The organism is Klebsiella oxytoca, assembly GCF_009707385.1.
In the GTDB taxonomy this organism is placed as follows: Bacteria; Pseudomonadota; Gammaproteobacteria; order Enterobacterales; family Enterobacteriaceae; genus Klebsiella; species Klebsiella oxytoca_C.
This window is the reverse complement of sequence record NZ_CP046115.1, coordinates 1,322,880-1,380,082: the sequence shown is the minus strand read 5'-3', so window position 1 is coordinate 1,380,082 and position 57,203 is coordinate 1,322,880. Positions and strand designations below refer to the sequence as shown.

Here is a 57,203-nt window from a genome sequence, read left to right as displayed (position 1 = left end):
AGCGCCTCGGCGACATCATCTTCAATGACCAGCGAGTGCCCGGCGCTCAGGCCGTAGCGTACGATAAACGCCTCATCTACTTTCGCTTCGATATCGACCAGCGTTTGATCGATACCGACTACCCAGGCGACATTAGACTCATTGTCAGGCTGAATTTGTTGCAGTAGCGGATCGCGAGCATTGACGGGAAAGTAGTGTTTGGATTTGCGTTTACCGGGAAATTTCATAGTGGCGATTAATTGACAGGGAACAAGCGGGGAATAGTAGCATACTCCCCGCTATAGGCGCGATCAGCGATACTTCGCCGTCAGGTTGACCATCATTTCAATATGCGCGGTGTCCGCATTAAGCGCCGGAATGTACTCATATTGTTGACCACCGGCTTCAAGGAAAATCTCCCGGTTCTGCACCGCGATCTCCTCCAGCGTCTCCAGACAATCGGCCGCAAAGCCGGGACAGATAACCTGAATATGCTTCACTCCTTTCTCGCCGAGCATTTTCAGCGTTTCGTCAGTGTAGGGAGTGAGCCAGGGCTCGCGGCCAAAGCGCGACTGGAAAGTCATCATTACCCGATCATGCGGCAGCCCGAGGGCCGAAACCAGTTCACGGGTGGTATCGCGGCAGCGCTGAGGATAGGTATCCCCTTGTTGAGCGTAGCGCTGTGGGATCCCATGATAGGAGAGCAGCAGCAGATCCGGCTCGCCGTGCACCGCAAACGAAGCGCGCACGCTGGCGGCCAGCGCGTGAATATAGTCCACATCATCGGCATAATCGCGAATAAAAGAGATGCCCGGAATGGCGCGCTTTTTGGCAAGAATACGCCCCAGCTCGTCCCAAACCGCCGCGACTGTAGAGCAGGAATACTGCGGATAGAGCGGTAACACAATAATGTGGTCAACATCCTGATCCAACAGTTCATCAACTGCGCTTTCCAGCGACGGTGAGCCATAGCTCATCCCCAGCGCCACTGGCGTATGCGGAAGCCGCGCGGCCAGCGCCTGACGCTGCTGCTGGCTATAGACCATCAGCGGCGAACCTTCTTCCATCCAGATGGACTGATAGAGCTTAGCGACCCTTGGCGCGCGCAGAGGCAATATTACGCCACGCAGCAGCGGCCACCACAGGAGACGGGAGGTATCCACCACGCGCGTGTCGCTCAAAAATTGTCGCAGATAGCGCTTTACCGCATCGGGCGTGGGCGCATCGGGAGTGCCTAAATTGGCTAATAAGATACCTGTTTTCGTCTGATGCATTACCGCCTCTTAACCATTTGAATCGCTGACAATTGTAGCTGAAATGGCGCTAAACGGAACCAATCACAGAAAAAGGTATAATGAGAGGGGTTCTCATCCCACAGTCGAGGGATGAGAATTAACGGAATTAACCGAGGATTTTTTCCAGTTCAACACGAACGTCAGCAACCGCTTTGGTACCATCGACTTTCGCGTATTTGGTATTGCCCGCTTCAGCTTCTTTCTGGTAGTAGCCAATCAGCGGAGCCGTCATCTGATGATACTCAACCAGGCGCTTGCGCACGGTCTCTTCCTGATCGTCTTTACGCGTGGTCAGCTCTTCGCCGGTCACGTCGTCTTTGCCTTCAACCTTCGGCGGATTGAATTTAATGTGGTAAACGCGGCCGGAAGCAGCGTGAACGCGACGACCAATGATACGATCCACGATCAGTTCGTCAGGCACATCGAATTCCAGCACGTAATCCACGGCAATGCCCGCTTCTTTCATGGCGTCAGCCTGCGGAATGGTGCGCGGGAAGCCGTCCAGCAGGAAACCGTTGCGGCAATCTTCCTGAGTAATACGCTCTTTCACCAGGGCGATAACCAGCTCGTCAGTTACCAGCTTGCCGGCGTCCATAATATCTTTCGCCTGTTTGCCCAGTTCGGAGCCTGACTTCACCGCGGCACGCAGCATGTCGCCGGTGGAGATTTGCGGAATACCGTATTTCTCCATGATGAACTGAGCCTGAGTTCCTTTACCCGCGCCCGGAGCGCCAAGCAGAATAATACGCATTACGAAAATCCCCTCAAAAGTCGATTCAATTTTTCAAAAGCGCTAAACCATACCACCAGAACGCGGATGGCTCAAGGAAGGCGGAGGGGCTGAAACGGTTAATGGTGAGATATTTTACGCAGAGAGCGGTCAGATGCCCTCTCCTGCGCGGAGAGAGTGAAAATCAGCGCGGTGCCGGCTACGAAAATAAAGGAGGAGCATGTCAGCGCGTGGCATGCTCCGTGCCCACAAACCAGCGCCGGGCTGTTCCCTCTCCCTTCAAGGAAGAGGGAAAGCGCTAAGGTAAAGCTCAGGAAGCCAGCAGCTGATTCATACGGCGGATAAACTGGTTCGGATCTTCCAGCGTACCGCGCTCGGCCAGCAGCGCCTGATCGAGAAGCAGCTCAACCCACTCGCCGAACTGCGCATCATCCTGAGTGTCCGCCGCGCGTTTTACAAGCGGATGAACCGGGTTCAGTTCAAAGATGTACTTCACTTCCGGCGCCGCCTGGCCCGCAGCGGCAAACAGTTTCGCCATCTGCGTGCTCATTTCATCCGCGTCGGTGGTGACGATGGCCGGAGTATCGGTCAGACGGTGGGTCAGACGAACCTCTTTCACCCGGTCGCCCAGCAGCGTTTTCACACGCTCAACGAACGGCTCCAGCGCCTTCTCGGCTTCTTTCGTGGTTTCATCCACTTCGTCCGTCAGCTTATCCAGCGACTCATCGGCTTTCGCCACCGACTGGAACGGCTTGCCGTCGAACTCGGTCAGATAGCTCATCATCCACTCGTCGATGCGATCGGAAAGCAGCAGAACTTCGATGCCTTTCTTACGCAGCAGTTCCAGATGCGGGCTGCTCTTCGCGGCGGCGTAGCTGTCGGCGGTAATGTAGTAAATCTTCTCCTGACCTTCTTTCATGCGGGAGACGTAGTCTTCCAGCGACACGGTCTGCGCGGCGGAGTCGGTATGGGTGCTGGCGAAGCGCAGAAGTTTTGCGATGGTCTGCTGGTTGGCCTGATCTTCCGCCGGCCCCTCTTTCAATACGAGACCAAACTGTTGCCAGAAGGTCTGATATTTTTCCGCGTCGTCTTTCGCCAGTTTTTCCAGCATCTGCAGAGCGCGCTTGCTCAGAGCGTTGCGCAAATTGCGGGTTACGCTGCTGTCCTGGAGAATTTCACGCGACACGTTCAGCGGCAAATCGTTGGAATCCACAAGGCCGCGTACGAAGCGCAGGTAGTTAGGCATAAACTGTTCGGCGTCATCCATAATAAAGACGCGCTGCACGTACAGCTTCAGCCCATGTTTGTGATCGCGATTCCACATATCCCACGGCGCCTGCGACGGGATATACAGCAGGCTGGTGTACTCCTGCTTACCTTCTACGCGGTTATGGCTCCAGGTCAGCGGATCGGTGTAATCGTGGGCAATATGCTTATAGAACTCGTTGTACTCGTCGTCTTTGATTTCCGACTTATTGCGCGTCCACAGCGCCTGGGCTTTGTTAATTTTCTCCCAGGTAATGACGGTTTCACCGTCCACTTCTTCGCGTTTTTCAATTTCCACCGGCAGCGCAATGTGATCGGAGTATTTGCTGATGATCGAACGCACGCGCCAGTCGTTGAGGAAATCATCCTCGCCTTCGCGCAGATGCAGCGTGATCTCGGTACCGCGATCGGCTTTGTTGATGTCGGCAACGGTATATTCGCCTTCGCCTGCGGATTCCCAGAATACGCCGTTCTCTGCGCTGTCGCCCGCCGCACGGGTACGTACGGTGACTTTATCGGCGACAATAAACGCCGAATAGAAGCCGACGCCGAACTGGCCGATCAGCTGGCTGTCTTTCGCCTGGTCAGAACCCATGGACTCAAGGAATGCTTTGGTACCGGACTTGGCGATGGTACCGAGATGGTCGATGACTTCATCGCGGTTCATCCCAATACCGTTATCGGCGATGGTCAGGGTGCGGTTGTCTTTATCAAATGAAACACGCACGCGCAGTTCGCCGTCGCCTTCATACAGATCCGGCTGGGACAAAGCGCGGAAGCGCAGTTTGTCGGCCGCATCGGAGGCGTTGGAAATCAGCTCACGCAGGAAAATTTCTTTGTTGGAATAAAGAGAATGGATCATCAGGTGCAGAAGCTGCTTTACCTCTGACTGAAAACCACGAGTTTCTTGTCCTTTCATCTAAATCAACCTCAACAATGCCATTGTTAATGGTAAAAAAACCGTTGAGGGTGAGATGGGGACAGCGGGAGAAATTTTCAAGCGGAGGGCCCGAAAAGCGCCTCCGTTTGATTAAAAACGAATCTTATGCCGTCCGGCGAGGGAGTGGGACAGCGTCGTACCGTCGACCATTTCCAGCTCGCCGCCAACCGGTACGCCATGAGCGATACGGCTCGCCTCTACGCCATACTGCGCGCAGAGCTCGGCGATATAATTGGCGGTCGCCTCCCCTTCTACCGTTGGATTGGTCGCGAGGATCACTTCCTGCATCGGTTCGTCACGCAGACGCTGCTCCAGGCGATCGAGCCCGATATCGTCCGGCCCGATGCCGTCCAGCGGCGACAGGTGGCCCATCAGCACAAAGTAGCGACCGGAAAACTGACCGGTCTGCTCGATAGCGTAGATATCCGCCGGACTCTCTACCACGCAGATCTGGCCGTTTTCCTTCCGTCGGGAGTTGCTGCAAATATTGCACACTTCCTGCTCGGTGAAGGTGCGGCAATCGGCGCAGTGGCCGATTTCCGACATCGCGCGCGTCAGCGCTTGCGCAAGGCGCATCCCTCCGCTGCGGTCACGCTGCAGCAGGGTAAACGCCATGCGCTGCGCCGACTTCGGGCCAACGCCCGGCAGGCAGCGCAGTGCTTCCATAAGCTGCGTTAACAGCGGACTGGTCTGCATCAGAACGGCATCTTAAAGCCTGGCGGCAGCTGCATACCGGCGGAAACAGAAGCCATTTTCTCTTTTTGCGTTTCTTCGATGCGGCGGGCGGCGTCGTTAAACGCGGCGGCCACCAGATCTTCCAGCATCTCTTTGTCGTCTTCCAACAGGCTCGGGTCGATCTCAACGCGACGGCAGTTGTGCGCGCCGTTAATGGTGACTTTTACCAGGCCTGCGCCGGATTCACCGGTCACTTCCAGTCGAGCCACTTCTTCCTGCATCTGCTGCATTTTTTCTTGCATCTGCTGGGCCTGCTTCATCAGGTTACCCAGACCGCCTTTTCCACCAAACATAGGCTTCTCTCTTAGTAAGTCATCGTTAAGGATGCTGACCGCAAGTCAGACTTGCAATCAAAGGGGGCGAATACTCTCTTCATCCAGATCCGCATCGAAAAACCGACGCAGCGTCTGAATGTTATTATCCGCAATAATCGCTTCACGCGCCTGCGCGAGCTTTTCTTCATAAATTGCCTGCCGCCATTCGAGCGGCGTGCGCATCGCGGGATTATCATCTTCCACGATGGTCAATTCAACCGGCGTACCGTACAAAATACCCAGCGCTTCCGCCAGCTTTTGCTGCGCGCCCGCTGAATTCAAATGGCGCTGGCTCGGACGCAGATGCAGACAGACGCGGCTGCCCACCTGCTCTTTCCAGGCGTTAAGCGCCACCTGCTCAACCAGTTTTGGCACCGCGAGCTGGCTGACTTCCGCCGCCCAGCTATCGCGCTCGACCGCTTCGACTGCCAGTTTCGCCGCCAGTTCCGGCGTTTTTTCATGCTCGAGCGCTTTTTTCAGCGCCTTCGGCGTCGCCACTTCTTCTTTTACGGTTTCAACAACCGTCGTCGACTTCCAGCGATAGGCTTCTTTTTTCGCCGGTGCTTTCTCCAGCGCAGCCGCAGCCGGACGCGCCTGTACGCGCTCGGTAATCGAACTCAGTCGTTCCAGCGCGGCGTTATTCACCGGCCGCGCGCGGGAAGCGGCTGCCGGTTCACTCTTTTTTGGGGTGGGCGCTCCCTGGCTACGCTGCAGCTGGCTGCGGGCCGCCAGCACCTGGCTGGTGGTCGGCGGCAAATTCGACGGCGGCGGAGCGGATTCCGGAACGGCCTGCTGTACTGGCGCGGCCTGAATGGCCGGCGCCGGCGGCGCCTCCGGTTCCGGTAGCGGCATACGCGGATGGAAAGCCAGCGCGCGCAGAAGCGTCATCTCAACGCCCATTCGACGATCCGGCGCGTAAGGAAGCTCTTTACGACCAATCAATAACGTTTGATAGTACAGCTGAACATCGGTAGGCGGTACCGTCCGCGCCAGCTCGCGCATGCGTAGCTCTATCGCGGCCATATCCGCCCCCAGCGCCGACGGCGACAGCTGAACCATCGCAATACGGTGCAGCAGGCTCTGCATCTCCACCAGCAAAGCCTCCCACTCCACGCCGCGGGCGGCAGCCTCATTGACGCCTGCCATGACGCGTTCGCCGTCAGCCGCCACCAGCGCCTCAATCAGCGAGAGCGCCTGATCGTCGTCGAGGGTGCCGAGCATGGTGCTAACGGATTCAGCCGTCAGACGACCGTCGCCGCTGGCGATAGCCTGATCGGTCAGGCTCAACGCATCGCGCAGACTACCGTCCGCCGCGCGCGACAGCAGCTGCAGCGCGCGCGGTTCAAAAGCAATATGCTCGGCGCCGAGAATATGCTCCAGCTGATGGCGAATCTGCTCGACGTCCAGCGCCTTGAGATGGAACTGCAGACAGCGGGAAAGAATCGTCACCGGCAGCTTCTGCGGATCGGTGGTCGCCAGCAGGAATTTCACATGCGCCGGCGGCTCTTCCAGCGTTTTTAACAACGCGTTAAAGCTGTGGCGCGAAAGCATGTGCACTTCATCGATCAGATAGACCTTGAAGCGGCCGCGGGCCGGCGCGTACTGAACGTTATCCAGCAGATCGCGGGTATCTTCAACTTTGGTGCGCGAGGCAGCATCGATCTCGATCAGATCGACAAAACGCCCCTGCTCTATTTCGCGGCAATTATCGCAAACGCCGCAAGGCGTAGCGGTAATGCCGGTTTCACAGTTTAATCCTTTTGCCAGCAGGCGTGCGATGGAGGTTTTACCTACTCCACGGGTGCCGGAAAAAAGATATGCGTGATGAATACGCCCTAACGACAAGCCGTTCGCCAGTGCGGTCAGCACATGTTCCTGGCCGACGACGTCAGCAAAGGTTTGTGGGCGCCATTTACGGGCTAAGACCTGATAACTCATGGGCTGGCTCTGAAACGCTGGAAGGTGAAATCACGAGGGGGTCATGCTATCACAGCCCCGCTCAATCAGCGAGGCTATGTGGTGGGATTTGCTTAGTGGCCCGGGAAAGGGACCAGGCTAAAGCAGTTAATTCCCAGCTTCTCCAGGCGCTGCTCGCCGCCCAAATCAAACAGATTGATAATAAAGGCAGCATCATGCACTTCACCGCCCAGACGACGGATCAGCTTCACGGTTGCGTCGATAGTCCCACCGGTCGCCAACAGGTCGTCAACTACCAGCACTTTATCGCCTTCTTTAATAGCATCAACGTGGATTTCCAGCTGGTCGGTGCCGTATTCAAGCTCGTAGCTTTCGGCAATGGTTTCGCGCGGCAGCTTACGCGGCTTGCGTACCGGAACAAAGCCAACGCCCAGCGCCAGCGCCACCGGTGCGCCAAATAAAAAACCACGCGCCTCGGTACCTACCACTTTGGTAATCCCGGCGTCTTTATAACGCTCTGCCAGCAGCTCGATGCTGAGCGCATAGGCTTTCGGGTCTTCCAGCAAGCTGGTGACATCACGGAAAAGGATGCCAGGTTTTGGATAATCCTGGATGCTTTGGATGCTGTTCTTCAGATATTCAAGCTGCTGTGCTGTTGCGGTCATAAGTTTATGCCTGATTAAAACGGTGTTACCCACGGGCGTGCAAAATCGGCCAAAGAAACTTTTGTTTAACCTTTGACCAGGCTTACCCGCGCTCGAAAACGCCAGAATTTACTGGCTGTCAGCGACAATTGCAACCATCATTATTGCGCATCAGTGCTTTTGTTGCTTTGCATCAACCACCGGAATGCGCCACATAAATATCAGCAGACAGGTCAAAATGACCAGCAGCAAGATGCGCACCCAGATAAGATTAACCAGCCACAGGGAAATGGCAAAGGTCAGCAAAATCATCGCCACCGCGCGGGGCTTAGCTCCCGGCGGCATGGCGCGGTATTTCTGCCAGTGACGCAAATATCCGCCAAACCATGAACGATACAAAAGCCAGCGGTGAAAACGAGGTGATGAGCGCGCAAAACACCAGGCCGCTAGCAGGATAAATGGCGTTGTCGGCAGCAGCGGGAGAAAGACGCCCAGCGTTCCCAATGCCACCGCCAGCCAACCAATGATGATCAAAATAATACGTGGCATAATGCGAATCGTTATCAAGAAGATAACGCTAATGTAGCACAGTTGTTTGTCAGGGAATGGAGGAGTTATTTGAAAACCACCCGGCTTTTACATTCGCTGGAAAATCAGCTTGCGGAGCTGGCTACCCAGGTTGCACCTTTGGCCGAGCATGCCACCCTCAGCCCGCGCTTCGATAGCCACCTGTTTCGTACCCGAAGCACGCGGATGCAGGCTTATCTTGATGAGGCCAGAGAGCACTTTACGGAATTAAAGCAGGCGGTCGAACGCCAGCAGCTACCGCAGGTTGCCTGGCTGGCGGAACGTCTTGTGGCCCAAATCGCCGCTATTAGTCGGGAAACGGCTACGTGGTCGTTACGAACCTGGGACAGCGCTTCCCCGACGCTGAACCGCTGGCAGCGACGACGTATACAGCATCAGGAATACGAACGACGCCTGCTGGCCATGCGCAACGATCGCCAAAGGCAGCTGGCGCAAGCCACAAGCCTTGATGAGCAGCAGCGGCTGGCGAAGGAAGTTGAAGCGTACGCCGGACGATTAGCCCGCTGTCGCGATGCGCTGGAAAAAATTGAAAACAGGCTGGCCCGCTTAACACGTTAACTGGAGGAAAAAGGATGTCGCTGGAAAATGCCCCTGACGAGGTCAAGCTGGCCGTCGATTTAATTATGCTGCTCGAGGAAAATAACGTTCCTGCGCAAACCGTGCTAGCTGCGCTGGAGATTATCCGCCGCGACTATGAAAACAAAGTGAACCGTGAGGAAGCGTCCTCGCAAAACGCGCAAGAGTAGTCTGTTGCCGGATCGTTGGGAGTGGCAGAGTCATCGCTGCCCCTTACCAACACGGATTGATGCTCATGGAAAGATTCTCACGTACGCCGCACGATGCCATTTTTCGTCAAATGCTGACCCAGAAAGAGGTCGCCCGCGATTTTTTACAGCTTTACCTCCCCGCGCCGTTTTTAAGTATCTGCGATCTTGATACGCTGCAGCTGGCTTCCGGCAGCTTTATCGAAGAAGACCTACGCTCCAGCTACTCGGATATTCTCTACTCCCTGCAAACGCGGCACGGCGCAGGATATATCTACGCGCTGATTGAACATCAAAGCTCGCCGGATAAGCTGATGGCTTTTCGCCTGATGCGCTACACGCTCGCGGCCATGCAGCGCCACCTTGATGCCGGCCACGATACGCTGCCGCTGGTGGTCCCGATTCTGTTTTATCACGGCACCGTCAGCCCCTGGCCGTATCCGCGCAACTGGCATCACCTCTTTCACCATCCTGAGCTTGCCAGCGCGCTGTACAGCGGCGATTTTCCGCTGGTGGACCTGACCGTTATGCCAGATAATCAAATCGTCCGCCACCAGCGTATGGCGATGCTGGAACTGCTGCAAAAGCATATCCGCCAGCGCGATCTGGCCGAACTGCAACCCATGCTGATTACGCTGCTGGCGCAAGGATATCTGACGGAAAATCAGATCAATACCTTAATCCGCTATATGCTGCTGGCGGGATCCACGGAAAAACCCGGGCCCCTTATTCGCGAACTGGCGAAGCAGTCGCCCAGGCACAAGGAGCTACTGATGACGATTGCCGAATGGCTGGAAGAGAAAGGTCGTAAAAAAGGTAGAAAAGAGGGCAGACTTGAAGGCTTGCAGGAAGGCCGTCAAGAAATCTCGCGCAGCATTGCGCAGAAAATGCTCTCCTGCGGTCTGGAGCCGAATATGGTGATGGAGCTGACTGGCCTGAGCCAGGAAGAGCTCTCCTCGCTCAGCCGCTAAAAACCTGCGGGGCGGCATGGCCACCGCCCCATTATGCTTAACTAATCGCCGGGGATGTATCGTCTCCTTTGCCATCCCTCTTCACCTCTGTGATTTCATCTCCCTTCTCATTGCGCAGATGAACCTCGAGCTGGTTAAAGGCGATATCAATATTGTTTTCCCGGCACAAACGATCGATAGAACGATTGAGCTCATCCACCGCGTAGCTGCGATCGCGCAATTCACGCACGTACAGACGTAATTCATGATCGAGCGTGCTGGCGCCGAAGGTGGTAAAGAAGACCGACGGCGCAGGCTCCTGCATCACTTTCGGATGCTCGTGCGCCGCCTTGAGCAGCACTTCTTTGACCTTATCGAGGTCGGAGCCATAAGCCACGCCAAGACGGATCACCACCCGGGTTACGGTATCGGAAAGCGACCAGTTAATCAGACGCTCCGTCACGAAGGCCTTATTCGGAATAATGACCTCTTTACGGTCAAAATCAGTGATCGTCGTGGCGCGGATACGGATTTTGCTGACGGTGCCGGAGAAGGTACCAATAGTTACCGTATCGCCAATGCGCACCGGACGCTCAAACAGGATAATCAGGCCGGAAACAAAGTTACCGAATATTTCCTGCAAGCCAAAACCTAAACCAACCGATAGCGCTGCCGCCAGCCACTGCAGCTTGTCCCACGAGACGCCTAAGGATCCGAATACCGTCATTGCACCAACAACAATAATGATGTAGTTCAGAATGGTGGTAATCGCATAGGAGGCCCCCTGGCGCATATTGAGCCGCGAAAGTACCAGCACTTCCAACAGCCCTGGCAGGTTGCGAATTAATGCCCAGGCGACCATCGACGCGACAATCGCAAACAGCAGACTTCCCATGGTGACGCTTTTCACTACGCTAACCCCGGCTTCGCTTCCGGTGTAATGCCACAACGTAATGCTGTCGAGATAGGCGAAAACGGTGATGAGATCCGACCAAATCGCCCAGAACAGGACCGCAAACAGCGCTATCATCACCAGCATCGTAATACGCAGCGTTTGCTGGTTAACCTGCTCCAGAGCCATCGTCGGTTCTTCCTGCGGTTCGGCTCCTTCAGCGCCCTCTTTAACCAGATGCTGACGGCGCGCCAGCGCCCGACGCCAGGCAATCCGCCGGGCGGCCACGCTCAGGCCGCGCAGCACGGTCTGATACAGCAGGTTCCACAGCATCACCAGATAAACGGTTTCAATCCAGCGGCCAGCCAGACGCAGCGTGGTATAGAAATAGCCGGTTGCCGTCAGCACCATCAGTGCGATAGGAACAATCGATAGTACGGTGACCGTGACAAGGCGCAGGCTATGAGATTCTTTATCGCGCCAGCTTTCCCGACATATCGGTAAGACCAGTACCGTAATCAGCAGCAGGTTGAGGAAAATAACGAACTGCCCGAGAACATCATCCATCAGATGGAGAGGCGACAGTTCTGACATCACGGACCAGAAGTTCAGCGGCAACAAAGCAAGGCTGACGCGAACAATCTGCCTCCGCCAGTGGCTGGTCAACTGCGACGGCATATTAAAGTGGCTCACCGCGACGCCGTTTTTCTCCAGCACTTTCCAGCACAGGCCAAACACCAGCCAGAACAGCGCCAGTTTCTTACTATATGCCCATAGCAGATCGCTAATGTTCAACTGCATCGTCAGCAGAATCAGGCCAATAGCCAGGATCACCAGCACCACCGGCAGCGCGCGGATTAGGTCGATAAGAATCGCTTTCGGCGTATGGAGCTGAGTGTCGTTGCGCAGTTGACCAACCTGTGATGCCAGCTTCGCCTGATACGCTTTTAGCCACTGCAGGCGCCAGCGAATAAGCCCGGCTATCAGCAGCAGCGGTAGACCAGCAAGAAAAGCTATGAATACCGCCGGCCAGGCCTTTTCCCAGTTTACGGTGATTTTCATCGCCTTAAACTGCCCTTTCAGCGCTTCCGGGAAGGCTTTAAACCACTCCCAGTCCATTGGACGGTTGCTGTTAACCCAGAAAATCTGTTGCGTCAGAATGGCTTTCAGGTTTGTTGAAACGCTCATTAACTGCTGCTGATTGATTTGCAGGTTAATCGCCATCATCAGCTGATTGCCCAGCTGTTTATTAAACTGATCAAGCAGCTCCCGGCGCATATCAACAATCTCAAGCAGAGCGCTATGCACCTCGGGATTCACCTCGCTGCTATGGCCCTCTTCCAGCTTCGCGACGTAAGCATCGCTCTGGAACAACGCATCGCGCTGCTGGTTAACCTCGAACTGCTCAAGACGCAGGTCGGCAATGCGGTTCGTCATATCGCTCAGTTCATCTGCAGAAGGCAAAGTTTGCTGCTGCTGATAAAGGATGCGCGACAGCAGCAGACTCCCTTTCAGCACGGAAATCTGCTCTTTTATGTCACGCTCAGATTGCAAAGCGCGATCGAGCCAGGTCTTCACCTTAATATTGCGCTGAACCAGCTGATTGCCATTTTCCGTTGCCGAAATGAGCCTTTCGCTAAGCTGGTGGTTGATATCCAGCTCCTGCTTCACCAGCGGATTAGCCTGAATACGCGCCGTTTCGTCGGGAGAAACCGCTTCCTGAGCCGTCTTTTCCGTCAGCGTCAGACGCTTGCTGTTAACCGCTTCCTGCAATAACTGAAGCTGGTGTTCCAGACGATTGCTGTAAGCGGTGACATAATCACGCTGCTTTTGCAGGGTATCCTGCAGCACCGTGTTGCCTTCCAGGCTTTTGCGCTGCTGGTCTATCTGCGCATTCAACAGCGCCTGCTGCACCAGCAGCAAAGTCTGCTGGGTCGGACGTAACGTATCCTCGCCTGTTGAAGTTCCATTGAGGCGATTACGGATCTGCTGCAGCTGCTGCGAAGCGGAATACATCGCATTCTGCACGCGTTCCGGCTGCGTTTGTAGAGAAACTAACTGGCTGTTATAAGTCGCCAGATCGTTCTGCGCATTCTGCAAATCGTCCAGAGTCTGAGAGACACGTGATTCCAGCTGACGCAATGATAAGGTGCTCAACGTTTTACGCGTCGCCTCATCATCGGGCACTTCGCTTAATGCATTGAGGCTATCAATAGCCTGATTCATTTTTGCTGGCGCCTGGGCCACCTGCTGGCGCAGCTGCGTCGTTTCCGACTTTATGCGTTCAATTTTATCGAGGTTTTCCAGGGTCAGGGTGAGGTCCTGCTGGACCAGCTTGTCCTGGGGAGTCAGATCTTTTTGCTTATTCAGCGCATTGAGCTGAGTTTGGATCTCGGAACGTTCAGGTAAATCAGCTGCAAGCGCCTGATTAACGCTAAAACAGCCGATAAAAAGCATGAGGATGAGTACAACAGCAGATCTGGCATGTCGCCAATAGATTGTATGCAGCATAGTGTTAGCGTGAGTGATTGCAAAAGCCGGAGAATACCGGGGATCGTCGCAGCGCGCAGAATAGCACTTCTGTTATCGCACGAATAGCGGCGGACAGCAGGAAAAATTAACCCTTTGTCCGCAAGCCAGCTTAAGCTTCTAATCCTTCAGTGCTGCGCAGTGAGGGGCAAAACTGATACATCTCAAGCAGGGTTTCGACATAATCCCGCGCTTCTTTTTGCAGATCAAAGGCATTCGGTGCCAGCAGCCAGTTCTCCATCAGACCGGAGAGATAGCTGCGCATTAAAATCGCCGCCCGACGGGTGATTAAATTGGCCGGCAGCATTTTCGCCGCAATGCACTCCTTCAAGGATTGTTCAATACGATCGTAGCTATCCAGGCACACGCTACGCTGCGCCTGTTGTATCGTGACCATTTCACCGACAAATTCACATTTATGAAAGATGATTTCCATCATCAGTCGCCTGCGTTTGTCTGTCACAGTTGCTTCAAGGATATACACTAAGATCTCTCGCACAACTGACAGTGGATCGTTAGGGAATTTTGCCCGATACTCAGTTTCGAGATCGTTGATATTGGCTTCTGAAAGCTCCCATATTTCATTAAATAAATCTGATTTATTTTTGAAATGCCAATAGATAGCCCCCCTCGTCACACCGGCAGCTTTTGCAATTGCGGCCAGCGAGGTGGATGATACGCCTTGCTGCGAAAACAAACGCAGAGCAACATCCAGAATATGTTGCCGGGTCTCAAGCGCCTGTTGTTTGGTTTTTCGTGCCATAGGTCGATGAGTTTACAGAGGTTACGTTTACATACATTTGTGAATGTATGTACCATAGCATGACCATAACAGAAACACAGCAGTGGGTTTGTGGTCGATTGAGCCACTGAACAATTTGAAATTGGACACTCGAGGTTTACATATGAACAAAAACAGAGGGTTAACGCCTCTGGCGGTCGTTCTGATGCTCTCAGGCAGCTTAGCGCTAACAGGATGTGACGACAAACCGGCTCAGCAAGGAGCCCAGCAAATGCCGGAAGTCGGTATTGTGACGCTCAAATCCGCTCCTCTACAAATTACTACCGAACTGCCAGGCCGCACCAGCGCCTATCGCGTTGCGGAAGTCCGTCCTCAGGTCAGTGGCATTATTCTGAAACGTAACTTCACTGAAGGTAGTGATATCCAGGCAGGCGTGTCTCTTTATCAAATCGATCCGGCAACCTATCAGGCCACTTATGAAAGCGCGAAAGGTGATTTAGCAAAAGCGCAGGCTGCAGCCAATATTGACCAGTTAACGGTTAAACGTTATCAGAAACTGTTGGGTACTAAGTACATCAGTCAACAGGATTACGATACTGCCGTGGCAGCCGCTCAGCAGAGCAATGCCGCCGTGGTCGCCGCCAAAGCTGCGGTTGAAACCGCGCGCATTAATCTGGCATACACGAAGGTGACCTCACCAATCAGCGGCCGCATTGGTAAATCTGCCGTCACGGAAGGCGCACTGGTGCAAAACGGACAAACTACCGCGCTGGCTACCGTGCAGCAGCTGGATCCTATCTACGTTGACGTGACTCAATCGAGCAATGATTTCCTGCGCTTGAAACAAGAGCTGGCCAGCGGCAGGCTGCAGCAGGAAAACGGCAAAGCGAAGGTTGAGCTGGTGACAAACGACGGGCTGAAATATCCGCAGGGCGGTACGCTGGAGTTCTCCGACGTCACCGTTGACCAGACTACCGGCTCTATCACCTTGCGCGCCATTTTCCCCAACCCGGATCACACTCTGCTGCCAGGCATGTTCGTCCGCGCACGTCTGGAAGAAGGTGTTAATCCTGACGCAATACTGGTTCCTCAGCAGGGCGTAACCCGCACGCCGCGCGGTGATGCCAGCGCGATGGTTGTCGGCGAAGGCGATAAAGTTGAAGTCCGCCAGATTACCGCCACTCAGGCAATCGGCGACAAATGGCTGGTCACTGAAGGGCTGAAAACTGGCGATCGCGTCATCGTCACCGGTCTGCAAAAAGTCAGACCTGGCGCACAGGTAAAAACGCAGGAAGTCGTTTCTGACGATAAACAGCAAGCCGCAGGCAACGCTCAGTCAGAACAAACCAAGTCTTAACTTAAACAGGAGCCGTTAAGACATGCCTAATTTCTTTATCGATCGCCCCATATTTGCGTGGGTGATCGCCATTATCATTATGCTGGCTGGGGGGCTCTCGATCCTCAAATTGCCGATAGCGCAATATCCAACGATTGCGCCACCGGCAATTTCCATTACAGCCATGTACCCCGGTGCCGATGCAGAAACCGTGCAGAACACCGTGACCCAGGTTATCGAACAGAATATGAACGGTATCGATCACCTGATGTACATGTCTTCGAATGGCGACTCAACCGGTACAGCAACTATCACGCTGACTTTTGAATCTGGTACCGATCCGGATATTGCCCAGGTACAGGTCCAGAACAAGCTGGCGCTGGCGACACCGCTGCTGCCGCAAGAAGTACAGCAGCAGGGTATTAGCGTTGAAAAGGCATCCAGCAGCTTCCTGATGGTTGTCGGCGTTATTAATACTAACGGCACCATGAATCAGGATGACATTTCTGACTATGTTGCCGCCAACATGAAGGATGCAATTAGCCGTACCAGCGGCGTTGGTGACGTACTGCTCTTTGGTTCTCAGTACGCCATGCGCATCTGGATGGATCCGAACAAACTTAATAACTTCCAGCTTACACCGGTTGACGTTATCAGCGCCCTGAAGGCGCAGAACGCCCAGGTTGCGGCAGGACAGTTAGGCGGTACGCCTCCGGTGAAAGGTCAGCAGTTGAACGCCTCTATCGTGGCGCAGACTCGCCTGACCAATACCGAAGAGTTCGGCAATATTCTGCTGAAGGTTAATCAGGATGGCTCCCAGGTTCGTTTGCGCGATGTCGCCCGGATTGAGCTGGGCGGTGAAAACTATGACGTTATCGCGAAGTTTAACGGTCAGCCCGCTTCCGGTCTGGGTATTAAGCTCGCGACCGGCGCGAACGCGCTGGATACCGCAAACGCCATTCGTGCCGAACTGAAGAAAATGGAACCTTTCTTCCCTTCAGGCCTGAAAACGGTTTATCCGTATGACACTACACCATTCGTCCAGATCTCCATTCACGAAGTGGTGAAAACGCTGATTGAAGCCATCATTCTGGTGTTCCTGGTCATGTACCTGTTCCTGCAAAACTTCCGCGCAACGCTGATCCCGACGATCGCCGTTCCGGTTGTATTGCTGGGGACGTTCGCTATCCTCGCGCTGTTCGGTTTCTCGATAAACACGCTCACCATGTTTGGTATGGTGCTTGCCATAGGTCTGCTTGTGGATGACGCCATCGTGGTGGTAGAAAACGTCGAGCGCGTTATGGCTGAAGAAGGGCTACCGCCGAAGGAAGCCACGCGTAAATCAATGGGCCAGATTCAGGGCGCGCTGGTGGGTATCGCGATGGTGCTTTCCGCGGTGTTCATTCCGATGGCCTTCTTCGGCGGCTCTACCGGTGCGATTTATCGTCAGTTCTCGATCACTATCGTTTCCGCGATGGCGCTGTCGGTGCTGGTAGCTTTGATTCTGACCCCGGCGCTTTGCGCCACGATGCTGAAACCGATTCAAAAAGGCAACCACGGTGCAACTACTGGCTTCTTCGGCTGGTTTAACCGCATGTTCGATAAGAGCACGCATCACTACACCGACAGCGTAGGCAATATCCTGCGCAGTACCGGTCGTTATCTGGTGCTGTATCTGATCATCGTAGTAGGAATGGCCTGGCTGTTCGTTCGTCTGCCAAGTTCGTTCCTCCCGGACGAAGACCAGGGGGTATTCCTGAGCATGGCTCAGCTGCCTGCGGGCGCTACTCAGGAACGTACCCAGAAAGTCCTTGATGAGATGACCAACTACTATCTCACCAAAGAGAAAGACAACGTTGAATCGGTATTCGCCGTTAACGGCTTTGGTTTCGCGGGTCGTGGACAAAACACCGGTATCGCGTTCGTCTCTCTGAAAGACTGGAGCAAACGTCCTGGCGAAGAGAACAAGGTTGAAGCAATCACCGGTCGCGCGATGGGCTACTTCTCGCAGATTAAAGATGCGATGGTCTTCGCCTTTAACCTACCGGCAATTGTTGAACTGGGTACCGCAACGGGCTTTGACTTCCAGCTGATTGACCAGGCAGGATTGGGCCATGAAAAACTGACCCAGGCGCGTAACCAGCTCTTTGGTATGGTCGCACAGCATCCTGACGTCTTAAGCGGCGTACGTCCAAACGGCCTCGAAGATACTCCGCAGTTCAAGGTGGATATCGATCAGGAAAAAGCGCAGGCTCTTGGCGTTTCGATTAGCGACATTAACACGACCCTTGGCGCTGCGTGGGGTGGTAGCTACGTCAACGACTTCATTGACCGCGGTCGCGTGAAGAAAGTGTATATCATGTCCGAAGCGAAATACCGCATGCTGCCGGAAGATATTGGCAACTGGTACGTACGCGGTAGCAATGGACAGATGGTGCCGTTCTCCGCCTTCTCAACTTCACGTTGGGAATATGGTTCACCGCGTCTGGAGCGTTATAACGGTCTGCCATCGATGGAAATCCTCGGCCAGGCAACACCGGGTAAGAGTACCGGTGAAGCAATGAACCTGATGGAAGAACTGGCCGGTAAACTGCCTGCGGGAATCGGCTATGACTGGACCGGTATGTCTTATCAGGAACGTCTGTCGGGCAACCAGGCCCCGGCGCTGTACGCTATCTCGCTGATAGTCGTCTTCCTGTGTCTGGCTGCGCTCTATGAGAGCTGGTCGATTCCGTTCTCGGTTATGCTGGTCGTACCGCTCGGTGTTGTCGGGGCGCTGCTGGCTGCCACCTTCCGTGGCCTGACCAACGACGTTTACTTCCAGGTGGGTCTGCTGACAACCATTGGCCTGTCGGCGAAGAACGCGATACTTATCGTTGAATTCGCCAAAGACCTGATGGATAAAGAAGGCAAGGGCCTGATTGAAGCAACGCTGGAAGCCGTTCGTATGCGTCTGCGTCCGATTCTGATGACCTCACTGGCGTTTATCCTCGGGGTAATGCCGCTGGTTATCAGCTCTGGTGCAGGCTCCGGTGCGCAGAATGCGGTCGGTACAGGCGTAATGGGCGGGATGGTGACCGCGACGGTTCTGGCTATTTTCTTCGTGCCGGTGTTCTTCGTGGTGGTTCGTCGCCGCTTTAGTAAGAAAAATGAAGATATTGAGCACAGCCATACGGTTGAGCATCATTAATCTCTCTTCTAAGGGCCGCGCATGCGGCCCTTATCTTTTCTATCTCTTTGCAGCGCACGGATCGCCATTGTTTGTTTTATAACCTGATATATAATATTTAATGATGATTAACGACGCTTATCTATGATTTTTCTTCAGCAATTTAGCCAACCAATTCATCTTAACTCAGAATATTCTCAATCACCGGCTTTATGTATGGTTGTAACTCTATAACAACCAGGTTTAACCGCTAAGCCAATGAAATATAAGGTCTGTCCTGGTGATTTTCGTTCAGGATAATGACGTCATATAATTAAGACGGAAGCATTTAAGATAAATGGACAGCGATAATTGTAATTTTTCGTAATAGCAAGATGAAATCTTTTTAAGAGTGGATTATAGTTAAACAGCAAGATTACAATGTATGTGTCAGGTCTGTTAGTCGTGTTCATCCCACAACGGTGTCGCTAGTCGTCGTTTAAACCACTTAAAAGGGGATGCGTTATGGACGAATACTCGCCAAAAAGACATGATATTGCGCAGCTTAAATTTCTCTGCGAAACCCTGTATCATGACTGTCTTGCAAACCTTGAAGAGAGCAATCATGGTTGGGTTAATGACCCTACATCGGCTGTGAATCTTCAACTAAATGAATTGATCGAGCACATTGCCGCATTCGCACTTAATTATAAAATTAAGTATGCTGAAGATAATAAACTGATTACTCAGCTTGACGAATATCTCGATGACACTTTCGTCTTGTTCAGCAACTACGGCATTAACACAGCAGATTTGCAGAAATGGCGTAAATCAGGCAATCGGTTATTCCGCTGCTTTGTGAACGCCAGCCGGGAAAACCCGGCAAGTCTTTCTTGTTAGAATTATTACAATCAAAAGGTGAATTTATGTCTGATAAAACATTAACCAAAATAGACTATTTGATGCGCTTACGACGCTGTCAGACAATTGATACGCTGGAGCGCGTAATTGAGAAAAATAAATATGAACTTTCTGATAATGAACTGGCGGTATTTTACTCAGCAGCCGACCATCGACTTGCTGAGCTGACTATGAATAAACTGTATGACAAAATCCCACCTTCAGTCTGGAAATTCATCCGCTAATTTATTTCAAATGAAAGTTATTAAGCTTGTGTCGAAAACGTCCTCCTCTCGTGATGATTATCAGTGTGATATTATTCACAGCTGTTGGCTAAACACGAATATGAAACCGGTTTCTTTTTTATACTACGGTGGCTAAACGATAAGGAAATAAGGGACGCCTCCATGAGTGAAGAGAAATTAAAAATGATCGCCGGTGAGTTGTATCTGGCAGGTGACACTACGTTGAAAGCCGAACGTCTGCGAGCCAGGCAGCTGCTGCACCGCTATAATCATTCAATCCCTGAAGAACATGAATTAAGAAAAACCCTGCTGGCTGAGCTGCTTGGGCACGCCGGTGACGCCTATATCGAACCCACCTTTCGCTGTGACTACGGCTACAATATTTTCCTCGGGAAAAATTTCTACGCCAACTTTGATTGCGTCATGCTGGATGTCTGCCCAATTCATATTGGCGATAACTGCATGCTGGGGCCTGGCGTACATATTTATACCGCTACGCATCCCCTTGATGCCGTCGAACGTAATAGCGGTAAAGAGTACGGCAAACCGGTGGTCATCGGCCATAACGTATGGATTGGTGGCCGTGCAGCGATCAATCCTGGCGTAACTATCGGCGATAACGCGGTGATCGCATCGGGCTCCGTAGTAGTAAAAGATGTACCAGCTAACGCTGTCGTTGGTGGAAACCCGGCAAAAATAATCAAAATGCTGGAGAGTGAAAAACGGTAACTGTTATGCTTTTCTGCAACCAATCTGTTACTTTCCCCACAGATTTACGCAACATAAAATAGCCTTCAGGCTGAGCCCAACGCGCACACGGGCTCTTAGCAGAATTTGGGGAATAAGATGACAGAAATACAGCTGCTGCTAAAGAACACCATTGATGAGCTTAATGTAAAAGAGAAACGTGATAACCGCCCTCGCTTTAGCATTAGCTTTATCCGCAACCATCCATGGCTCTTTGTCGCCATGTATGCCGCTTTTCTGGCAACGCTCATTGTCATGTTACGTTCAGAAACGCTGGCGGATTCTGTCTGGCTATTAATTGTGTTATTTGTTCTGCTAAACGGTTTCTTCTTCTTCGATGTGTATCCGCGCTATCGTTATGAAGACATTGATGTACTGGACTTCCGCGTCTGCTATAACGGCGAATGGTATAACACCCGATTTGTTCCCGGACAGCTGCTCGAACGCATCCTGCAATCGCCTCGCGTCGGTAGTGAGCAAAAAGCTCAGCTGCAGAAAATGATCGATACTAAAGGCGAACTCTCTTTTTACGATGTGTTTTCTCTTACTCGCGCCGGTACTGCGCAATAAGACGATTCAGGGTTCGCACCGCAGAAACAAAGTGTGAAGCAGACGTATTACCGTAGCCCAGAACAAAACCGCTTCTCGCCGTTTTTACATTCAAATAAAAACGGCTTAAGGCCCCAGGCGCCAGCTGAAACCTCCGCGCCTGTTGCACTATCTCCCGATCGTCTACGTTTTCGATAGCCACAGTCAGGTGCAATCCTCCCTCACCGCCCAACAGCTCATAGGGTTGGACAAGCTCTTCCGCCAGAGCGTCCCGCAGCAGTAGCTGACGTTTACGATATAAACGTCGCATAGCGGCCAGATGGCGCGCATAGTGCCCCTCTTCGATAAACACCGCCAGGGCCTTCTGTTCCGCCCGATGCCCGCCGCGTAATAGCGAACCAATAGCTCCTCGTGCAGCATCCGCCAGCGCGGGCGGCATCACCATGAAACCAATTCGTAGCGCCGGGAACAGCGTTTTGCTGAATGTTCCCAGATAAACCACCGGAGCCTGCTTCGTCATCCCCAGCATGGCCGGAATAGGTTCACCGCTGTAGCGAAACTCACTGTCGTAATCATCCTCTATAATCCACGCATTATGCCGGCGGGCATACTCCAGCAGCGCCAGCCGCCTCCCGGCACTCATTACCGCTCCGCAGGGATATTGGTGGGAAGGTGAAGTAAAGATCAATCGCGGTACTTCACACTCGTTGCTGGAATCGAAGCGCATACCTTCCTGATCAACAGGCACGCCCTGAATATGAAGTCCGGATTTGAGAAACATGCTTTTTGCTCCCGGATAACCGGGTTCTTCCACCCATGCAGTTTCTCCAGCGACGCTAAGCAAGTGAGTACATAGATCGACCCCTTCGAGAGCCCCTTCCGTAATCACAATTTGGCTGGCTTCGCAGCGGATACCCCTGGAGAGAGCGAGGTGACGGGCAATTGCTTTGCGCAAAATGGGTTCTCCCTGGGCATCGCCGTAGCCCAGGAGTGCGCTTCCCTCTTCCCGTAATACCCGATCAAGAAGCCGACGCCAGATGGAAAGAGGAAAGTAGTTCACTGCCGGCGTTCCCGGCGTGAAAAGCAACGCCGGAGAATCTCTACGCGTTCCTGCTGGCAATCCCTGTAAGTATTCGGGAAGCACGATAACGCGTTCCTCAATCTCTTCTTCTACCGGCACAATCGAAGGCGCGACGTGCGTACCCTGCCGATTACGCAGTAGGTATCCCTCGATTGCCAGCTGCTCCAGCGCGCTGTTGATAGTATTGCGCGAAAGCCCCATCCGTTGTGCCATAACGCGCGAGCCGGGTAAACGGCTATCGCCTGCCAGCGTCCCCTGCAATATGGCCTCGCGCAGGGTTTTATAGAGCGTACGCTGTAGCGTTTCTCCTTTTCTACTGCGCATAGCCTGAGCCAGCAAAGCAAAAAACTCATCGTCCGGAATATTCATCATCACTCCTCGTGGCACCATAAAAACATACTCTGATGGCACTTTTTATGGAACCAACAAGTTCGTAATCTCACAGCATCATCCATGAAAGGAAGCCCCTATGAGCCTTTTGAACCAATACGAGCAACCCGTTGGTACCGCCTTGCCAGACTGGCAGCCCCGCCCGCATCCTGAGAGAGTGAGCCTGCAAGGTCACTTTTGCCGCCTCGAGCCGTTGAGCACCAGCCACGCTAGCGAACTGTTTGCCGCCCATCGCTTAGCCCCGGATACGCGGAGCTGGACCTGGCTGCTGCGTGAACCAGACAACAGCCCGGAAGAATACAGCGCATGGATAGAAAGCGTATCCGGAAAAAGCGATCCCATTCACTTTGCGGTGATAGATATGCAGACAGGCCAGCCTGTTGGTTCGCTGGCGCTAATGAGAATCGACGCCAAAAATGGCGTTGTAGAAGTCGGCCACGTTCATTTCTCGCCTCTGCTAAGCCGGACAGCAATGGCTACCGAGGCGAACTGGTTCTTGATGCGCTATGTATTTGATACCCTCGGCTATCGGCGCTACGAGTGGAAATGCAATAGTTTAAATGAACCCTCCCGACGGGCGGCGCTGCGGTTAGGATTTCAGTATGAGGGGCGCTTTCGTCAGGCGCTGGTGGTAAAGGGCCACAATCGCGATACCGACTGGTTTTCGATTATCGATTCCGAGTGGCCGCAGGTAGACAGGACAATGCAGCAATGGCTGGCCGCCGACAACTTTAGCGCCGACGGCCAACAGATACGTCCCCTGGAAAGCTTCCGTTAACGTCTTTTCTTGCGTCCCTGTACGGCCTTAAAGCGGGGATTACTTTTACAGATAACATACAGCCGCCCCTTGCGCTTCACAATCTGGCAATCCGGGTGGCGTTGTTTCGCGCTACGCAAAGAGTTAAGCACCTGCATTATTTACTCCTCTTCGCATCAATAAAGCCGCCAAAGCGCTGGCGGAAACGCGCGGTACTGCCTTCGTTATTGAAGGACTTCTGTTTACCGGTGTAGTAAGGATGAGATTTGGACGACACATCGAGCGTCACGTAGGGATACGTCTCGCCCTCCAGCTCAATCTCACGTTCGGTTTTGATGGTTGAACCGACTTTAAAGAATTCGTCAGCGCTGGTGTCGTGAAAAACCACCGTACGATAATGCGGATGAATATTGGGTTTCATATCGACCTCAATTAATATGTTATAACATAACAATATCGTACGCCGATTAAATACCAGGATCAACCCCAGCATAAAAAGGGTTAATGGGCGGCGCCTACCGCCCGTTGTGAATTAAGGATGTAGCTGATGCGCCAGAACCCTGAGCTGTTCGGCAATAGACTGCAGATTTTTACCTGGCTCCGTTTTCGGCCCGGTAGAGTGGCGTATGACCAGACGAGCCGGGAGGATAGAAGAAGTATGAGATGTGTCATTATCGCCGCTGTCGAGGATACGTCGAACGGCTTCTTTGCCTTGTAAGTCCAGATCCAGGGATACGGTTGTGAGCGCCGGATAAAAAAACGAACTCTCGTAAGTATCATCGTACCCAATAACTGACTTTTCTCCCGGGATCGGCACCTGGTGCTGGTGAAACGCGCTCAGAACGCCTAATGCCATCTGATCGTTGCCCACCAATACGGCGGTAAAATTCGGCGTCTCACGCAGCATTTGCAGTGCGCCAGCATAGCCGCTTTGCGCGTCCCAGTTACCACGAATCACCGTCACTGGCCGCAGTCCATAGCCCTCCAGGGTTTCCATCCAGCTTTTTAAACGTAATTTTGCCGATACCGAGCTTTCCGGCCCGGCCAATAGCGCGATCTCCCGGTGCCCCATCTCGTAGAGATATTTGACGCTTGCCCGGGTACCGTCTGCCGGATTGAACGAAACGTTAAACACGGAGCTATAAGGATCAACATCCAGGAAAAGACAGACAATATCATCGTTATCAGCAGCAATTTTTTGAGCCTGTTCAGTCTCTAGCGGTACGTTGATAATTACCTTGTCCACCAGCTGAGACTTTAGTTCATTAATAGAATCCTGGATGCTTTGGTTGACGCTCTCATCAATCATTGAGATGAGCACCTGATAACCCTCCACATTCGCATAGCGTTTTACCGCTGCGGCCACCTGAGACGGGGCGTGCAATGCAAGAGAAATAGTCACCAGACCGACGGTATGGCTTTGCTTACCCACCAGCTGTTGCGCCAGGCGGTTTGGCACATAGCGAAGCTCCTCAATGGATTTCTCCACCTTGCTGCGCGTGGCCTTGGATACATTTGCAGATTTGTTGAGTACCCTGGACACGGTCTGATAAGAGACGCCCGCATGGCGAGCAACATCTTCTAAGGTCGCGCTTTTAGACTTCATGGTCCGGTTCCTTATGTTGTTATCCTTGGATTGTAACAGGGGGAATTTAAAAAAACGCTCACTGCGGCATCTCCCGGACAACAATCACCATAAAAAGTATTACGCTCACAATATAACAAAATGTGAATCATCTCACTACCCGTAACAAAAACCGCTTATTTATTTGCAGTTAATCACAATATGGCGATCGTTTAATTGCCTGGCATTGGGATTAGGCATTTTATGACACAAAAAATGTGAACGTAATACAAAAATAAGAGGATAGACATGAACACTACGCTACGCACACTCTCCGTTGCGTTGGCCGCTGCGCTGATTTCACCATCCGTGTTTGCTGCTTCCGCCACCCTTCCAGGTATCGATTTTCATGGCTATATGCGCGCCGGGGTTGGGGTCTCCGGCGACGGCAGCCAGGCCGAATGGCAAAAGAATAAAATTGGCCGCCTGGGCAACGAATCTGACACCTACGGCGAACTGGAACTGGGTTCAGAGGTATACAAGAAGAATGATGTTAGTTTCTATCTTGATAGCATGGTCAGTATGGTTTCTGACGGCTCCAACGATAACGAAACGACACTTGATGACGATGCGCAGTTCGGCCTGCGCCAGCTCAACCTGCAAATTAAAGGGCTGGTCCCCGGCGATCCGAATGCGGTTATCTGGGGCGGTAAACGTTACTACCAACGTCACGATCTGCATATCATCGATACCAAATACTGGAACATTTCCGGATCCGGCGCCGGGATCGAAAACTATACCCTCGGCCCTGGCGCCGTCTCATTTGCCTGGATCCGCGGCGACGCGAATGACGTCGATTACCGCGTCGATGGTGATAGCAACGTCAATATAAATTATCTTGATTTGCGCTATGCGGGCTGGAAGCCGTGGGCCGGATCGTGGACCGAATTTGGTATCGACTACGCGATGCCGAATACCACTAAAAAGCAGGATACCTACGGCGGACTCTATGATGCTGAAAACGGCATCATGCTAACCGGGGAAATTAGCCAGGATATGCTGGGCGGTTACAATAAAACGGTGCTGCAGTACGCAAACAAAGGGCTGGCGCAGAACATGGTTTCCCAGGGCGGCGGCTGGTATGACATGTGGAACTACGTCAATGACGCCACCGGCTACCGCGTTATCAATACCGGCTTAATTCCAATCACCGAAAAGTTCTCCATCAACCACGTGCTGACATGGGGCTCCGCGGACAACATTACTGATTACACCGATAAAACACGCATGCTGTCGCTGGTGGCGCGCGGGCAGTATCAGTTCACCGAATACGTACGCCTGATTGGCGAAGTCGGCGGCTTTTATCAGAAAGATAGCTACAAGAACAATACAGATTACAAGCAGGCCGGTGAGAAATACACCATTGCGCTGGGCCTGGCCGACGGCCCGGACTTTATGTCACGCCCGGAACTGCGCATTTTCGCTTCATATCTGAATGATTCAGAAAATGGTAAACCGTTCGAAGATCGCACCGCCAATAATACGTGGAACTTTGGTGTCCAGGTTGAAGCCTGGTGGTAACAGGATTCAAACTGTTTTATCGCCAACTGTAAGATCGTTAATTACCCTCCGGTAATCATTATTGCCATTGAAGGCGTTGTTTTATTTTCGGGATAACCCATTATTGCGTTATCCCGTTTTATTTTATTTCCGACTGGCAAAGTGTTCTTCAAGTAATTGACGTAAAGCATCTGACTGCTTACCAAAAATAGCATGCACCTGCTGCCCAAGGATAATAACCCCAAGCGCTCCCTGCTGCTGTAATGCCTGAGAATCTACAATTGAGAGATTTTTTACCGTAACGCGTAAGCGGGTAATACAGGCATCTACGTTGATAATATTTGTCTCACCGCCGAATGCCTGAATTAAACAATCGACCTGTTGCTGCTCCACGTGGCTTAACGATTCCACCGGACGAGGCTGCGAGAAGTAATTCAGAAAGGATTTTAAACTCACCATACCAGACTCCTGATAAGTAGATAAAAAAACGCCTGCTCGCAGGAGCAGGCGCGTATAGAGAGAAATCAAGCGTTACGACTAAGGATCCGGCAATCCCATGCATTTAAGGTCACCGATGCACTCAGTGACGTGCCGGTAAGAGTGTCATGGTAGCCCTGGGGTAAGGTCACATGCTGCTGCTGCGCGCTGTAGTTTTGCAGGAAAACGTAGGTGGTTTCACCATCCGTACGCGCAGTGGCCACCACGCCGGGCGGGAAATCAGCCTCAACCGCACGCGGCAGCGCCAGCTCTTGCATAATGGTACCGAAAAAGTCCCGCTGGAAAGCCAGATCGTTGCGCGAAGCAACGTGCCAGGCCTTACCTTTACCAAAATGGTTAACGGTGACTGCCGCTCTTCCGGCGTAAAAATCATCGCGGTAGGTCGCCAGCGGCTGCGCCGTTTCAGCATGAATCAGTTCACACAGATGACGCGCCTGGTACGGTCCCTGTAGCCCTCCTTCATTGCCCGCCAGCCCCTGTACCAGATTGCGTTCGCCGTCGTTCAGGCAGTCAATTTCTTCCGCCCAAATGCCCAGCAGTTTACGCAGCGGGCCCGGGAAGCCCCCCAGATGGCACAGGTCGGTTTCGTTAACAATGCCCGTCCAGTATGTTGTAACTAAATGGCCGCCGTTAGCCACAAAAGCTTCAGCACGTTCGGCAAATCCTTCGCGAACCATATACAGCATCGGCGCAATGACCAGCCGGTAAGCGCTCAGATCAACGTCGGCATCGATAATATCTACCGCAATCCCCTGCTCCCAGAACGGGCGATAGTGCTCATTAACCGTATTTTCATACTCCATCCCGAGATTACGCGGCCCCTGAGCATCATCCAGCGCCCAGCGGTTTTGCTGGTCGAAGATAATCGCCACTTTGGCATCCGTCCGGCATCCCACCACGCCGGACAGCTGGCTTAATATCTCGCCGAGCTTAGTCACTTCACGACCCACGCGCGTGTTGAGGTGGCCGACATGATCGATTATCGCGCCGTGGAACTTCTCCACCGAACCGCGGCTCTTACGCCACTGGAAGTACTGTACCGAATCCGCGCCGTGCGCTACCGCCTGCAGAGAAGAGAGAATATGCATTCCCGGCTTTTTCAGCTTGCTGGTCAGTTGCCAGTTGGTCGCGCTCGGCGTGGATTCCATCAGGACAAACGGCTTGCCGCCCTTCAGGCTGCGCATCATATCGTGATACATCGCTGTGTAGCAGGCCAGCGCTGTTTCATCTTTATCGCGATGCCACATTGGATAGCTATCCCACGAAATAAAGTCCAGCGCCTGCGCCAGCTGCCAGTAGTCGTAATCGTAGAAATACTCCATAAAATTGGTTGTCACCGGCAGATCGGCATTGGCCGCTTTCAATGGCGCGATTTCGTGGCGGCAGAAGTCGGTCACCTGAGCGCTGTTGAATCGACGCCAGTCCAGGTTCAGACCATGAATTGAGACTTCCCCCTGCGGAGCCGGAGATTCAATCTGCGTCCAGTCGCTGTAGGTGTGGCTCCAGAAGGTACTCCACCAGGCATGATTGAGATTATCCAGCGTTTCATAGCGCGCTTTCAGCCAGTCGCGGAAACGCTCCTGGCACAGGCTGCAGTGGCACTCTCCGCCGTATTCGTTGGAGATATGCCAGCCCAGCACCGCCGGATGCTGCGCGTAACGTTCCGCCAGCAGGGTATTAATCTTCAGGGTTTTCTCACGATAGACCGGCGAGGACATACAGTGGTTATGCCGTCCGCCGTGCAGCGCCGGCACCCGATCGCGGCCGACGCGCAGTACCTGAGGATACTTCTGCGACATCCACGCCGGACGGGCACCGCTTGGCGTCGCGAGAAAGACATGAATTCCGGCGGCATACAGTTTTTCGAGAATAGTATCCAGCCAGCCAAATTCAAATACGCCTTCCTGAGGTTCAAGTTTCGCCCAGCTAAATATCCCTACCGACATGACATTACATTTTGCCTGCTGCATCATGGCAATATCTTTGTCGATAATATCGGGATAATTCTCCCATTGCTCCGGGTTATAGTCGGCGCCATGCAATAGCGTATTAACCTTCGGACTCAAAGGCGCAAATTTTTTCATAATAAACATCCTGAAGTGTAAAACTGAATAATTAATTAAATACCTTCATCGACGGCAATGCTTTTCCCTGGCAATCAAACAGCGCCTGATTTTCCCGGGCATTTCCCTCTTTCCACTCATCGTGGATATATTTCATTCCAGCAGGCGTCGCCCAGGTATTTCCCGGTACGGCAATCCACGTCGGCTCCCAATAAAAAATACCTTTACCGCGATGCTGCGGAACATCGGCAACGGCCTGCATTAAGTCATGAATATAATTATATTGCCCCTGCACGGTGGCCGGGTAACCGCCATCTTTTTCTTCTTTCGCCTGGAAGCTATTTTCGGCATTGTCGCAGTTATCCAGGGTATAAGCGTAAGCGGCTTCCACCACAATCACGTCTTTGTTATAGCGTTGGCTGATATCGTCCATATTGGCTTTCAGCGCGCTAATCGGACCATTCCAGTAGGTGTACATCGACAGACCAATAATGTCGTAAGGGACGTTACGCTTGCTGATTTCATCAAACCACCAGCGGAAGGTGTCGTTTTTCGTGCCTTCGGCCAGATGAAGCATAATTTGAACCTGCTCACCGCCGGTAAGATTTTCCTTCAGTCCATCGATGGCGGCATTCAGCAGCCCGGCAAGGCGATCGAACTCGCCGCCGCCCTGCCCCCAGCTTTTCCCTTCCGGCCACAGCAGACCGCCGTTAATTTCGTTGCCGATCTGCACCATATCCGGCAGCACGCCCTCCTGCTTAAAGCGGGCAATCGTGTCGCGGGTATAATCGTGGATCGTGGTTTTCAGCTGTGGATAGTCCAGCTTCTCCCAGCCTTTCGGCTTGAACTGCTTACCCGGATCGGTCCAGAAATCGCTGTAGTGGAAATCAAGCAGCAGCTTCATCCCCTGCGCTTTTGCCCGCTTCGCCAGCGCCAGCGTCGTCGCCAGATCGTTATCGCCGCCGCCGTAGCGCTGGCCATCGGCATCTTTGGGATCCACCCACAGGCGCAGACGAACGTAGTTCACGCCGTCGGCCTTGAGGATCGCAATCGGATCCTGCTGCTGATGGTTGTGATTAAAGAACTTCGCGCCGTGCTTTTCCGCATCCAGCAGCGTGGAGATATCCGCGCCTTTAATAAAATCAGCGGGCATATTGCTAAACGCCTTCGTTTGCAACGCATCTGCCGCCAGCGTAGTAGCGGAAAAACCGCATGCCAGAGAAACAGCAAGCCAGGCGGGTGTTAATCTTTTCATGGAGTTATCCTTTTGTACTGCCAGAGGTGAGGCCGGAAACAAAGTATTTTTGTAGCGCCAGATAGAGAATCGCCACCGGGACGGCAATCAAGACCGCTCCCGCCGCGTAGGTGGTGTAGCTGGCGCCCATCTTCTGCGCCACCAGGTTGTACAGGCCAATCGGCAGCGTGTACTTATCCGGGGTACGCAATATGGTGCTGGAGAGAATGAAATCCCCCAGCGGGCCGGTAAATGAAAACAGCGCCACCACCGCCAGAATCGGTTTCGACAGCGGCATAATGATCTCGAAAAAGATGCGGAAGCTGCTGGCGCCATCCATCCGCGCCGACTCATCCAGATCTTTGGGGATCGCATCCAGATAGCCCTTCATGAGCCAGGTATTCATCGGGATCATGCCGCCGACGTAGATCAGCACCAGCGCCAGATGGCTGTTGATAAGCCCCAGCAGCTGGGAGAGGACAAAGATCGCAATCAGCGCTGAGAACTGCGGGATCATCTGCAACAGCAGGAACAGCATCAGCCCGTTCTGCCGACCTTTGAAACGAAAGCGGGAGAACGCATAGGCGGTGAAGCTCACGCTGATTAGGGTCAGGAGCATGGTCATGAAGCTGATTTTCATCGAGTTCCAGTACCAGGTGAGATAATTCACATTGCCGTTGAACAAATCCGCGTAATGCTGGAACGACAGATTTTCAGGAATAATCGACGTACTCAGGAGGCTGTTCCCGGCGTTCAGCGACGCCCCTACCGTCCAGACCAGCGGGTAAATAATGATCGTCGAGACAAAGATGACCACCAGCCAGGTGAGTGACAGGCGAATCCACTTTTCGCGTTTAATACTCGGTGATTTAGCCATGTTGCTTCCCTTACGCCATATCGTCATTTTTAAAGGATTTGGTGGCGCGGAACTGCCACAACGCCAGGCCAACGACAAAAATCGACAGCAGGATCGTAATGGTGGCCGCGATGGCGTATTGCGAAGATGACATGGTCAATTTATAGATCCACGACACCAGAATATCCGTACCGCCGGCATTCGACCCCGCCACCGCTGGCCCACCGTTATTGAACAGATAGATGATGTTGAAGTTGTTAAAGTTGAAGGTGTACTGAGTGATGATGATCGGCGCAATGGAGTACAGTACCAGCGGCAGGGTAATAGTCCGCAGACGGGTAAACGCGCTGGCGCCGTCCATCGTCGCCGCTTCATAGAGATCGTCGGGAATCGCCTGCAGTACGCCGGTAGTCATAGCGAAAACAAACGGAAAACCCAGCCAGGTTTGCATCATGATCAGCGCCGTCTTAGTCCAGAACGGATCGGTCAGCCAGGCCTTCGGACTGATGCCGAAGAAAGACAAAATGGCGTTGTTAATCACCCCGAATGAATCGTTGAACATCCCGGCAAAAACCAGAATCGTCACAAATCCCGGCACCGCCCACGGCAGAATGAAAATCGTGCGGATCATCGGCTTAAAGCGCAAATCTTTCTGGTTAACCAGAATCGCCAGCAGTACGCCAACGGTGCATTGCAGGGTTGTCGCCAGCAGCGTCCACACCACCGTCCACTGCAGGACATCAAAGAAGGTCGAACGCCAGATGGATAATGTGAAGATGTTGATGAAGTTTTTGAACCCCACCCAATCCACCAGCTTCGCGGGCGGGGTGTGGTACAGGTTATAGTTAGTAAAGGCGATCGCAAAGCCAAACAGAATCGGGAAGATGACCACAAACACCAGCAGAATAAAGCCCGGCGTAATCATCAAATAGGGAAAACCGTCGCTGAGCAGCATCTGATACTGCTTACGAACGCTATTCAGCGCCATGCCCTCATCGCGCTTTTTACCGTTAACCCAGGCATCACGCAGCGAGAGGAAATAGACTAACAAGCCAAAAGCGATGATCAGCACGCTGATGATCCCCTCGGCCAGCAGGAAAATAGAGTTATCCCGCGGGACTTCTTCACCTAAGGTGTACAACCCCCACAGACCTTCGCTGAGAAAGTCATAAAAAATGCTCATAAAACTGCTCAGCAGCACCAGGAAGACAATCCCCTTCAGCCACTGGCGATGATAAAACTGCCCAAAACCCGGCACGATAGCCAGCAACAGGCCGCACCACGCGTGGCGTCCTGCGCCACGCGCTTCGGCAATATTTTCGCTGGGATTGATAATCACACACGACTCCTTCTGAAAACGGGAGGACGGCCCTCCCGTTCTGTTACATCAGCTGATTATTGATTGCTGGCCTGCATGGCTTCGATCTGCATTTTGATCTGCTTCTCGGCGTTATCCAGCGCTGCCTTCGGCTCCTGTTTACCGGTCAGGCTCAGCTCCAGCGCAGCGTTCGCCGGGCTCCAAACTTCCCCCATTTCCGGGATCCCCGGCATTGCCGTCGCCCGCGCTGACTGCACCGCCACCGCGCTGGCCTTTTCATCATTCTTAATCAGCGGATCGTCAATCATGGCCTTCAGCGGCGGGATTTCGCCGGTCGCCACATAGCGTGCTTTCACATACTGCGGCTGGTTAATAAACTCAATAAACTGCTGCGCCAGCGCTTTATCTTTACTCCACGTCGAAACCACGTAGCCCTTCACGCCGAGGAAGGAGCTCATCGGTTTGCCGTCCGGCAACGTCGGCAGGGGAACCACGCCATAATTAATGCCTGCTGCTTCGTACGGCTGGAATGCCCACGGGCCATTAATCACCGCCGCCGCTTTCTTCTCGGTGAACAGGGAATCGATGGCGTTCAACCCGTTGTCACCGAGGATCCCTGCCGGGAAAACCTTATCGGTATAGAATTTTTTCAGGAAAGTGACTGCTTCCACCGCGCCAGGCTTGTTGAGACCGACATCCTGCGGGTTGAAGCCCCCTTTATCGTTTTTGCCAAAGATATAGCCGCCCATCGGACCGATAGCGCCCCAGCTGTAATAGATCTGGTCAAATTTCGCCAGCAGACCGTATTTCCCCTCTTCGCGCTGCTTTTTCGAGTAATCGAACCACGCCTGCAGGCTATCCAGCGGCTGATCGATCAGGTCTTTGTTATAAATCAGCACTAAGGTTTCCACCGCTTTCGGCACGCCGTAAAGCACGTTATCCATATGGAAAGCGCTGATTGAAGCAGGCGTAAACGCCTCCTGCTTCGCCTGCTCCACCGTCAGAGGAGACAGCAGCCCCTGAACGACCGCACCGCCCAGCTGATCATTCGGGATCACCAGAACGTCCGGGCCGATGCCCGCCGGGCCGTCAAGGCGTAGCTTTTCCAGCTGTTGGGCGTACGGCATTTCCTGCACGTTTACTTTAACGTTGAACTGCTTTTCAAAATCGCTTACCGCGGCTTTGATGCCATCGGATTTTTTGATGTCTTCCCAGACATTGAGCTGTCCGGCCGCGTACGCCTGCAGGCTCGTCAGCTGCCCGGCTGCCAGAGTGGTAAGGATCAGTGCAGCAAGAGTGTTCTTTTTCATTATCAACCCCATGTGAAGGTATAACAATTAAATGGTTTTTATTGCGAGGTATAGCTTTCAGAAATCTCTCAGCCAATTGAAAATCGGCGATTCATAATCATAAAAGCCGTCATTTAAGATTTGTTATACGCTACGCTTTGAAGGCTGATAAAACTACTGGAAGCTGCCAGTTGTGTGATCATGATTGCAGAAATGAAACATCGATGTAGGGTGCAAAAACTCAGGAAGTTATAGTCACAGCATGATTTTAGCGTCGTTGAGCATCGTCCGGCTGTATTGTTATACGTTATACAAAACACGCATCGCAGCCCAAATCCCAACGGCAATAACGGCTACTAACCCGGGGAGTGTTGATGTCCAATATACGACTGAGGAATGTCACCAAGCGGTTCGGCAGTACAGTGACGCTGCATCAGGTCAATCTTGATATTGAAGATGGTGAATTTGCGGTGTTCGTCGGCCCGTCCGGCTGCGGTAAATCGACGCTACTGCGGATGATTGCCGGTCTGGAAGAAGTCAGCGACGGTGAAGTCCTGATTGGCGATGAAGTGATGAATGATGTTGTCCCCGCCCATCGCGGCGTTGCCATGGTATTCCAGTCCTATGCGCTCTATCCGCATATGACGGTGGCGGAGAATATGGGCTATGGCCTGAAGGTGAATAAAGTGCCTAAAGATGAAATTCGCCGCCAGGTTGAAATGGTGGCGAAAACGCTGCAGCTCTCTCACCTACTGGATCGTAAACCTAAGCAGCTTTCCGGCGGTCAGCGCCAGCGCGTGGCGATTGGCCGCGCCATCGTACGTAATCCTCGGGTGTTTATGTTTGATGAACCCCTCTCTAACCTTGACGCCGAACTACGCGTTGAGATGCGCCTGCATATCGCTAAACTTCATCATGAACTCAAGACGACGATGGTTTATGTCACTCACGATCAGGTTGAAGCGATGACCCTGGCCGATAAGATCGTAGTGATGAACTACGGCAAAGTCGAACAGATGGGATCGCCGATGTCGCTGTATTACAACCCGGTGAATAAGTTCGTCGCTGGGTTCATCGGTTCACCAAAAATGAACTTCCTGCCCGCGACGGTAACCGCATGGCAGCCGGGTCAACTAAGCGTGAAGATGGCGCAGGATCATAATCTGACGCTCAATATCACCACATCACCGCTGCAGCCGGGTGCTGCCGTAACTCTGGGTATTCGTCCTGAACATCTCTCAACCAATGTGAATATCGGTACCGTGGTTGAGTTTCAATGTGAAGTGGTCGAGAGGCTGGGTAACAACACCTATCTGTTCGGTCAATGTTATGGCCACGATAACGTCAAAATCCTGCTGCCCGGCGACGTTCACTTCCGCCCCTGGCAAAAGATCAGCGTCGCATTCGACGATCGCTTCTGCATGGTATTTGATGAAAATGATCTGCGCATTAGTGACGACATCGCAGCCCCTGATGCCCATTAAACGTAACATTTGATTGTCATGAATGCGCTTTAGAATCTGAATCTATGCTGACAACCTTCATTGTCAGTATGTCAGCCCTCGTTATCTCCGCTCCGTTAAAGGCATGAAACGGAACGGTTCATCCACTGTTAGCCCGAACTCGTTGCTATCTGGCGGTTCGGGCCTTTTTTATGCCGTTTGCTAAATCCTGCTTTTATCTTTCGCGTATACTCATTCAACCCCTCAATAAAATAAGGACATACTCATGACTACCCGGCATCAGGTGAGCCTGGTTACAGGGGTACTCATACTCGCCATTATTTTGCCGGTGGTGCTGAGCATCTGGCTGGCAACGCAGCAGGCCAAAGAACAGTTTTATACCGAGCTGGATAACTTTTCCGTCCGCGTGCTGGCGCGAGTGCAGCAGGTTGCCGATCAGGCAACAGAAGCGCTTAAAGAAGCGGATGCGCACGCTGCCACGACCTGCAGTCCACAGCATCTGCTCAACATGCGGCGAATTGCCTACACTCACCGCTACGTCCAGGAAGTTCTGTGGTTACACGATGGTATTCCACAGTGCTCTTCCCTCGAAGATCATCAGGTTTCGGTTACCTTTCCGGCGCCCGACCATATTACCGTCGATGGCTATCGCACCTGGCTCACGTCGGTGAACGACCTCGGACTAAAACATAAAATGACGGCAATGGGCAGCGAACATCACGTGGTGATGATCGACCCCGTTTCGTTTATCGATGTGATCCCGTTAGGCCAGGAAGAAATTCACACCCTCCTGTTTGGCACTCAGCGCGATCAAATTATTATCAGCAGTCAGCCGCTTAATGCCGCCGCCTGGGAGCAAATTAAACATCTCAATGTTGAAACCTTAACCCTTAATAATATCGTTTATCGTCTTCACCGTATCCCGGAGCTGGGACTGGCGATCGCCACCTGGTCATCAACATTGCCGCTGCAAAAAAAGCTGCATCAGCAGCTGATACTATGGCTGCCGATAGGCCTCTTCACCAGCATTCTGGCCTCATTCCTTCTCCTCCGCTTGCTACGAAGGTTACGCTCGCCGCGATACGGAATGCTGGACGCGCTGAATTCCAACGCCATTCAGGTTTATTACCAGCCCATTATTTCGTTGCAGAGTGGAAAAATCGCCGGTGCAGAAGCGCTTGCCCGCTGGAAGCAGCCTGATGGAAGTTTTTTATCGCCGGATATTTTTATCCCGCTTGCCGAACAAACCGGCCTGATTACCCGTTTAACCGAGGATATTGTGCGGCAAATCTTTGCCGATCTTGGTACCTGGCTGCGCCAGCGCCCGGAAATACACATTTCGATTAACCTGTCGGTTGATGATTTACGCTCGCCAAAACTGCCGTACCTCCTGCAAGAGCAGCTTCAACGCTGGGGCATCAGCGCTCAGCAGATCATCCTGGAAATCACCGAGCGCGGTTTTGTCGACCCGCAAACGACTCTGCCGGTTATCGCCGGTTACCGGCAGGCCGGACACCGCATCTCTATCGATGACTTCGGTACCGGCTATTCCAGCCTCAGCTATTTACAACAGCTGGATGTCGATACCCTGAAAATCGATAAATCGTTTGTTGATACGCTGGAGTACAAACCGTTAACGCCGCATATTATCGACATGGCGAAAGCGCTCAATCTGGCGACGGTCGCAGAAGGCGTTGAAACTGAATACCAGCGCGACTGGCTGCGCCTTCATGGCGTGCAGTACGCTCAGGGTTGGCTGTATAGTAAAGCGCTGCCAAAGGAGAAATTTATTCTGTGGGCTGAAAACAATCTTAAAGCGAACTCTACACCGTCAGAGATAATACGCGTCTGAGGTTCACATACCTCATGACTAAGTACTTTGTGGCGCGTCTATCGCCATCCCCACAGGCTATGGGGATGGCAAAGATGAATTACTCATCCAGTAGCGGAGCAAAACCGCCGAATATCATTCGTTTTCCATCAAATGGCATATTTTCGCCAAACACTTTCATCCGCGGATCGGACATCATTTTGGCGTTGGCGGCATCGCGCGCCTCTTTTGAAGGATATTCAATCCAGCTAAATACCACTTCTTCATCGTCTTCAGCTTTTACCGCCATGTGAAAGTCGGTCAGCTTTCCATCCGGCACATCATCCGCCCAGCACTCGACTACCCGTAGGGCGCCAAACTCCTTAAATAATGGTGCGGCCTTTGCTGCCATCTCGCGGTATGCCTCCTTATTTTCCGCCGGTACGGCAACGACAAAACCATCAACGTACTTCATGAGTATGCTCTCCGAAGTGAACAGTACAACCGGAGAATCCGGCCGTATCTGACTTGATAAGTTTAGTCTCTCCGCCTGATGGCAGCGGGAAATCAGGAAATCGCCTCACTGCGTTTCACCGCCGCCTTACGCGCTGCTGGCTGATGGAACCACGGCAGGCATAGCTGGATCAGCGGGCCGATCGTTATCGCATAGAGTACGGTTCCCATGCCAAAACTACCGCCCATCATCCAGCCTATCAGCAAGACGGAAAGTTCAATTGCGGTACGAATACCGCGCAGCGACCACCCCGTACGGGCATGCAGCCCGGTCATCAGACCGTCGCGCGGCCCAGGGCCAAAACCTGCGCCAATATACATCCCCGTCGCCAGCGCATTCAGTACGATGGCCCCAACCAACAGCAGGCTGCGCACCACCAGCGAATCCACCGGCGGCAGCACAGCCAGAGTCGCGTTCGCCGCCAGCCCCAGCACAATGACGTTACTCACCGTACCCAGGCCCGGCATTTGCCGTATCGGGATCCACAGCAGCAGCACTGCGGCTCCCGTCAGGATCATGACCGTCCCCAAATCCAGGTTGAACTGCTTACCGACCCCCAGATGAAAAACGTCCCAGGGATCGGCGCCAAGATTGGCATGAACAAATAACGCAGTAGACATGCCGTAAAGGACCAGACCAATATAAAGTTGCAGCAAACGACGTACCATTTTTCACCTCAGAATAATTGCGTTCCTCAGCATCATCAGCAAAAATGGATTGATAATTAATGGCCAGTTTTTAAAAAGTGGATTGCTATGTCATCTCGTCGCTTTGGTTCACAGTCTCTGGTACGCCTGTTGGGCAACTGGCAGGAATCCACTTCTCGTACGCCTATCTGGCGCCAGCTGGCGGAAGCGCTGCGCTTGCTAATCCTCGATGGCCGCCTGCCGCTGGAAACCCGTCTGCCCGGCGAGCGTGAACTGGCGGCTGCGCTGAATATTAGCCGAACAACGGTTGCCAGTGCGCTGGGTCAACTACGGGAGGAGGGCTATCTCTATAGCCGCCAGGGAAGCGGTTCGCGTATCGCTTTGCCGGAACGGCCCGTAGAGGTTGCAGCCAAAACGCCGGATTCGCTCTCGGTGAATTTAGCCATTGCCGCACTCAGCGCCGGACCTGAAATCCATCAGGCCTTCAGCCAGGCCCTGAAGATCATGCCTCAGCACTTATCCAATACGGGTTACGATCAGCAAGGGTTGTCTCTCCTGCGCGAAGCGATCGCCCGCCGCTACAGCGAACGCGGACTGCCAACCCGCAGCGATGAAGTCATGATCGTCAACGGAGCGCTTAACGGCTTTGCGCTGGTTCTGCGCTTATTCACCGGGCCTGGCGATCGGGTGGTAGTGGATGCGCCAACTTATCCCATGGCGATCAGCGCGATTCAGGGTGCATCATGCCGTCCGGTTAGCGTTGCCCTGCCGCAGCAGGGATGGGATTGCGACGGCTTAGCGGCGACGATCGCCCAAACGGCCCCGCGTCTGGCCTGGTTAATGCCGGACTTTCATAATCCGACCGGCCGCTGTATGGACAGCGCCACGCGCCAGCGGATAGCAGACCTTGCCGCACAAACCCGCACCACTCTGGTAGTCGACGAGACGATGGTTGATTTATGGTTCGACGCGCCTCCGCCCCCTCCCTTAGCGGCATTTAATCCTGATGCCCCGGTAATCACCATCGGCTCTGCAGGCAAAAGCTTCTGGGGTGGCTTACGCATAGGCTGGATCCGCGCCTCCTCGCGAACCATTGCCTCGCTGGCCCAGGCCCGCGACTCGCTCGATCTCGGATCCCCGCTGCTGGAACAGCTGGCCTGCTGCTGGTTGCTTGAAAATGAGAAAACGCTATTACCGCCGCGGCGCGCCATGCTGGCAAACCGTCGTGATATGTGCGGTGAGCTCATGAAGGAATATTTTCCCCACTGGCGCTTTACGCTGCCGGAAGGAGGGCTCTCTTTTTGGGTTGAATTGCCAGGAATGCTGGCTACGCTCTTTTCCGTTCGTGCAGAAAGCCGTGGAATTCATATCGGGACGGGGACGCGGTTCGGCCTGGCCGGAGCATTTGATCGCTATTTGCGTTTGCCTTTTACGCTTTCCGATGAGGAACTACGCAACGCATTTAATACATTACAGCCGTTATGGCATAGCCTTACGGAACAAAAAGAGAGCTTTCGTCTGAGGAAAATCATCTAATAAAATATCGACGGGCTGGAGCCAGCCCGCCAAAGCCATCATCCATGATGCATATGAGATGTTTTTATAAAATTGCGCATCAATTCTGTCTTCAGGACGTGTCAGTCAGATGACAAAAATGAGATCGTTGCATTAATGCTGACGTGGGATAGGAAACCCTTTAAGAGAAATAATAAAACCGTCTTCATCTTTTTTAATTTTTGCGCCCGTATCACACCAGTCGGAAGCAATGCGAAAGAACTCATCACTACCGATATTCCAGTTCAGGCGTACATGTTTAACGTAGCCGGAACGCAACATGTCACAGGCTTCGCTATAGTTGCTGGCTGTAGAGAGTTGTTGTTTCATTTTTTCTTCTTCAGAATTTTACGTAATGCTTTGATTTCTTTAGGGGTTAATGGAGACGCTTCCTCTTCGGTATGCTGGCTATCAATATCTTCTTCCGAAACCCCCGCCTCGTCTGCTGATTCCGCTACCTGAAACGCCAGCAGCAGCAGTTTTTCCGTAGCCGCTCCTAAATTTTCATTATTTTCTTCCGCATACTGACGCAGTTTTTCTTTTAACTCGCTATCAATTTTTACGTTAAGAACCATAGTGGCCATAGTCACGCTTCCCGTGAAATAAAATCATCGTATAATTAATACACGAAGTTAACATGCTGATCCAGAGATATATTTTTAGCTTATATCAAGAAACAATTTCCTATGAATAATCTGCACGTTATATATGACAAAAAAATGACATTAACATTTCAATTAAATTTCAAATTTATGACTATGTGAATTTTTGACATAAAAAACATAAGTTTTTAGAAGCGAAAAAATACACATTATATTTGTGGTTATTCAATATAAAGGGGAGTTGTGAAGCTATTGCCTGGTTACTGAGAGCATTTGGGGCAGGCTGAAATGGGTGGGGGCCCTGCCAGCTACATCCCGGCACACACGTCGTCTGCTCTGGCTGCTTCCTTCCGGACCTGACCTGGTAAACAGAGTAGCGTTGCGGGAGAACCAACAGAGCCCCCATTGAGAGCGCTAGTTACCTAACGCGCTGGCGCATTATCCCTGCTGAACCCGTGAATTGCAAGCCGCCGCAGACTGGGTGCTGGTTTATTGCGCAAAGCCGCATATTCTGGGCAATACCTACGGCTTAAGTACTCGATCATGTATTCATCGTATGCCGCTATCGGGCCTGGCGACTAGTTTAGCGCTACGAAACCGGCTTAACTCGCTGTCTGTACACGCCGTCGTGCAACGCTTATCCTTAACCTTTCCCGGCAACAGGATGAACCATGGATTCTCACGATACTTTTCCGCAGCGGGTCTGGCAGATTGTCGCCTCGATTCCTGAGGGGTACGTTGCCACCTACGGCGACGTTGCGCAGTTGGCCGGTTCACCGCGCGCGGCGCGGCAGGTCGGAGGGGTATTAAAACGTTTGCCTGAAGGTTCCACCCTCCCCTGGCATCGTGTTGTGAATCGCCACGGCACCATCTCCCTCACCGGGCCGGACCTGCAGCGCCAGCGGCAGGCGCTGCTGGCGGAAGGCGTTCAGGTTTCAGGCAGCGGTCATATTGATCTGCAGCGCTACCGCTGGATTTATTAGAGGCAAAAAAATGCCCCGGTAAAGGGGCATAGACGGCGTTATTGCGCCACGGGAACGGTGTTATTTGCCACCGGTACCGCCGTTTGCTGAACCGGCACCAGGAGCAGATCGGCACGATTACCGCCCTGGTTAATCACCGGCTGTACGGTATCAGTAATAAACATTAGCTGACCGTTAACGGTAATTGCCGCGCTGAGCAGAATACGGGCGTTAGGCTGGATTTGCGCCTGGTTATAGGGCAGAACAAAGTTAAACGGCGCCTGCTTCCCTTCCGTCCTGACCGCTTTTTGCGACAGCACGTGGGCTGGCGCATCGGCCAAAGACGCATCCGAGAGGGTTACGGTCAATATTGCGTCCGGCGGTAACGCCACGCGCTGTCGAATAGAGATCGTCCCGGAGACGTTAGGCTGCTGCTGCGAGGAGCTTAGTGAAGCAATGCCATAAGGATCGGGCGCCGCCTGGTTCGCCGCATTGCTGCTGTGGTTATTCGCACAGGCAGACAACGTAGCCGCTACGGCTATAGCACTTAACATATAGGCAAATTTCATTATTTTCTCCTTTCATCCCTTAGAGCATGTTCAACCGCAACGCGGCGAAACATTTTCATCATGAATAAGTGTGGCACAGTTCTCAATTTTCGCCCGCAAAAGGGCCATATTCAGATTATTACTGCCCCGGACGTTCCGGCGGCTAAAGTGATACCTGTAAGCCAACCGCGTAATGGAGGATGCGAAAAAGTATTTGCCGCTCCTCCGAACCGCTCTTCAGCGTATGCACCTCTGGCATCGCTCTTTCGCCTGTTATGTATCGATAGTTAACACAATTAATGTCGGAAAAAGAGCCTCGATTCAGTTTATTACACCCATCGGACCACTTGCGATTCCAGGTTATACTTGCCTCAAGAACGCGCTGCGTAAGGCAGCCATCATTGATTGAGGGTCATTATGAGTCAGGCATTAAGCAATCTGCTGGCATTGTTAAATCTGGAAAAAATTGAAGAGGGATTGTTTCGCGGACAGAGCGAAGATTTGGGCTTACGTCAGGTTTTTGGCGGCCAGGTGGTTGGTCAGGCGCTATATGCTGCCAAAGAGACCGTCCCCGCCGAACGCCTGATCCACTCATTCCACAGCTACTTTCTACGTCCGGGCGATAGCCAGAAACCTATCATCTATGATGTTGAAGTGCTGCGCGACGGCAACAGCTTTAGCGCCCGTCGGGTTGCGGCAGTGCAGAACGGTAAGCCGATTTTCTATATGACCGCCTCTTTCCAGGCGCCGGAGCCGGGCTACGAGCATCAAAAACCGATGCCGTCAGCGCCTGCGCCGCACGGTTTACCCTCGGAGACGGATATCGCCCGTAAGCTGGCGCATCTGCTTCCGCCGCTGGTCAAAGAGAAATTTCTCAACGATAAACCGCTGGAGATTCGCCCGGTAGAATTCCACAACCCGCTGAAAGGTCATGTGGCGGAACCCGCGCGCCAGGTCTGGATCCGCGCCAACGGCGCTGTTCCGGAAGATATCCGTATTCATCAGTCTCTGCTGGGCTACGCTTCTGACTTTAATTTCCTGCCCGTAGCTCTGCAGCCCCACGGCGTAGGCTTTCTGGAACCGGGTATGCAGGTTGCCACTATCGATCACTCAATGTGGTTCCATCGCCCGTTCAATATCAACGAATGGCTGCTTTACAGCGTAGAAAGCACCTCGGCCTCCAGCGCACGAGGCTTTGTACGCGGCGAATTCTACACTCAGGACGGCACGCTGGTCGCTTCTACAGTGCAGGAAGGCGTGATGCGTAATCGTAACGCATAAAAAAACAGAGCCTCCCGGAGGGAGGCTCTGCTGCTACAGAAAATAACTCAATTTTATCAAGCGTTGTAGGCGTTTTCGCCGTGGCTGTTCACGTCGAGGCCTTCACGTTCCTGCTCTTCCGGTACGCGCAGACCAACGGTCATATCGGCAACTTTATAGCCAATAAACGCCACGATCCCGGACCAGACGATAGTGATGGCGATACTTTCCAGCTGTACCAGAACCTGATGGCCCATGGTCACACCTTCCGCGTAGCCGACGCCGCCCAGAGAGGTTGCAGCGAAAATGCCGGTCAGGATACAACCTACGATCCCACAAACGCCGTGTACGCCGAACACATCGCAAGGGTCATCAACGCGCAGCCAGCGTTTCAGAATGGTTACGCCCCACAGACCCGCCAGACCCGCGGCGATACCCACAATCAGAGAACCACCGACGCCAATGTAACCACATGCCGGAGTGATGCCGACCAGACCAGCAATTGCCCCAGAACAGGCGCCCAGCAGAGAAGGCTTGCCGCGGGTCGCCCATTCGCCGAATGTCCACGCCAGAATAGCCGCCGCCGTTGCCACCACGGTATTAACGAACGCCAGGCCGGCAATTTCGTTCGCCGCGCTTGCTGAACCGGCGTTGAATCCGAACCAGCCAACGTAGAGGATAGCGGTGCCGGTGAACACCATCGGCAGGTTATGCGGTTTGAACGCTTCTTTGCCAAAACCGACGCGTTTGCCCATCATATAGGCCCCCACCAGTCCGGCTACTGCGGCGTTGATGTGAACCACCGTACCACCGGCGAAATCAAGCGCGCCGTGGCTTGCCAGCAGGCCGCCGCCCCATACCATATGCGCAATCGGGATATAAGAAAGCGTCATCCATACCACAACGAAAATCAGTACTGCGGAGAAGCGAATACGTTCAGCCAGCGCACCAACGATCAGGCCGACGGTGATACAGGCAAATGAGCCCTGGAAGGCGACGTGGATATACTGATAGAAGCTGCCCATCAGCGCTTTCAGTTCAATATTCTTCAGCAGCACCCAGTCAAAGTTACCGAAGAAGCTGCCGCCGGTACCGAAGGCCAGCGTGTAGCCATAAACGACCCACAGTACGCAGACCAGACCAAAGGTCACGATGACCTGAGTCAGCATAGAGAGAACGTTCTTGCCGCGGATCAGCCCGCCGTAGAACAGCGCGATACCCGGAATCGTCATAAACAGCACCAGCGCGGTGCAAATCATCATAAAAGCGTTATCGGCTTTATCGGCTACCGCCGGTGCGGCCATCGCCAGCCCCGGAAGAAGCGCCAGCGCTCCCAGACCCGTTTTCATTGTTGCTATCTTCATTGTTTCGTTCCCCATCGCTGTGTGGTCTGAAAGTTACAGTGCCGCTTCGTCAGATTCGCCGGTACGGATGCGAATGACGCGCTGCAGCTCGGCGACAAAGATTTTGCCATCGCCAATTTTTCCGGTGTAAGCCGCTTTACTAATGACATCGACGACTTCGTCCAGCTGATCGTCGGCAATCGCGACGTCAATCTTAACTTTCGGCAGAAAATTGACGCTGTATTCGGCGCCGCGATAGAGCTCCGCGTGGCCTTTCTGACGGCCGAAGCCCTTAACTTCAGTGACCGTCAGGCCCTGAATGCCTATTGAAGATAATGCCTCGCGCACATCTTCCAGTTTGAATGGTTTGATTACCACGGTAACCAGCTTCATAAGTCCCCTCCAGTCAGAATTCGGTAATGGCCGCAGCTAACACCTGTCTAATAAAGCAAGGGCTGTGCCAGAAATGAAAAAGGACCGCCAGGCGGCCCTTTTGGAGGGGGAATAAGAAGAATTCTGCGTAAGCGAAGTGGCAAAATGCCGCTTCCGCCTAAAATTGCACCATTTCAGTGCGCGTCAGGTAACATTTTTGCACCACCTCAAACCGGATACCCGAGGCTGCCTGTTTATGGTGCATCAGGCGATAAGCGACTCTTCCTGCGCGCTGGCGGCCAGCTCTTCGCCGGCCAGCTGCAGCTGATACATCTGCCAGTAGCGGCCTTTCGCCGCCAGCAGCTGCTGATGGTTTCCACGCTCTACCGCCTGACCGCGGTGCAGTACCAGGATCGTATCGGCCTCGACAATGGTCGATAAACGATGCGCGATCACCACCAGCGTCGTATGCTCGCGCACGCGGGCCAGAGCCTGCTGGATCGCCTGCTCGGTACCGGAATCGATATTAGCCGTCGCCTCGTCGAGAATCAGCACCTGAGGCGTATCAACCAGCACCCGCGCCAGCGCCAGCAGCTGTTTCTGACCAACGGAGAGGTTATTCCCCTGCTCGCCCAGTTGAGTATAAATCCCATTGCTCATTTCTCGCGCCAGCTCCGCCAGCTGTACCGCTTCCAGCGCCTCCCAGACCTGCTCTTCGCTAATGTCACGACCGAGAGTGACGTTGGCATAAAAGGTATCCGCCAGCACCACCGGATCCTGTTGCACCATCGCAATCCCCTGGCGCAGCGCGCTGTGGCTTAAGGACGACAGCGGGCGACCGTCGATGCGAATCTCTCCCTGAGTCAACGGATAGTAGCCCATCATCAGGCTGGCCAGGGTGCTTTTACCGCTCCCGGTATGGCCGACCAGCGCCACAAAGCTGCGGGACGGAATGTCGAGATTGATATCCTGCAATACCAGGCTATCGTCGCGGTAAGCAAAAGAGACATGATCGATGCTAACCGCACCGCTGCGCAGCGGCTCGTTATCGTCTCCCCACGCCTGACGCGGTTTGTCCATCAGTTCGAAAACGCGCTCGCCCGCAACCACCGCCTGCTGCAGCATGGACTGCTGGGTGGTGAGCTCGATAAGCGGCTCGTTCAGGCGGCCAAGATAGCTAATAAAGGCATATAACACCCCGACTTCGATCGTTCCGCTGCTGCTGAAACCAAACAGCATCAGCAGACCGCAGAGAATTAATGAAGAGAACAGGCTCAGCAACGGGCGCAGCAGGAAGCCATCAAGACGCAGAGTTTGCATCCGCGCCAGATAGTGCGCATAGCTGGCCTCGCGCATCCGTTCGCCGAACCGCGCCTGCTGGCGGAACTGCTGGATGACGCCCATGCCGTTAATTACTTCATTGAAGCCGTCGTTGATATCCGCCAGCCACGCGCGGACCCGCCTGACGATAGGCGTGCTGTAACGCTGATAAATCATCATCACAATCAGCACCGCCGGGAAAATAGCGATCGCCACTAGCGCCATTCGCCAGTCAAGGCTGAACATCGCCACCAGCATCGCGCCAATTAAGGCAGCGCTACGCAGTACGGTCGCCACGACGGTCACGTACAGATCGCGAATCACTTCGGTATCGTTGGTCACCCGTGAGATAAGCTGGCCGACCGGTTGCGTATCAAATTCGCTGAGCGGCTGGCGCAGGGCGGCATCCATCACGTCGCTGCGCAGCTGCTGAACCACGCCGACCGCCGCGCGGTTAAACAGCAGCGCCTGGCAGTAGTGCAGACCCGCGGCAAGGAGCTGCAGACCAATGTAGGCGGCGGCAAGACCGCTAACCAGCTTCAACGGCAGCGAATTCTTCGCCACCATATTGTCGATAAAGTAGCTAATCAGCAGCGGACCGCTAACCTCCGCCACCGCTGCAATCCACATAATGGCAACTGCTAACATCAACGGTTTACGCCACGGGGAGCCGTAGGCCAGCAGGCGCTTAAGCGTTGGCCAGAGTTCAGTGAAACTACGCACCGGCGGCCTCCTCATCTTGCAGCGGAATATCATCCAGCGCCGCTTCCAGCTGCTGATAACGGTACATATCGCGATACCAGCCGGACTGCGCCGCCAGGGAGTCGTGGCGACCACGCTGGGCCACATGACCATGCTGCATCACCAGAATTTCGCTGGCCTCGGTCAGCGCCGACAGGCGATGGGCACTAATAATCACCGTCCGCCCCTCTCCCCACTGTCGCAGGTTATGCAAAATCTGGTGCTCCGTTCGCCCATCCACCGCCGAAAGCGCATCATCAAGAATAAGAATCTCCGCTTCCAGCAACAGCGCGCGAGCGATGGAAATTCGCTGCTTTTGCCCACCGGAAAGCATAACGCCGCGCTCGCCCACTTCGGTGTTATATCCCTGCGGCAGGCGCAGAATATCCTCATGCACGCTGGCAAGCCGGGCAACGTGCTCAATTTGCTCCTGCGTAGCGTCCGGCTTACCGAGGGCAATATTGCTGGCGACGGTATCGGAGAACAGAAACGGCGTCTGATTGACTACCGCAAGGCGGGCACGCCAGCTATCCAGCTGAAGCCGGGTCAGGGGCACGTTGTGGAAACGAATGTCGCCCTCGGTCACGTCAAAATGGCGCTGAATCAGCGCCAGAATGGTGCTCTTACCGGAACCTGTCGGCCCGCAAATGCCCAGCATCTGCCCGGGCTGAAGCGTAAAGTTAACCTTTTCCAGAGAGGGTTTATTCGCCTGCGGATAGACAAACTCGCCAACGGCGACGCTAAGCGTACCGCGACCTTCCGGCGTTGGCTCGCTGCCGTCGTTTACCACCGGCGCCTCCTCCAGCATGGTGCGAATGCGCGCATAGGCCGCGCTACCGCGCTCAACGATGTTAAACATCCACGCCAGCGCCAGCATCGGCCAAATCATCAGGCCGAGGTACATCACAAAGCTGGTAAGTTGGCCAAGAGTCAGACTGCCCTGGATCACCATCCAGCTGCCGCCACCGATAGCCAGCAGATTAGCGGTACCGATCGCGATATAAATCGTCGGGTCGAAGCGAGCATCAATGCGAGCCACGCGCATGTTTTTCGCCCCGGTATCCGCGGCGTCGGCGGCAAACAGCGCCGATTGCCGATCTTCAAGGCCGAAGGCTTTGATCATGCGGATGCTGGTCAGGCTCTCCTGAGTCCGATCGTTCAGGCTGGAGAACGCTGCCTGAGCAACGCGAAAACGCTCGTGTAGCGCATCGCCGTTACGCTTAATCGCCAGCGCCATAAGCGGCATCGGCAGCAGCGCCAGTAGGGTTAACTGCCAGCTGATTTGCGTCGACATGACAATCAGCACCGCGCAGCCCATTACCAGAGAGTCCACCAGCGTTAAAACGCCCTCGCCGGCAGCAAACACCACCCGGTCGACGTCGTTGGTGGCGCGAGCGATCAGATCGCCGGTACGATGGCGCAGATAAAACGCCGGATGCTGACGGCTGAGCTGGCGATAGAAATCCTCACGCAGCTCGACGGCCAGCTGATAAGACGCGCCGAACAGCAGCACGCGCCAGACATAGCGCAGCAGGTAGACCATCACCGCAATAACGACCAGCAGGCCGATCCACATCCACACCTTTTCGGCGGTGTAATGTTGCTTAGTGACGCCATCAACCACAATGCCCACCACTTTCGGTGGCACCAGTTGCAGGATGGCAATGATGATCAGCAGAGCAATAGCGCCGAGGTAACGACGCCACTCCCGGCGAAAATACCAGCTAAGTTGAGCAAATAATCGCAAGCGGTTAAATCCTGAGTGTGTAATTCGTAGCGGCTGATGCCGTTAATCAATAGGCAAGGCTGTGGTGTATTTTATCTGTTCCATGGCAAAACTCGAAGTCACATCCGAGAGACCCGGCACGCTGTTAACGAGGCGTTTATAAAAATTATCATAGTTCTTCATATCCGCGACCTGGACCCGCAGCAGATAATCATATTCGCCCGCCATGCGCCAGAAGCCGAGCACCTCCGCCATTTGCGTGACCTCGCTGACGAACCGGCAATACCAGTCGCTACTGTGGTGCTGGGTTTTAATCAGCACAAAAGCCGTCAGCCCCAGACCGACTTTTTCCGCATCCAGTAGAGCCACTCGCCCGCGAAGGATCCCTTCGTCTTCCAGTCGTTTCAGACGCTTCCAGCAGGGCGTGGTAGTCAGATTAACGGCATCAGCCAGCGCCTGCAAAGAGAGGGTACAATCGTTTTGCAGTAGTGAGAGCAGCTTACGGTCAATTTTATCTAACATTACTTACCTCAGGAGAAAATTTTACTCCATTTATTGTAATTGAAAGGCTAAATGGCAACAATTTTTCCTTCAATTTCCGTTAAGCTGGGCACAAAATGATAAACAGGAAATTGAGATGAACAGCGCCTGGGTAAAACACGCAATTAGTGAAATTAATGCCGATTATCAGCGTTCCGCCGACACGCATCTTATTCGTCTGGCATTACCGGAGTTCCCCGGGATCCAGCTCTATCTGAAAGATGAAAGCACTCATCCTACCGGTAGCCTGAAGCATCGCCTTGCCCGCTCGCTGTTTCTCTACGGCCTGTGCAACGGCTGGATCAACGAAGGGACGACAATTATCGAATCCTCTTCCGGCTCAACCGCCGTCTCTGAAGCCTACTTTGCCCGTCTTCTAGGTCTGCCATTTATCGCCGTTATGCCCTCTTGTACGGCAAAGCGTAAAATTGAACAAATTGAGTTTTACGGCGGTCGCTGCCATTTCGTCGACAGCGCCTGTGAAATCTATGCCGCCTCGGAAACGCTGGCGCGCGAGCTGAACGGCCATTATATGGATCAGTTTACCTTTGCCGAACGGGCTACCGACTGGCGGGGAAACAACAATATTGCCGACAGTATCTTCCGTCAGATGAGCCATGAGCCGCATCCGCAGCCGTCGTATATCGTGATGAGCGCCGGCACCGGCGGTACTTCGGCGACTATCGGGCGCTACATTCGCTGCCAGGGTTATGATACGCAGCTGATGGTCGTTGATCCGCAAAACTCCGTGTTTATGGACTACTGGCAGAGCCGCGACGCCAGCCTGCGCAGCCCGGTCGGGAGCAAAATTGAGGGCATTGGCCGCCCGCGCGTCGAACCTTCTTTTATCCCCGATGTGGTTGATGAGATGCTGCGAGTGCCGGATGCCGCCAGCGTCGCCACCGCCCTATGGCTGGAAACGCTGCTCGGACGTAAGGTCGGCGCCTCCACCGGCACCAATATGTGGGGAGTTCTACAGCTGGCCGTACGGATGCGTGCTGAAGGACGCACCGGATCTATCGTCACGCTGCTGTGCGACAGCGGCGACCGTTATATGGAAAGCTACTACAACCCGCTATGGGTAGCGGCCAATATTGGCGATATCTCTCCATGGCAGGCGCAAATTACCGAAATGCTGCAAGCAGAATAAAAAAAGCCAGATATCACAGGATATCTGGCTTGCTGGCAGGGTCTCTTTATTCGGGGGAATAAGGAAGATCAGGATTATCCAGCCAATGAGTCAAAAAATGGGAGACGGCCTGATGGCGGCAGTCGCCAATAACCGGTAGATGCGGGAGTTCTGTTTTCAGCTGATTCATCGCATTGCCCATAATCACCCCGCGCCCTACGCTGCCAAGCATTTCCAGATCGTTCATGGCGTCGCCAAACGCCATACAATCCTGCAGTGTCAGACCAAGATGCTGGCTTAGTACCGCCAGCGCCGCGCCTTTGTTACAGCCGCCGGGCAGAACTTCCAGGCAATCCATCGCCGAAAAGCAGAGATCCGCGCGCCCGCCCAGCGCTTCATTCAGCTGGATCCGCAGCCGACGCAGATCGTCATGATCGCCGCAGAAGCAAATTTTGGTAATCTGATGCGCCGGCATTCGCTTTGGATCATGCAGCTGGTAACGAAAGCCGCTAAAGACGTGTGCTTTCAGGAGTTCAGGGATTTCCCGCCCGGTGTACCAGCCGCCGTCGTTAAAGAAATGCATACTGGCCGTCGTTTCCCACGCGCTGTGCAGCACTTCTTCAGCAACATCAGGAGCAAGATCGCGACGATATAGCTCTTCACCTTGCGTCCCGTTGCCGGTGATTAAAAACGCATCCAGAGCAAACTCGCCAATAACATGGCGCATTTCCAGGGCATGACGGCCGGTAGCGAAAGTCAGGGTAATATCGCGGTCGCGCAGGCGTTTCAGCGTTGAGAGCGTTTTTTCTCCCAGACGATGATCCGGCATCAGCAGCGTTCCGTCCATATCAAATGCAGCCAGTTTTGCCATGTCCTGCTCCCAAATGGTGGTGGATTTTGCTTGTGTTGCAGTATTGCCTGAGATATACGGAAGTAATAGTGAATAGATGAATTTTATTGTTCCGGGTTTCCGGATCTATCGCAGGGTTAATCCAGTATGAGGCTATTAAACCGTCTGCAGCAGTACCAGCGACTCTGGCATCCCTCAAACGGTGAACCGCAGCAGGTCACCGTTGGCGAACTGGCGGAGCGCTGCTTTTGTAGCGAACGCCATATTCGAACTCTGCTGCGCCAGGCCCAGGAGGCCGGTTGGCTCAGCTGGCAGGCCAGCTCCGGGCGCGGAAAGCGCGGCTTGCTGCAGTTTTATAAAGCGCCGGAGACCCTGCGCAATGAAATGATGGAACAGGCTTTGAATAAGGGGCAGCAGCAAAACGCTCTCGAACTGGCCCAGCTTGCGCCAGTGGAGCTCAAAGCGCTGCTCTCCCCGTTTCTCGGCGGCCAATGGCAAAACAATACCCCGACTCTGCGTATTCCTTACTATCGTCCGCTGGAACCGCTGCATCCGGGTTTTATGCCCGGACGGGCGGAACAGCATCTTGCCGGAGAAATATTTTCCGGCCTGACCCGATTCGATGCGCAGAGTACCAATCCAGCGGGAGACTTAGCCCATCACTGGGAGGTATCGCCCGACGGTCTGCGCTGGCACTTCTATATTCGTTCAACTTTGTTCTGGCATAACGGCGATCCAATTGAAACTTCGCAGCTACAGCGGCGGCTACTGATGCTGCTAGAGCTACCCGCTCTGCGTACGCTGTTCGCCAGTATCAGCGAGATTAGCGTCCCCCACTCTCAATGTCTGACTATTCTTCTGCATCGCGCTGATTACTGGCTGCCCTTTCGGCTTGCCAGCTACTGCAGCGTACTGGCGCACCCGGACGATCCGGCAATCGGCAGCGGACCATTCCGCCTGAAACTGTTTACCCCGGAACTGGTGAGGCTGGAAAATCATCAGCGCTATCATCTATCTCATCCGCTGCTGCAGGCCGTGGAGTTCTGGATCACGCCGCAGCTGTTTGAACAGGATCTGGGCACCAGCTGCCGTCATCCGGTTCAGATAACCATTGGCGATCCTGACGAGCTGACCAGGCTGCGTCAGGTCAGCAATAGCATCAGTCTCGGCTTTTGTTATCTGACGCTGCGCCAGAGCCCTCGCCTTAATAGAGCGCAGGCCCGTCGGCTTGTATCGTTGATTCATCGTACAACGCTGTTAGAAACTCTGCCGCTGGATGAAGATCTGATTGCGCCAAGCAACGAGGTATTACCGGGCTGGTCGATTCCACAGTGGACAGAAAATCTCGACATCCCGTTACCTGAACAACTAACCCTGCTTTACCACCTGCCCGTAGAGCTTCACGCCATGGCGGAGCAACTCCGGCTAAGACTGGCTGAACAAGGCTGTGAGCTGACGATTATTTTTCACGATGCAAAAAACTGGGATGGTTGCCAACATTTTGCGCGGGCGGATTTGATGATGGGTGACCGCCTGATTGGCGAAGCGCCAGAGTATGCTCTGGAGCAGTGGTTACGCTGCGATGCGTTATGGCCTAATTTGTTGACCGGGGCGCAATACGCTCATCTCCAGGCAACGCTGGATGCTGTTCAGGCCTTACCAGACGCACGCAGCCGCAGCGAAGCTTTGCGCAACGTTTTTAACGACCTGATGGAAGATGCCATCATGACGCCGCTGTTTAATTATAATTATCGCATCAGCGCGCCGCCGGGGGTTAACGGGCTACGCCTGAACGCTCGCGGCTGGTTTGATTTCGCCAAAGCCTGGCTACCGGCCTCAACGCCGTGACAGAGCTGGTGGTCATGCTCATCAGACGCTACCATATGCGCTTCACTTCGATTGTCAGGAATTACCATGAAACGCGCCGTAGTTGTCTTCAGCGGAGGACAAGATTCGACGACCTGCCTGGTGCAGGCTCTGCAACAGTATGATGAAGTGCATTGCGTCACTTTTGATTATGGCCAACGCCACCGTGCGGAGATTGACGTTGCTCGCGAACTGGCGCTAAAGCTGGGGACCGTCGCCCATAAAGTCCTTGATGTCACGTTGCTCAATGAACTGGCGGTCAGCAGCCTGACTCGCGATAGCATTCCGGTTCCGGATTATGAACCAGACGCCAGCGGCATTCCCAATACCTTCGTCCCAGGCCGCAACATTCTGTTTTTAACCCTGACGGCGATTTACGCCTATCAGGTGAAGGCGGAAGCTATTATCACCGGCGTTTGTGAGACCGACTTTTCGGGCTACCCGGACTGCCGCGATGAGTTTGTCAAAGCGCTGCACCAGGCCGTCAGCCTCGGAATGGCGAAAGATATTCGCTTTGAGACGCCGCTGATGTGGCTTAATAAAGCAGAAACATGGGCCTTAGCCGATTACTGGGGCCAGTTAGAGCTAGTGCGCCATGAAACCCTGACCTGCTATAACGGCATTAAAGGCGACGGCTGCGGGCAGTGCGCCGCCTGTCATCTTCGCGCCAACGGCCTGAACCAGTATCTGGGTGATAAGGTTGGGGTGATGACGGTGATGAAGCAGAAAACAGGGCTACAGTAGCCGCTTATTTCCCGATAGCCCGATGGAAGCACTGGTGGCTGAAAGTGCGTAGCCCGAACCGGTGCGCAGTCGCACTTCGGGGGAAATTATGCCGCATTCTGACCCTTGCTCCCGGGGGGGGCGCGATGCGCCTGCCCGGGCTACCGGTTCGCTGGCTGCTGGGGAGATGTAGCCCGAACCGGTACGCAGCCGCAGTTCGGGGGAAGTTATGCCGCATTCTGGCCCTTGCTCCCGGGGGCGGCGCGATGCGCCTGCCCGGGCTACCGGTTCGCTGGCTGCTGGGGAGATGTAGCCCGGACAGGTGCGCAGCACCGCCTCCGGGACTGATACCTCCGGCTGACCTGCTAACGGGGCTCCAGCTGATCCAGCTTCTCGCGCAGTTCTCCCTCCAGCGGTAGCGCTTTCTGGGTTTTAAGATCGATGCAGACAAAGGTGATCAGCGCATCGGCTACCACTTCGCCATTAGGATTAAGGGTCACAACCTGACTCAAGGTGCCGCTTTTTCCGTTGAGTTGTTCAAGCTTGCTGGTAACGGTTAGCACATCGCCTAATACCGCCGGTCGGCGATAGTTGATATTGATATTCACTACAACGAAGGCGATGTTACGAGCGGTCATCCAATGGAATGCCGGGCTGTTTTCCAGACCATCCCAGCGCGCTTCTTCGAGAAATTCCAGATAACGCGCATTGTTGACGTGCTGATAGACGTCGAGATGATAGCCGCGAACTTTGATTTGTGTCTGCATAGCGCAAATGCCTTATCTTTAGTTGTTGTTTTGAGGTCAGAGGTCACACCACTGGTGTGACCTCTTCAGTCTGGCAAAAAAAAGCGACTGTGCAAACCTCCGCTAAGAATTTACAGCTTCAGATGTGACAGATTTCTCTCTACCAGTGAGTTGCCCATCCCAGGCACCAGCTTGAGATCGTCAACGGTTTTAAATGGCCCATACTCTTCACGATAGCTCACAATAGCCTGCGCTTTCTTCAGACCGACACCGTTCAAAGCCTGAGCCAGTTCTTCCGCGCTGGCGTTATTGATACTGACCCTGGTTCCTTCACTATCGGTCGCGTTCAGCGCATCAGGCGCCTTTGCCTGCGATGCCTGCACGTTCTCTTTTGTCGTCGCCGACGTTTTCCCGCTGGAAGGGGCTGCCATCGCGGCCTGGCTTCCCGCCGCGCATGCCAGTACGGCGGCGACAATAAACGTTTTCAATCCTCGTTTCATGCTGTTATCTCCTTGTTTGTAGACAGCAAGGTCACAATAGCGACGAGGAAAAAAGAGTACAAAAGGCAAAATACAGAAATGGAAAAGGCCGCGAAAGCGGCCTTCAGGTGTTACATGACGTTACTTGCTTTTGCGAAGCAGCACGAAATTATTGTTGCGGATCGATGATGTCGCCGAGCTTAATTTTCGCCGCTTTACGCAGGTTGCTCATCAGCGCCTCGAAAGCAATCTGGGCGTTGTTCTGGGTGATCCCCTGAATCATCGTTTTTTTCTGCTCTTCCGGCATCGTACCCGCTTTCACTTCGTCCAGCGCCAGCAGAACAACGTTGCCCTGCAGGTCAGAACCTACGCCATAGCTTGGTTTACCCGACTGCGGAAGAGGCAGCGCAAAGGCAGCCTGGCTCAACGCCTCCTGACCGGTGCGTGACAGCGTCTGCGGCGCACCAAAGCTCAGTCCGGCGGCTTTCATCGCTTCGTCGCCTTTGCCCTCTTTCAGGGCCGTCAGCAGCTTATCGGCGTCCAGCCTCGCCTGCTGTTCAGCTTTATTGTGCTTCACAATATCGCTTACCTGCGCTTTTACCTCCGCCAGCGGTTTCACCGCTTCCGATTTATGCTCGCTAATGCGCAGAACAAACGCGCGATCGCCGTCAACGGTGATGATATCGGAGTTGCTGCCCGGCGAACCGTTTCCACCAACCAGACCACCGTTGAAGATAGCCTCTGAAACTGGTTTGAAATTCAGCTCCTGCGGCAGGTTGTCGCGCCCAAACCAGCCGGTTTCAACCACTTTCAGGCCTGCAACCTGGGCTGCGCTAGCCAAAGATTCGTTGTCGTTGCTTGCCGCTTCGCTCACTTTCTGCTGCAGCGCGTAGTACGCATCCAGGGCTTTTTCCTGCTTCACTTTCGCCGCAATGTCATTGCGAACTTCAGCCAGCGGTTTGACCTGCGCAGCCTGAACATCATCCAGACGTGCTACCAGGAAACCTACGGAAGATTTGATAACCCCAGAGAGCTGGCCTTGTTCTTTCAGACCGGCATCTTTCAGCTCAGGCACGGTAGCTGCATCTTCCAGCCAGCCCATGTCACCGCCGTTACGAGCAGAGATAATATCGGTAGATTTTTCTTTTGCCAGCGTGGCGAAATCAGCGCCTTTTTTCAGCTCATCAAGCACTGCCTGAGCATCTGCCTGGGTTTTGGTCTGAATGATGCTGTAGCGGTTACGCTGCGGCTGAGTGAACTGGTCCTGATGCTGGTCGTACCATGACTGAATTTCTTCATCAGAGACGTTTTCCTGCATGCTGGCAGCGTCCATCTGGATATAGCTCACGCGGAACTGCTCGGGCGCCATAAAACGCGCCTGATTCTGCTGCCAGAACCCGTTGATTTCATCGTCGGTTACCGTCTGCTTAGCCGCCAGCGCGTTCACATCGATAGTCGCTTCGCGTACTACACGCTGTTGAGAAACCAGAGCTGCCAGCTGATCGGCCTCGCCCGGCAGCATAAAGTCTGTACCGGCTACGGCGTTAATCAGCTGTTGAGTGGTCAACTGGTTGCGTAATGCCTGTGCATACTGGTCCGTCGTCATCCCCATCTGATTAACAATGCGGCTGAAGCGCTCGTTATCAAATTTGCCCTCTGCCTGGAAAGCCTGGGTCTGGAAGATGGCCTGCTTAACCTGATCGTCGCTGATGCTGAGACCGAGTTCACGGGCATACTGGTCAAGCAGCGCCTCGTCAATCAGGCGGTTCAGCACCTGTTGACGCATAGTCTTCATGTAATTCTCATTGGCCGCCAGTTCTGAGAACTGGTCGCCGAGCTGCTGCTGCATACGATTACGCTCGTTGGCAACGGCATTTTCAAACTGTGCGCGACCAATCTCCTGGTCATTAACTTTCGCGGCATAGTTGTTACCACCGCCAATCAGGTAACCACTCACCCCGGTCAAAATGAACGAGATGATAATGATACCGAAAATAATCTTGAGCACGACGCTGTTGGCGGCCGTGCGTAGGTTGTCCATCATGGTGTAACAACGCTCCGCTGTAGATGACTTTTGCTCGCGCAGCATAGCATGTGATAGCCGCCGCGCGTGAGGACGTATTTTGACAAGAAAACGGGGTGATTGTCAGCCCACAAGTGCGTATAAACTCACATTAAGTCTCATTCT

At 53.6% G+C, this 57,203-nt stretch carries 54 protein-coding genes, 1 other RNA gene, 1 pseudogene and 1 other annotated feature (1 of these 57 only partly in view); of the genes and pseudogenes, 19 read left to right on the top strand and 37 right to left on the bottom strand.

Annotated elements, in window-relative coordinates; genetic code table 11:
* The 9 genes from GJ746_RS06430 to GJ746_RS06390 form a co-directional block, all read right to left on the bottom strand.
* On the bottom strand, positions 1-227 hold the start of the coding sequence (locus GJ746_RS06430; RefSeq protein WP_154679435.1) for an inosine/guanosine kinase. The gene continues 1,078 nt to the left of window position 1, outside the view; the window shows 227 of its 1,305 coding nt (coding positions 1-227); its start codon is at positions 225-227; its stop codon lies beyond the left edge, outside the window.
* Positions 228-290: 63 nt separating this feature from the next.
* Complete coding sequence (gene hemH / locus GJ746_RS06425; protein WP_154679434.1) at positions 291-1,253, bottom strand: ferrochelatase; 963 nt, start codon at positions 1,251-1,253, stop codon at positions 291-293.
* A 127-nt stretch (positions 1,254-1,380) separates the two neighbouring features.
* Entirely contained in the window at positions 1,381-2,025 is a 645-nt protein-coding gene (adk, locus tag GJ746_RS06420) for an adenylate kinase (protein WP_154679433.1), read from the bottom strand.
* Positions 2,026-2,314: 289 nt separating this feature from the next.
* Complete coding sequence (htpG, locus tag GJ746_RS06415) at positions 2,315-4,189, bottom strand: molecular chaperone HtpG (RefSeq protein ID WP_154679432.1); 1,875 nt, start codon at positions 4,187-4,189, stop codon at positions 2,315-2,317.
* Positions 4,190-4,300: 111 nt separating this feature from the next.
* Positions 4,301-4,906, bottom strand: coding sequence for a recombination mediator RecR (recR, locus tag GJ746_RS06410; RefSeq protein ID WP_154679431.1), 606 nt, complete (start codon positions 4,904-4,906; stop codon positions 4,301-4,303).
* Positions 4,906-5,238, bottom strand: coding sequence for a YbaB/EbfC family nucleoid-associated protein (locus tag GJ746_RS06405; protein WP_004099673.1), 333 nt, complete (start codon positions 5,236-5,238; stop codon positions 4,906-4,908). Before GJ746_RS06405 ends, recR begins: the two co-directional genes overlap by 1 nt.
* A 57-nt stretch (positions 5,239-5,295) precedes the next feature.
* Positions 5,296-7,197 carry a DNA polymerase III subunit gamma/tau gene (gene dnaX / locus GJ746_RS06400; protein ID WP_154679430.1) on the bottom strand — a complete coding sequence of 634 codons (1,902 nt, stop codon included), beginning with the start codon at positions 7,195-7,197 and terminating at the stop codon, positions 5,296-5,298.
* Positions 5,899-5,963: a sequence feature (DnaX frameshifting element), on the bottom strand. (Overlaps the previous gene by 65 nt.)
* A 92-nt stretch (positions 7,198-7,289) precedes the next feature.
* Positions 7,290-7,841: an adenine phosphoribosyltransferase gene (gene apt / locus GJ746_RS06395; protein WP_154679429.1), complete on the bottom strand. Its 552-nt coding sequence runs from the start codon at positions 7,839-7,841 to the stop codon at positions 7,290-7,292.
* 150 nt (positions 7,842-7,991) lie between these two features.
* Entirely contained in the window at positions 7,992-8,369 is a 378-nt protein-coding gene (locus GJ746_RS06390) for a DUF454 family protein (RefSeq protein ID WP_154679428.1), read from the bottom strand.
* Between the two features lie 69 nt (positions 8,370-8,438).
* On the opposite strand from GJ746_RS06390, the gene priC reads away from it, so the two are divergent.
* From priC to GJ746_RS06375, 3 genes are all read left to right on the top strand, one after another.
* A complete protein-coding gene (priC, locus tag GJ746_RS06385) occupies positions 8,439-8,966 on the top strand; it encodes a primosomal replication protein N'' (RefSeq protein ID WP_154679427.1) in 528 nt (175 codons plus the stop codon).
* 14 nt (positions 8,967-8,980) lie between these two features.
* Positions 8,981-9,154: a pleiotropic regulatory protein RsmS gene (gene rsmS / locus GJ746_RS06380; protein WP_154679426.1), complete on the top strand. Its 174-nt coding sequence runs from the start codon at positions 8,981-8,983 to the stop codon at positions 9,152-9,154.
* Positions 9,155-9,219: 65 nt separating this feature from the next.
* Positions 9,220-10,143, top strand: a complete 924-nt coding sequence (locus GJ746_RS06375) for an Rpn family recombination-promoting nuclease/putative transposase (RefSeq protein WP_154679425.1) — start codon at positions 9,220-9,222, stop codon at positions 10,141-10,143.
* Between the two features lie 37 nt (positions 10,144-10,180).
* Here GJ746_RS06375 and mscK read toward each other — a convergent pair whose 3' ends face one another.
* Positions 10,181-13,525: a mechanosensitive channel MscK gene (gene mscK / locus GJ746_RS06370; protein ID WP_154679424.1), complete on the bottom strand. Its 3,345-nt coding sequence runs from the start codon at positions 13,523-13,525 to the stop codon at positions 10,181-10,183.
* A gap of 130 nt (positions 13,526-13,655) precedes the next feature.
* Complete coding sequence (gene acrR / locus GJ746_RS06365) at positions 13,656-14,306, bottom strand: multidrug efflux transporter transcriptional repressor AcrR (protein WP_154679423.1); 651 nt, start codon at positions 14,304-14,306, stop codon at positions 13,656-13,658.
* A gap of 142 nt (positions 14,307-14,448) precedes the next feature.
* Here acrR and acrA point away from each other — a divergent pair, with 142 nt between their 5' ends.
* From acrA to maa, 5 genes are all read left to right on the top strand, one after another.
* Positions 14,449-15,642 (top strand): multidrug efflux RND transporter periplasmic adaptor subunit AcrA, encoded by a 1,194-nt coding sequence (acrA, locus tag GJ746_RS06360; RefSeq protein WP_154679422.1) that lies wholly within the window; start codon positions 14,449-14,451, stop codon positions 15,640-15,642.
* Positions 15,643-15,664: 22 nt separating this feature from the next.
* Complete coding sequence (acrB, locus tag GJ746_RS06355; RefSeq protein WP_154679421.1) at positions 15,665-18,811, top strand: multidrug efflux RND transporter permease subunit AcrB; 3,147 nt, start codon at positions 15,665-15,667, stop codon at positions 18,809-18,811.
* Between the two features lie 483 nt (positions 18,812-19,294).
* Entirely contained in the window at positions 19,295-19,669 is a 375-nt protein-coding gene (tomB, locus tag GJ746_RS06350; protein ID WP_154679420.1) for an Hha toxicity modulator TomB, read from the top strand.
* Positions 19,670-19,695: 26 nt separating this feature from the next.
* Positions 19,696-19,914 carry an HHA domain-containing protein gene (locus GJ746_RS06345; RefSeq protein WP_004099646.1) on the top strand — a complete coding sequence of 73 codons (219 nt, stop codon included), beginning with the start codon at positions 19,696-19,698 and terminating at the stop codon, positions 19,912-19,914.
* Positions 19,915-20,076: 162 nt separating this feature from the next.
* On the top strand, positions 20,077-20,643 hold the full coding sequence (gene maa, locus GJ746_RS06340; RefSeq protein ID WP_154679419.1) for a maltose O-acetyltransferase: 567 nt from the start codon (positions 20,077-20,079) through the stop codon (positions 20,641-20,643).
* Here the strand turns inward: maa and GJ746_RS25345 are convergent.
* Positions 20,615-20,728, bottom strand: a pseudogene (locus GJ746_RS25345) (hypothetical protein); the annotation flags it as partial. The gene maa and the pseudogene GJ746_RS25345 overlap by 29 nt on opposite strands.
* A gap of 32 nt (positions 20,729-20,760) precedes the next feature.
* Here GJ746_RS25345 and GJ746_RS06335 point away from each other — a divergent pair.
* Complete coding sequence (locus GJ746_RS06335; RefSeq protein WP_154679418.1) at positions 20,761-21,231, top strand: YlaC family protein; 471 nt, start codon at positions 20,761-20,763, stop codon at positions 21,229-21,231.
* Here GJ746_RS06335 and GJ746_RS06330 read toward each other — a convergent pair.
* A complete protein-coding gene (locus GJ746_RS06330) occupies positions 21,206-22,660 on the bottom strand; it encodes a PLP-dependent aminotransferase family protein (RefSeq protein ID WP_154682658.1) in 1,455 nt (484 codons plus the stop codon). The genes GJ746_RS06335 and GJ746_RS06330 overlap by 26 nt on opposite strands.
* Positions 22,661-22,760: 100 nt before the next feature.
* On the opposite strand from GJ746_RS06330, the gene GJ746_RS06325 reads away from it, so the two are divergent.
* Positions 22,761-23,459 carry a GNAT family N-acetyltransferase gene (locus tag GJ746_RS06325; RefSeq protein ID WP_154679417.1) on the top strand — a complete coding sequence of 233 codons (699 nt, stop codon included), beginning with the start codon at positions 22,761-22,763 and terminating at the stop codon, positions 23,457-23,459.
* On the opposite strand, the gene ykgO is transcribed toward GJ746_RS06325, so the two are convergent.
* The 3 genes from ykgO to GJ746_RS06310 all read right to left on the bottom strand — a co-directional run bounded on the left by ykgO (position 23,456) and on the right by GJ746_RS06310 (position 25,044).
* The gene (ykgO, locus tag GJ746_RS06320) at positions 23,456-23,596 is read right to left on the bottom strand and encodes a type B 50S ribosomal protein L36 (protein ID WP_003859006.1); all 141 of its coding nucleotides are present in this window, start codon (positions 23,594-23,596) and stop codon (positions 23,456-23,458) included. The two genes, GJ746_RS06325 and ykgO, sit on opposite strands and share 4 nt — an antisense overlap.
* Complete coding sequence (locus tag GJ746_RS06315) at positions 23,596-23,859, bottom strand: type B 50S ribosomal protein L31 (protein ID WP_154679416.1); 264 nt, start codon at positions 23,857-23,859, stop codon at positions 23,596-23,598. The genes ykgO and GJ746_RS06315 overlap by 1 nt, the downstream gene beginning before the upstream one ends.
* Positions 23,860-23,970: 111 nt before the next feature.
* Positions 23,971-25,044: a LacI family DNA-binding transcriptional regulator gene (locus GJ746_RS06310; RefSeq protein ID WP_154679415.1), complete on the bottom strand. Its 1,074-nt coding sequence runs from the start codon at positions 25,042-25,044 to the stop codon at positions 23,971-23,973.
* A gap of 267 nt (positions 25,045-25,311) precedes the next feature.
* Here GJ746_RS06310 and GJ746_RS06305 point away from each other — a divergent pair, with 267 nt between their 5' ends.
* On the top strand, positions 25,312-26,583 hold the full coding sequence (locus tag GJ746_RS06305; RefSeq protein WP_154679414.1) for a maltoporin: 1,272 nt from the start codon (positions 25,312-25,314) through the stop codon (positions 26,581-26,583).
* 123 nt (positions 26,584-26,706) lie between these two features.
* On the opposite strand, the gene GJ746_RS06300 is transcribed toward GJ746_RS06305, so the two are convergent.
* From GJ746_RS06300 to GJ746_RS06275, 6 genes are all read right to left on the bottom strand, one after another.
* A complete protein-coding gene (locus tag GJ746_RS06300; RefSeq protein WP_154679413.1) occupies positions 26,707-27,021 on the bottom strand; it encodes a glucose PTS transporter subunit EIIB in 315 nt (104 codons plus the stop codon).
* A gap of 65 nt (positions 27,022-27,086) precedes the next feature.
* A complete protein-coding gene (locus GJ746_RS06295; protein WP_154679412.1) occupies positions 27,087-29,144 on the bottom strand; it encodes a beta-galactosidase in 2,058 nt (685 codons plus the stop codon).
* Between the two features lie 31 nt (positions 29,145-29,175).
* Positions 29,176-30,378, bottom strand: coding sequence for an arabinogalactan endo-beta-1,4-galactanase (locus tag GJ746_RS06290; protein WP_154679411.1), 1,203 nt, complete (start codon positions 30,376-30,378; stop codon positions 29,176-29,178).
* 4 nt (positions 30,379-30,382) lie between these two features.
* Positions 30,383-31,234, bottom strand: a complete 852-nt coding sequence (locus GJ746_RS06285) for a sugar ABC transporter permease (RefSeq protein WP_004099616.1) — start codon at positions 31,232-31,234, stop codon at positions 30,383-30,385.
* Positions 31,235-31,244: 10 nt separating this feature from the next.
* Positions 31,245-32,552 carry a carbohydrate ABC transporter permease gene (locus GJ746_RS06280; protein WP_112214162.1) on the bottom strand — a complete coding sequence of 436 codons (1,308 nt, stop codon included), beginning with the start codon at positions 32,550-32,552 and terminating at the stop codon, positions 31,245-31,247.
* Positions 32,553-32,608: 56 nt separating this feature from the next.
* On the bottom strand, positions 32,609-33,841 hold the full coding sequence (locus tag GJ746_RS06275; RefSeq protein ID WP_154679410.1) for a maltodextrin ABC transporter substrate-binding protein: 1,233 nt from the start codon (positions 33,839-33,841) through the stop codon (positions 32,609-32,611).
* Between the two features lie 353 nt (positions 33,842-34,194).
* Here GJ746_RS06275 and GJ746_RS06270 point away from each other — a divergent pair, with 353 nt between their 5' ends.
* Complete coding sequence (locus GJ746_RS06270) at positions 34,195-35,304, top strand: ABC transporter ATP-binding protein (protein WP_154679409.1); 1,110 nt, start codon at positions 34,195-34,197, stop codon at positions 35,302-35,304.
* Positions 35,305-35,548: 244 nt separating this feature from the next.
* On the top strand, positions 35,549-37,135 hold the full coding sequence (locus GJ746_RS06265; RefSeq protein WP_154679408.1) for an EAL domain-containing protein: 1,587 nt from the start codon (positions 35,549-35,551) through the stop codon (positions 37,133-37,135).
* 79 nt (positions 37,136-37,214) lie between these two features.
* Here GJ746_RS06265 and GJ746_RS06260 read toward each other — a convergent pair whose 3' ends face one another.
* Together GJ746_RS06260 and GJ746_RS06255 are read right to left on the bottom strand one after the other, a co-directional pair.
* The gene (locus GJ746_RS06260; protein WP_154679407.1) at positions 37,215-37,568 is read right to left on the bottom strand and encodes a DUF1428 domain-containing protein; all 354 of its coding nucleotides are present in this window, start codon (positions 37,566-37,568) and stop codon (positions 37,215-37,217) included.
* A gap of 92 nt (positions 37,569-37,660) precedes the next feature.
* On the bottom strand, positions 37,661-38,275 hold the full coding sequence (locus GJ746_RS06255; protein ID WP_154679406.1) for a YczE/YyaS/YitT family protein: 615 nt from the start codon (positions 38,273-38,275) through the stop codon (positions 37,661-37,663).
* An 87-nt stretch (positions 38,276-38,362) separates the two neighbouring features.
* On the opposite strand from GJ746_RS06255, the gene GJ746_RS06250 reads away from it, so the two are divergent.
* Positions 38,363-39,790, top strand: a complete 1,428-nt coding sequence (locus GJ746_RS06250; protein WP_154679405.1) for a PLP-dependent aminotransferase family protein — start codon at positions 38,363-38,365, stop codon at positions 39,788-39,790.
* Between the two features lie 132 nt (positions 39,791-39,922).
* Here the strand turns inward: GJ746_RS06250 and GJ746_RS06245 are convergent, their stop codons facing one another.
* The 3 genes from GJ746_RS06245 to ffs form a co-directional block, all read right to left on the bottom strand.
* Entirely contained in the window at positions 39,923-40,138 is a 216-nt protein-coding gene (locus GJ746_RS06245; protein ID WP_004129860.1) for a hypothetical protein, read from the bottom strand.
* Positions 40,135-40,392 carry a hypothetical protein gene (locus GJ746_RS06240; protein ID WP_154679404.1) on the bottom strand — a complete coding sequence of 86 codons (258 nt, stop codon included), beginning with the start codon at positions 40,390-40,392 and terminating at the stop codon, positions 40,135-40,137. The genes GJ746_RS06245 and GJ746_RS06240 overlap by 4 nt, the downstream gene beginning before the upstream one ends.
* A gap of 317 nt (positions 40,393-40,709) precedes the next feature.
* Positions 40,710-40,806, bottom strand: an RNA gene (gene ffs, locus GJ746_RS06235) — signal recognition particle sRNA small type.
* 275 nt (positions 40,807-41,081) lie between these two features.
* Between ffs and GJ746_RS06230 the strand changes: the two genes are divergently transcribed.
* Positions 41,082-41,393, top strand: coding sequence for an MGMT family protein (locus GJ746_RS06230; RefSeq protein WP_154679403.1), 312 nt, complete (start codon positions 41,082-41,084; stop codon positions 41,391-41,393).
* Between the two features lie 38 nt (positions 41,394-41,431).
* On the opposite strand, the gene GJ746_RS06225 is transcribed toward GJ746_RS06230, so the two are convergent.
* Positions 41,432-41,941: a YbaY family lipoprotein gene (locus GJ746_RS06225; RefSeq protein ID WP_154679402.1), complete on the bottom strand. Its 510-nt coding sequence runs from the start codon at positions 41,939-41,941 to the stop codon at positions 41,432-41,434.
* Between the two features lie 396 nt (positions 41,942-42,337).
* Between GJ746_RS06225 and tesB the strand changes: the two genes are divergently transcribed.
* Positions 42,338-43,201 carry an acyl-CoA thioesterase II gene (gene tesB, locus GJ746_RS06220; RefSeq protein WP_154679401.1) on the top strand — a complete coding sequence of 288 codons (864 nt, stop codon included), beginning with the start codon at positions 42,338-42,340 and terminating at the stop codon, positions 43,199-43,201.
* A 56-nt stretch (positions 43,202-43,257) separates the two neighbouring features.
* Here tesB and amtB read toward each other — a convergent pair whose 3' ends face one another.
* The 5 genes from amtB to GJ746_RS06195 form a co-directional block, all read right to left on the bottom strand.
* Positions 43,258-44,544 (bottom strand): ammonium transporter AmtB, encoded by a 1,287-nt coding sequence (gene amtB, locus GJ746_RS06215; RefSeq protein WP_195908804.1) that lies wholly within the window; start codon positions 44,542-44,544, stop codon positions 43,258-43,260.
* A gap of 33 nt (positions 44,545-44,577) precedes the next feature.
* The gene (gene glnK / locus GJ746_RS06210; RefSeq protein ID WP_024549751.1) at positions 44,578-44,916 is read right to left on the bottom strand and encodes a P-II family nitrogen regulator; all 339 of its coding nucleotides are present in this window, start codon (positions 44,914-44,916) and stop codon (positions 44,578-44,580) included.
* Positions 44,917-45,159: 243 nt separating this feature from the next.
* The gene (locus tag GJ746_RS06205) at positions 45,160-46,938 is read right to left on the bottom strand and encodes a SmdB family multidrug efflux ABC transporter permease/ATP-binding protein (RefSeq protein ID WP_154679400.1); all 1,779 of its coding nucleotides are present in this window, start codon (positions 46,936-46,938) and stop codon (positions 45,160-45,162) included.
* Complete coding sequence (locus GJ746_RS06200) at positions 46,931-48,703, bottom strand: SmdA family multidrug ABC transporter permease/ATP-binding protein (RefSeq protein WP_154679399.1); 1,773 nt, start codon at positions 48,701-48,703, stop codon at positions 46,931-46,933. The genes GJ746_RS06205 and GJ746_RS06200 overlap by 8 nt, the downstream gene beginning before the upstream one ends.
* A gap of 42 nt (positions 48,704-48,745) precedes the next feature.
* Positions 48,746-49,204 carry an Lrp/AsnC family transcriptional regulator gene (locus GJ746_RS06195; RefSeq protein WP_154679398.1) on the bottom strand — a complete coding sequence of 153 codons (459 nt, stop codon included), beginning with the start codon at positions 49,202-49,204 and terminating at the stop codon, positions 48,746-48,748.
* Between the two features lie 115 nt (positions 49,205-49,319).
* Here GJ746_RS06195 and GJ746_RS06190 point away from each other — a divergent pair, with 115 nt between their 5' ends.
* Entirely contained in the window at positions 49,320-50,372 is a 1,053-nt protein-coding gene (locus tag GJ746_RS06190; protein WP_154679397.1) for a PLP-dependent cysteine synthase family protein, read from the top strand.
* 46 nt (positions 50,373-50,418) lie between these two features.
* Here the strand turns inward: GJ746_RS06190 and cof are convergent, their stop codons facing one another.
* Positions 50,419-51,222, bottom strand: a complete 804-nt coding sequence (gene cof / locus GJ746_RS06185) for an HMP-PP phosphatase (RefSeq protein ID WP_154679396.1) — start codon at positions 51,220-51,222, stop codon at positions 50,419-50,421.
* 126 nt (positions 51,223-51,348) lie between these two features.
* On the opposite strand from cof, the gene GJ746_RS06180 reads away from it, so the two are divergent.
* Positions 51,349-53,049, top strand: coding sequence for an SgrR family transcriptional regulator (locus GJ746_RS06180; protein WP_154679395.1), 1,701 nt, complete (start codon positions 51,349-51,351; stop codon positions 53,047-53,049).
* Between the two features lie 66 nt (positions 53,050-53,115).
* Positions 53,116-53,811, top strand: a complete 696-nt coding sequence (gene queC / locus GJ746_RS06175; RefSeq protein ID WP_154679394.1) for a 7-cyano-7-deazaguanine synthase QueC — start codon at positions 53,116-53,118, stop codon at positions 53,809-53,811.
* 344 nt (positions 53,812-54,155) lie between these two features.
* Here the strand turns inward: queC and GJ746_RS06170 are convergent, their stop codons facing one another.
* The 3 genes from GJ746_RS06170 to ppiD all read right to left on the bottom strand — a co-directional run bounded on the left by GJ746_RS06170 (position 54,156) and on the right by ppiD (position 57,059).
* The gene (locus GJ746_RS06170; RefSeq protein WP_154679393.1) at positions 54,156-54,557 is read right to left on the bottom strand and encodes a YbgC/FadM family acyl-CoA thioesterase; all 402 of its coding nucleotides are present in this window, start codon (positions 54,555-54,557) and stop codon (positions 54,156-54,158) included.
* Positions 54,558-54,667: 110 nt separating this feature from the next.
* Positions 54,668-55,036: a helix-hairpin-helix domain-containing protein gene (locus GJ746_RS06165; RefSeq protein WP_154679392.1), complete on the bottom strand. Its 369-nt coding sequence runs from the start codon at positions 55,034-55,036 to the stop codon at positions 54,668-54,670.
* Positions 55,037-55,184: 148 nt separating this feature from the next.
* Positions 55,185-57,059, bottom strand: coding sequence for a peptidylprolyl isomerase (ppiD, locus tag GJ746_RS06155; RefSeq protein WP_154679391.1), 1,875 nt, complete (start codon positions 57,057-57,059; stop codon positions 55,185-55,187).
* Positions 57,060-57,203 lie beyond the last annotated feature (144 nt).

Bases quoted from the DNA above. Each gene is read 5' to 3' on its own strand.
- hemH (WP_154679434.1), bottom strand. From the start codon at position 1,253: ATGCATCAGACGAAAACAGGTATCTTATTAGCCAATTTAGGCACTCCC.
- adk (WP_154679433.1), bottom strand. From the start codon at position 2,025: ATGCGTATTATTCTGCTTGGCGCTCCGGGCGCGGGTAAAGGAACTCAG.
- htpG (WP_154679432.1), bottom strand. From the start codon at position 4,189: ATGAAAGGACAAGAAACTCGTGGTTTTCAGTCAGAGGTAAAGCAGCTT.
- recR (WP_154679431.1), bottom strand. From the start codon at position 4,906: ATGCAGACCAGTCCGCTGTTAACGCAGCTTATGGAAGCACTGCGCTGC.
- GJ746_RS06405 (WP_004099673.1), bottom strand. From the start codon at position 5,238: ATGTTTGGTGGAAAAGGCGGTCTGGGTAACCTGATGAAGCAGGCCCAG.
- dnaX (WP_154679430.1), bottom strand. From the start codon at position 7,197: ATGAGTTATCAGGTCTTAGCCCGTAAATGGCGCCCACAAACCTTTGCT.
- apt (WP_154679429.1), bottom strand. From the start codon at position 7,841: ATGACCGCAACAGCACAGCAGCTTGAATATCTGAAGAACAGCATCCAA.
- GJ746_RS06390 (WP_154679428.1), bottom strand. From the start codon at position 8,369: ATGCCACGTATTATTTTGATCATCATTGGTTGGCTGGCGGTGGCATTG.
- rsmS (WP_154679426.1), top strand. From the start codon at position 8,981: ATGTCGCTGGAAAATGCCCCTGACGAGGTCAAGCTGGCCGTCGATTTA.
- GJ746_RS06375 (WP_154679425.1), top strand. From the start codon at position 9,220: ATGGAAAGATTCTCACGTACGCCGCACGATGCCATTTTTCGTCAAATG.
- mscK (WP_154679424.1), bottom strand. From the start codon at position 13,525: ATGCTGCATACAATCTATTGGCGACATGCCAGATCTGCTGTTGTACTC.
- acrR (WP_154679423.1), bottom strand. From the start codon at position 14,306: ATGGCACGAAAAACCAAACAACAGGCGCTTGAGACCCGGCAACATATT.
- acrA (WP_154679422.1), top strand. From the start codon at position 14,449: ATGAACAAAAACAGAGGGTTAACGCCTCTGGCGGTCGTTCTGATGCTC.
- acrB (WP_154679421.1), top strand. From the start codon at position 15,665: ATGCCTAATTTCTTTATCGATCGCCCCATATTTGCGTGGGTGATCGCC.
- tomB (WP_154679420.1), top strand. From the start codon at position 19,295: ATGGACGAATACTCGCCAAAAAGACATGATATTGCGCAGCTTAAATTT.
- GJ746_RS06345 (WP_004099646.1), top strand. From the start codon at position 19,696: ATGTCTGATAAAACATTAACCAAAATAGACTATTTGATGCGCTTACGA.
- maa (WP_154679419.1), top strand. From the start codon at position 20,077: ATGAGTGAAGAGAAATTAAAAATGATCGCCGGTGAGTTGTATCTGGCA.
- GJ746_RS06335 (WP_154679418.1), top strand. From the start codon at position 20,761: ATGACAGAAATACAGCTGCTGCTAAAGAACACCATTGATGAGCTTAAT.
- GJ746_RS06330 (WP_154682658.1), bottom strand. From the start codon at position 22,660: ATGAATATTCCGGACGATGAGTTTTTTGCTTTGCTGGCTCAGGCTATG.
- GJ746_RS06325 (WP_154679417.1), top strand. From the start codon at position 22,761: ATGAGCCTTTTGAACCAATACGAGCAACCCGTTGGTACCGCCTTGCCA.
- ykgO (WP_003859006.1), bottom strand. From the start codon at position 23,596: ATGCAGGTGCTTAACTCTTTGCGTAGCGCGAAACAACGCCACCCGGAT.
- GJ746_RS06315 (WP_154679416.1), bottom strand. From the start codon at position 23,859: ATGAAACCCAATATTCATCCGCATTATCGTACGGTGGTTTTTCACGAC.
- GJ746_RS06310 (WP_154679415.1), bottom strand. From the start codon at position 25,044: ATGAAGTCTAAAAGCGCGACCTTAGAAGATGTTGCTCGCCATGCGGGC.
- GJ746_RS06305 (WP_154679414.1), top strand. From the start codon at position 25,312: ATGAACACTACGCTACGCACACTCTCCGTTGCGTTGGCCGCTGCGCTG.
- GJ746_RS06300 (WP_154679413.1), bottom strand. From the start codon at position 27,021: ATGGTGAGTTTAAAATCCTTTCTGAATTACTTCTCGCAGCCTCGTCCG.
- GJ746_RS06295 (WP_154679412.1), bottom strand. From the start codon at position 29,144: ATGAAAAAATTTGCGCCTTTGAGTCCGAAGGTTAATACGCTATTGCAT.
- GJ746_RS06290 (WP_154679411.1), bottom strand. From the start codon at position 30,378: ATGAAAAGATTAACACCCGCCTGGCTTGCTGTTTCTCTGGCATGCGGT.
- GJ746_RS06285 (WP_004099616.1), bottom strand. From the start codon at position 31,234: ATGGCTAAATCACCGAGTATTAAACGCGAAAAGTGGATTCGCCTGTCA.
- GJ746_RS06275 (WP_154679410.1), bottom strand. From the start codon at position 33,841: ATGAAAAAGAACACTCTTGCTGCACTGATCCTTACCACTCTGGCAGCC.
- GJ746_RS06270 (WP_154679409.1), top strand. From the start codon at position 34,195: ATGTCCAATATACGACTGAGGAATGTCACCAAGCGGTTCGGCAGTACA.
- GJ746_RS06265 (WP_154679408.1), top strand. From the start codon at position 35,549: ATGACTACCCGGCATCAGGTGAGCCTGGTTACAGGGGTACTCATACTC.
- GJ746_RS06260 (WP_154679407.1), bottom strand. From the start codon at position 37,568: ATGAAGTACGTTGATGGTTTTGTCGTTGCCGTACCGGCGGAAAATAAG.
- GJ746_RS06255 (WP_154679406.1), bottom strand. From the start codon at position 38,275: ATGGTACGTCGTTTGCTGCAACTTTATATTGGTCTGGTCCTTTACGGC.
- GJ746_RS06250 (WP_154679405.1), top strand. From the start codon at position 38,363: ATGTCATCTCGTCGCTTTGGTTCACAGTCTCTGGTACGCCTGTTGGGC.
- GJ746_RS06245 (WP_004129860.1), bottom strand. From the start codon at position 40,138: ATGAAACAACAACTCTCTACAGCCAGCAACTATAGCGAAGCCTGTGAC.
- GJ746_RS06240 (WP_154679404.1), bottom strand. From the start codon at position 40,392: ATGGCCACTATGGTTCTTAACGTAAAAATTGATAGCGAGTTAAAAGAA.
- GJ746_RS06230 (WP_154679403.1), top strand. From the start codon at position 41,082: ATGGATTCTCACGATACTTTTCCGCAGCGGGTCTGGCAGATTGTCGCC.
- GJ746_RS06225 (WP_154679402.1), bottom strand. From the start codon at position 41,941: ATGAAATTTGCCTATATGTTAAGTGCTATAGCCGTAGCGGCTACGTTG.
- tesB (WP_154679401.1), top strand. From the start codon at position 42,338: ATGAGTCAGGCATTAAGCAATCTGCTGGCATTGTTAAATCTGGAAAAA.
- amtB (WP_195908804.1), bottom strand. From the start codon at position 44,544: ATGAAGATAGCAACAATGAAAACGGGTCTGGGAGCGCTGGCGCTTCTT.
- glnK (WP_024549751.1), bottom strand. From the start codon at position 44,916: ATGAAGCTGGTTACCGTGGTAATCAAACCATTCAAACTGGAAGATGTG.
- GJ746_RS06195 (WP_154679398.1), bottom strand. From the start codon at position 49,204: ATGTTAGATAAAATTGACCGTAAGCTGCTCTCACTACTGCAAAACGAT.
- GJ746_RS06190 (WP_154679397.1), top strand. From the start codon at position 49,320: ATGAACAGCGCCTGGGTAAAACACGCAATTAGTGAAATTAATGCCGAT.
- cof (WP_154679396.1), bottom strand. From the start codon at position 51,222: ATGGCAAAACTGGCTGCATTTGATATGGACGGAACGCTGCTGATGCCG.
- GJ746_RS06180 (WP_154679395.1), top strand. From the start codon at position 51,349: ATGAGGCTATTAAACCGTCTGCAGCAGTACCAGCGACTCTGGCATCCC.
- queC (WP_154679394.1), top strand. From the start codon at position 53,116: ATGAAACGCGCCGTAGTTGTCTTCAGCGGAGGACAAGATTCGACGACC.
- GJ746_RS06170 (WP_154679393.1), bottom strand. From the start codon at position 54,557: ATGCAGACACAAATCAAAGTTCGCGGCTATCATCTCGACGTCTATCAG.
- GJ746_RS06165 (WP_154679392.1), bottom strand. From the start codon at position 55,036: ATGAAACGAGGATTGAAAACGTTTATTGTCGCCGCCGTACTGGCATGC.
- ppiD (WP_154679391.1), bottom strand. From the start codon at position 57,059: ATGATGGACAACCTACGCACGGCCGCCAACAGCGTCGTGCTCAAGATT.